A 57,671-nucleotide genomic window follows, 5' to 3' on the forward strand; every position below is an offset into this window, starting at 1 on the left:
GTGCCCACACAGATTGTCTGATAAATTGTTAAAGAGCATCGCCGGCGTTAAAACTCATCGGCGCGGGCTGCGTATACTACGCTTTTCGCCCTGAGAGTCAAGCGTTTATTTCGCTTTCGTCTCACTGACTGGGTGGTTCGTCTTGCGTTTAAGCAGTCGTTGTTCCCGGTCAGTGGAGGCGCATTATAGGGAGTTCTCAGAAGGCCGCAACCCCTAATTTCAAAAAACTTTTCAAGCGCGGCTTTTTTCGACAAAACGCTGCACAAGACAGCGTTTTCGTTACTTTTCGTACGGCAACTGGCGGAATTCCTGGGCAAAGCGGTCTACTTCCTGCCAATTTGTGTATTCCACTTCTTTACTGCTATCCGTTTCCCCGCCGGTCATGCGCATAATAAATTGAATCATGATGCGATCGAACCAGCGGTAGCGCGGATAACGCAATGCGCCGGCGAATACCGCACACTGCGTAGGTCGCCACGGCGAAGCAAGCAGGAACTTGCGCGTATAGCCGTTAGTCTGCGGCGAACGCTTTTCCGGTTTCCGCGCCGTCAGGTTCACCGAGAAAAAAGCGCTCGGCATCTGATTCAAACGCGCGGCATGAACTTTGACGAATTTATCCAACGCCGGATGGAAATGACCGTAACGAATAGATGCACCGATCATGACGCGTTGATACTGCTCAAGATCGACATTCTCTGCCTGCAGCAAATCAATCACCTCACAGCTCAGCGTATCCTGCAGCTGGCTTGCTATATAAGAAGCAATAGCGCGTGTTTGCCCATCACGGCTCGAATACAGAATCAATGCCTTCATGGCGTTACTCCTTATAGGATCATTCACGCCAGAACGTCGGCGTGAAAAGAACGAGCAGAGTGAATACTTCCAGTCGGCCGAATAACATGGTCAATACAAGTATCCATTTTGCCGGCGGTGGCATGGTGGTGAAGTTGTCCGCGACCACCCCCAGCCCCGGCCCCAGGTTGTTCAATGTTGCAGTCACTGCGGCGAACGCCGAGAAGTCATCGACACCGGTGGCGATGATCGCCAGCATACTGATGATAAACACCAGAGCATAAGCAGAGAAGAAGCCCCATACCGCCTCCAGGATACGCTCCGGCAGCGCGCGGTTACCGAGTTTGATGGTATAGACAGCATTGGGGTGCACCAATCTTTTCAGTTCACGCGACCCTTGCAGATACAGCAGCAAAATGCGGATCACTTTCAGGCCGCCGCCGGTCGAACCGGCACAGCCGCCGATGAAGGCTGAACACAGCAACAACATCGGCAAGAACAGCGGCCACTTGGCGATACTGTCGGTCGTAAAGCCGGCCGTAGTCGCCATTGATACCACCTGAAAGAAAGCCTGATTGATGGTTTCCAGACCAGACTGATAAACGCCATGCCACCAAAGTATCACCGTGCAGACCACCACCAGCGTAAGCTGCACGAAGATGAACATGCGAAACTCCGGATCGCGCCAGTAGACCTTCAGGTTTCGGCCGCTCAACAATGCAAAGTGCAAACCGTAGTTACACCCTGATATCAGCAGGAACACCGCAATGATGGTATTGATGGTAGGACTGGCGTAATAACCGATGCTGGCGTCGTGAGTGGAAAACCCGCCAATGGCGATGGTTGAAAAACTGTGGCCAATGGCGTCGAATACCGACATGCCGGCGCCCCACAATGCCAAGGCGCAAGCGATGGTCAACAGTACGTAAATCAGCCACAAGGTCTTCGCCGTTTCGGCAATACGTGGCCGCATCTTGTTGTCTTTCAACGGGCCAGGCATTTCGGCCCGGTAAAGCTGCATGCCACCGACGCCGAGAATCGGCAAAATGGCCACGGCCAGCACGATGATCCCCATGCCGCCCATCCACTGCAGCATCTGGCGATAGAATAAAATCGCCTTGGGCAATGAATCCAGGCCGACCAGAGTCGTCGCGCCGGTGGTAGTCAAGCCGGAGAACGACTCGAAGAAGGCATCGGTAAGGGAAAGGTTGGGCCGCTCGGAAAACAGGAAAGGCAATGCCCCTACGCTACCCAGCACCGTCCAGAACAGGACGACAATTAAAAAACCCTCGCGGGGTTTCAATTCGTTTTTCTGTTTCCGGTTCGGCCACCACAGCATCAGCCCGATGGTCACCGCCACAAAGAAGGTCTGTGTAAACGCCCGGCCGGCCCCGTCACGGTAAATCAACGCCACCAAGCCAGGGATAAACATCGTCCCGGAGAATAAGATGACCAACAAACCAACGATACGGGTTATGGCGCGAAAATGCATTTCAGCACGATCCTTAGCAATTCAGTTGGGGGGGATTATTGCGAAATAGGGGCTAATTGCAAATTACCGCGACTCAGATCACGTAATTTATTGCCGAATGCCTCGACCCCCGTTGCCGGCAGCGCCAGGTGCAACAACACCTTCGCACCATACTCCCCGTGCAAAATCTGCCCTTCCATTTGCTGCAACAAATTTTCGACCAGCGCCAACTGCGCATAGTCACACAGCAAAGTATATTCCAACTGCGGTACTTTGCTGATCAGCGTCAGTTGCTTCAACGCCTGCTGTACGCCATTGCCATAGGCTTTAACCAAACCACCGGTGCCAAGTTTGATACCACCGTAATAGCGCACCACTACCGCGGTGACTTCGCCAATGCCGCTACCCATCAATTGGGCCAGAATGGGTTTGCCCGCCGTACCAGACGGTTCTCCATCATCGGAAAAACCCAATTGCTGCGAATCGCTCGGCGCGCCAGCAACAAAGGCCCAGCAATGATGCCGGGCCGCCGGATGCTCTTCCTTGACTTGTAGAATAAATGCCTTGGCGGCATCTATTCCACAGGTCGGCGCCAAAAAAGTAATAAAACGGCTTTTTTTTATCTCTTCATTCACGCTGATGACGGCCGCAGGAATCGGGTAAGCGTGCATCAGGCCAGATTAAGATCGCGCGTCATGTTTTCTACGCGTTTTTCGTGAATGATGATGTTGTCTTCAATACGAATGCCACCGTAAGGCTTCAGCGCTTCGATGCGTTCCCAGGCAAAGTGCTTGCCGAACTCACCATCGCGCCATGGCGCCAGCAGCGATTCAATAAAGTACAACCCCGGTTCGATGGTCAACACCATGCCCGGTTGCAGTACACGCGTACAACGCAGGAAGGGATACTTGCTCGGCGCAGCCAGATGCGTGCCGTTTTCATCCTGCATAAAACCTGCGGCATCATGCACCTGCAAACCCAGCGGGTGACCCAGGCCATGTGGCAGGAACGGGCAGGTAATGCCATGCTCCACCATGGCTTCTTCACTGATGTCATTCACCAGTTGGTGTTTCTTCAACAGATTGGCAATACGCTGATGCATCTGCACATGATAATCCGTGTAACGCACGCCGGGTTTGATGGTTTCAATCAACGCCAGTTGCTCGTCGTTGAGATCTTTCACCAACTGGGCAAAATCACTGCCGCTCTGCGCCGCATAGGTACGTGTCAAATCGGCCGCATAACCGTTGTATTCGGCACCGGCGTCGATCAGGAAGCTGCGCACCTCGGCCGGTGGCTGGTGATCCAGCTTGGTATAGTGCAGTACGGAAGCATGTTCATTGAGCGCCACAATGTTGTCGTAAGGCACATCGGTATCGCGATGCCCCGTGGCGGTCAGATAGGCCAGATTGATGTCGAACTCGCTCATGCCGGAGAGGAAGGCTTCATGCGCCGCACGATGACCCATTACCGCGGTCTTCTGCGCTTCGCGCATGCATGCCTGTTCGTAACCGGTTTTGATCGAACGGTGAAAATCGAGGTAATTCAGCACCGCCTGCGGATTAATGTTCTCTGCGCTGATGCCCAAATCACGCGCGCGTTGCTGAGCATAACCAATGTACCCCACTCGCTCACGCTGCGGTGGCAACTGCTGGGCAATATCACTGGCATTGGCCAACGGCATCAGTTCGATCGCCTTGGTCCAGAAGCTGTCTGGCAGCACTTCGACGCTATGCCAGTAATCTACTGGAGAATAGAACCACAGCTTCGGTTTGTTAACGCCATCGACCCACAGCCAGCAGTTCGGCACCGTGGTTACCGGTACCCAGGCCTTGAAGTGCGCATTAACTTTAAATGGGTAATGGTGGTCATCCTGAAATACCCGTTGCAGTTCACCGGAATGAATCAGCAACGCATCCAGATTATTACGCGCTAACAGTTCCTGCGCACGTCGTTGCAGTTCAGCCAGGTGGTCATTATACAAAGAAGCCAGCGTTTCCATCACAGTACCCTTATGTCCTCGAGATCGGAATGCGCCATCTTAACACACTGATTCTGCGCTCCAACCCTCCCTCGCCAGGCAGGCGAAACGCCTCGCAAACGAGCCCAGCCGTGATGAAACCTGCGGGTAGCGTGGCCAAACATATAAAAATAATAATCATAAAAATCAAAATATTAAATTATCTCGCTGTGATCGGCGCTGCAAAAACGCAATGTTCCATTTGCATATTGTTAACATAAAAACCACACTCAGCCTCATCTGGTCATACCAGATCACATGCGCTGATTCAGGAGATAGACATGCTCTACCAAGGCGAAACCTTACAACTGCACTGGCTCGATAACGGCATCGCCGAGCTGGTGTTCGATGCCCCCGGTTCAGTCAACAAACTGGACACCCGCACCGTGGCGGCGCTGGGCGAAGCGCTCGCAGTGCTGGAAAAGCAAACTGCGCTGAAGGGTCTGCTGCTGCGCTCCAATAAAGCCGCATTTATTGTCGGTGCCGACATCACCGAATTTCTGTCACTGTTTGCCGCACCGGCAGAAAAGCTCGAACAATGGCTGAATTTTGCCAACGCCATCTTTAACCGTCTGGAAGATCTGCCGGTACCGACCATTTCGGCCATCAATGGCTATGCGCTGGGCGGCGGCTGCGAATGCGTGTTGGCAACGGATTTCCGCGTGGCGTCGCCGGATGCACGTATCGGCCTGCCGGAAACCCGGCTGGGCATCATGCCGGGCTTCGGCGGCTCCGTGCGTCTGCCACGACTGCTGGGTAATGACAGTGCGCTGGAAATTATTGCCGCCGGTAAAGACATCAGCGCCAAAGACGCGCTGAAAGTAGGCCTGGTGGATGCCGTCGTCGCGCCTGAAAAACTGGCGGACGCGGCGCTGAAAATGCTGCAACAGGCGATAGAAGGTCAGCTCGACTGGCGTGCCTACCGCCGACCTAAACTTGAGCCGTTGAAATTAAGCCCAATAGAAGCCGCGATGAGTTTCACCACGGCCAAGGGCATGGTGCTGCAAACTGCCGGCAAACATTATCCTGCGCCAATGACCGCGGTAAAAACCATTGAAGCAGCGGCCAGGATGGGGCGCAACGACGCGTTGAAACTGGAAACCGCCAGTTTTGTGCCATTGGCGCGCTCCAACGAGGCACGTGCACTGGTCGGCATCTTCCTGAACGATCAGTTCGTTAAAAGCCAGGCGAAAAAACTGGCCAATAAGCAGGAAGCGCCAAAGCAGGCAGCAGTACTGGGTGCCGGTATCATGGGCGGCGGCATTGCCTACCAGTCCGCGCTGAAAGGCGTGCCAGTGATCATGAAGGACATTAATGAGAAATCATTGGCGCTCGGCATGAGCGAAGCGGCCAAACTGCTGAACAAACAGTTGGAGCGCGGCAAGCTGGACGGCATGAAGATGGCCGGCGTACTGGCCACCATTCAGCCGACGCTGGACTACGCCGGGATCGAGCGGGCGCAGGTGATTGTCGAAGCCGTGGTAGAAAACCCGAAGGTCAAGGCTGCCGTACTGTCAGAAGTAGAAGCCCTGATTGGTGAACAGACCGTGCTGGCCTCCAATACCTCGACCATTCCGATTAACGAATTGGCCAAATCGCTCAAGCGACCGCAGAACTTCTGCGGCATGCACTTCTTTAATCCGGTGCATCGCATGCCATTGGTCGAAATCATTCGCGGCGAGCACACTAGCGACAGCACCATCGCTGCGGTGGTGTCTTACGCTTCACGCATGGGAAAAACGCCGATTGTCGTCAACGATTGTCCAGGGTTCTTTGTTAACCGTGTGCTGTTCCCCTACTTTGCCGGCTTCAGCCTGCTGCTGCGTGACGGCGCGGACTTCCGCACGGTTGATAAAGTAATGGAGAAACAGTTCGGTTGGCCAATGGGCCCGGCGTATCTGCTTGACGTGGTGGGCATTGATACCGCGCACCACGCCCAGGCGGTGATGGCCGCCGGGTTCCCGGAACGTATGGCAAAAAACTACCGCGACGCGGTGGACGTCATGTTCGACAACCAGCGTTTCGGCCAGAAAAACCAGTTGGGTTTCTACCGCTACAGTCAGGACAGCAAAGGCAAGCCACGCAAAGACAACGACGAGCAAACGGATGCACTGCTGGCCGACGTCAGCCAACCACGCCAGAACATCAGTGGCGAAGAAATCATTGCCCGCATGATGATCCCGATGATCAACGAAGTAGTGCGCTGCCTTGAGGAAGGCATTATCGCCAGCCCGGCCGAAGCGGATATGGCGCTGGTATACGGCATCGGCTTCCCGCCGTTCCACGGCGGCGTTTTCCGCTACCTGGATACCCTGGGCAGCGCCAATTACCTGGACATGGCACAGCGTTACGCGCATCTGGGCGCACTGTATGAAGTTCCGGCCGGCTTGCGCGCCAAAGCCGAACGTAATGAAAGCTACTACCCGGTGGCAGAACCACTCACCGATGTCGCCACTGGCCAACCGGCATGAGGTCGTAAAGATGGAAAATGTAGTGATTGTTGATGCCGTTCGCACGCCGATGGGCCGTTCCAAAGGGGGGGCTTTCCGGCAGGTTCGCGCCGAAGATCTGTCGGCCCACCTGATGCGCGCCGTACTGAGCCGCAACCCGGCGCTGGACGCCACGGCCATTGATGACATTTATTGGGGCTGCGTACAGCAAACCCTGGAACAGGGTTTTAACATCGCCCGTAACGCCGCATTACTGGCGGAGATCCCACATACCGTGCCGGCGGTGACGGTCAACCGCCTGTGCGGCTCCTCCATGCAGGCGCTGCATGACGCCGCACGCGCCATTATGGTGGGCGACGCGCATGTCAGTCTGATTGGCGGCGTGGAACACATGGGTCACGTGCCGATGAACCACGGCGTGGATTTTCACCCCGGACTGAGCCGATCGGTAGCGAAAGCCGCCGGCATGATGGGGCTGACCGCCGAAATGCTGGCCAAGATGCATAATATCAGCCGTCAAATGCAGGATGAGTTTGCTGCCCGCTCGCATCAGCGCGCCTATGCGGCAACCCAGTCTGGCCACTTTAAAGCGGAAATCATTGCCACCACCGGCCACGATGCCGACGGGGTGCTGACCCGCTACGACTATGACGAAGTAATCCGCCCAGAAACGACCGTCGAAAGTCTGGCCGCACTGCGTCCGGCCTTTGATCCGGTCAACGGAACGGTTACTGCCGGTACGTCGTCAGCCCTGTCCGATGGTGCATCCGCCATGCTGCTTATGAGTGAGTCACGTGCCAACGCGCTCGGCCTGAAAGCGCGGGCACGCATCCGCTCGATGGCGGTGGTCGGCTGCGATCCTTCCATCATGGGTTATGGCCCGGTACCCGCCAGCCAACTGGCGCTAAAGCGCGCCGGTCTGAGCATACAGGACATTGGCCTGTTCGAACTGAACGAAGCCTTTGCCGCTCAGTCATTGCCCTGCATCAAGGATCTGGGGTTGCTCGACAGCCTCGACGACAAGGTCAACCTGAACGGCGGCGCCATCGCCCTTGGGCACCCATTGGGCTGCTCCGGATCGCGTATTTCTACCACCTTGCTGAACCTGATGGAGCGCCGGGACGTGCAGTTTGGTCTGGCGACCATGTGCATCGGCCTGGGTCAGGGGATCGCCACGGTATTTGAACGCGTATAGCTGTGTCTATCTTCGGCGATTCCGGCAGCCAATGCCGGGTCGTCGCGCACGTTTTGTTGCCGTACTTCCCGCCTGTCAGGGGCGGGTTTTTTATGCCTGCCGTTTGGTACAGGCAAAAAAATAGGGCAGCGCCGGGCCACCCTACTGATACATCACATGTCGATCAAATAAACGAAAAGGCATCGCCGAACATGCGCGCTTCTTGTGCACCGCGTTCAGCACAGAAACGTTCACGTGCAATCTTCGCCATTTCAAACCGACCGGCAATATAAATATCATGCCCTGCCAGCGAACCGAAATCCTGCAATACTGCGCTCAACACGGTACCGCTACGGCCACGCCACTCGGCTTCAGGCTGTTCGACCACCGGGATCACGTTCAGGTTGGGGTGTTGCAGCGACAGCGCTTCCAGTTCGCTCAGATCGTACAGATGCTTCAGTTCGCGCCCGCCCCAATAGATGGAAACCTCGCGATTAGGCTGCTGTTCCAACGCGGTCAGCAAGATCGAACGCGCGTAGGAAAAACCGGTGCCGCCGGCAATCAACACCAGCGGACGACTGCCGTCTTCACGCAGCCAGGCATCGCCGTGCGGCATATCCACGTTAATCGCCTGCTCTTTCAAGATACGATCCATCACCGCCATGGCATACAGATTCAGTTCTGATGCGCCGATGTGCAGCTCGATATAATCCTGCTGCTTCGGGGTTGAGGCCAGCGAAAACGGACGCTTGTCGCGCTCGTCCATCACCACCATCAGATATTGTCCTGCCTTGAATGAAACCGGCGCTTCCGGCACCAGACGTACCCGATAAACGGTATCGGTAATGGCCTCTACCGAGGTCACTGTACAGCTCAATATTGTCATGCGTTCCCTCTGTCGGGTCATCTATGCAAAACTGAGAACAAAGCCTGACATACCCACCATAGTTGCAGCCGCATCTTCGTTGGCTTCCCCACACACCCCAGCCTCTTACGCGAGTAAGCGGTCAGGAATGCGTTGCGTTACCGCCGCAATGCCACTCCAATTACGTTGGCTACATTATAATGTCGGTTCTCTGTCACTGAAAATTGCGAGCTCATCCCAGATTTCATCGACGCGCGCGCGCACCTTTTCATCCATCTGGATCGGACGGCCCCACTCGCGCTGGGTTTCACCCGGCCATTTATTGGTGGCGTCCAGCCCCATCTTCGATCCCAGCCCGGAAACCGGCGAGGCGAAGTCCAGATAATCGATTGGCGTATTCTCCACCATCACGGTATCCCTTGCCGGATCCATTCGTGTGGTGATCGCCCAAATCACATCATTCCAGTCACGTGCGTTGACGTCGTCGTCGCAGATAATGACAAACTTGGTGTACATAAACTGACGCAGGAACGACCAGACCCCCATCATCACTCGCTTGGCGTGACCAGGATACTGTTTTTTGATGGTCACCACGGCCAGGCGGTACGAACAGCCCTCCGGCGGCAAATAGAAGTCGACGATTTCCGGGAACTGCTTTTGCAGGATCGGCACGAACACTTCGTTCAGCGCCACCCCCATTACTGCCGGCTCGTCCGGTGGACGGCCAGTGTAAGTCGAATGATAAATGGCATCGCGGCGCTGGGTGATATGGGTGACGGTGAATACTGGGAAATGGTCGATCTCGTTGTAATAACCGGTATGGTCACCGTACGGGCCTTCAGGTGCCATCTCGCCCGGCTCGATATAGCCTTCAAGGACGATTTCCGCACTGGCAGGGACTTCGAGATCGTTGGAGATGCACTTGACCACTTCGGTCTTGTTACCACGCAACAGCCCGGCGAAGGCGTATTCGGACAGGTTGTCCGGCACCGGCGTCACCGCACCAAGAATGGTCGCCGGATCGGCTCCCAACGCCACCGCCACCGGGAAACGCTCACCGGGATGCGCCTGACACCATTCCAGATAATCCAGCGCGCCGCCACGATGCGACAGCCAGCGCATGATGACCTTGTTCTTGCCCAGCACCTGCTGACGATAGATACCAAGATTTTGACGCTCCTTGTGCGGCCCGCGGGTAACGGTCAGGCCCCAGGTGATCAGCGGCGCGGCGTCTTCCGGCCAGCAGTGCATCACCGGAATGCGGCCGAGATCGACGTCATCCCCTTGCCACACCTGCTCCTGACAGGGTGCGGAACCCAATACCTTGGTCGGCATATTCAGTACTTGTTTAAACTTTGGCATCTTGTCGAACAGATCGCGGAAGCCTTTCGGCGGCTCTGGCTCTTTCAGGAAAGCCAGCAACTTGCCCACGTCACGCAGCGCGCTGACGTCTTCCTGGCCCATGCCCATCGCCACGCGATTGGCGGTGCCGAACAGATTGCACAGCACCGGCATGTCGTAACCTTTCGGGTTTTCGAACAGCAGCGCCGGGCCGCCCGCACGCAACGTGCGATCGGCAATTTCTGTCATTTCCAGATAGGGATCGATCGGCTGGCTGATGCGTTTTAGTTCCCCTCTCTTTTCCAGCAACGAGAGGAAATCGCGTAAGTCACGGTATTTCATGCTGATCATTATAACGGCCAGTGAGGAGGGCATTATAAGCCCTCTTCACGGTTGTTGCTGCAATTTTGTTAAACAAAGGGCGATGCTTCGACACTCTGTCAGTGACAATCAAACGACACCAGCGGGCGCAATGCCAGCGTATCGTGATATTCCTGCGGCTCCTGCCCATGGCGGAAAATCTTGAAACCCTGCTCGCGCGCGCTGAAATAATGCAGATCGTTGCCGCTGACTCGCAGCAGACTGCCCTCACGCAACGCCACCACCGATTCACTCGGATTCACCGCACAGAACTCCGCCAAACGTTCATCACGCGTTTCCCCCATATGCCCGCTGATATGCGCGTCAATATAGTGCGGGTTGATTTGCAGCGGAAACAGCCCCAGCGCCGGCAACACCACGCTGTTGCGCACCGGCATATCATTGGTGGTGCGAATACTTGGCGTCGCCACGTTACAACCGGCGCTCCAGCCGACATAAGGCACATTACGCTCGCGTACCGCACGCTGGATAGGCACGATCAGCCCCTGCTCATGCAGTTGCTGGTTCAGCATCCAGGTATTACCGCCGCTGATCAGAATACATTCAGCCTGCTCGATAGCCGCTGCCGGCGATGCCGCATGATGAATGCTGCTGACCGCGATACCCAGAGTTTGTGCCAATTCCTCGGCCCTTTGATCGTAATCACTGCGGATAAGCGCATAGGGAATCAACAGCGCTGAAGTGATGTTACGGCGCTCAATCATCGCCCGCAACTGAGGCTTGGCATACCCCAACAGTTCGGATTCACCTGAAAGTTTGCCGTTACTCAGCAGAAATAGCTCCATTTCTCTCCCTCGTTCGTAGAATGATGAATAGCGTCACATAGGCAACAGCGCCAGCTTGCCATACTGTCACGGTAACAAATTTTTAGCCCCCTGTTATACCCGAGCAGGTTGGCAAAGAGTGTGACAAGGCGCAAAAGCTGCCAATTCAAACAGATAGACGCACATAGCGCGCGAATTCGCTTCACTAGGTATCCGTAATAGCTTTTGTTATGCTTACCTGCTGACTGAAAGGCATGTGAAATTATGGAATCTTGGTATCTACTGTATTGCAAACGCGGCCAGCTGTTGCGGGCGCAGGAACATTTGGAACGGCAGGCGGTGAACTGCCTGAGTCCGATCATTACGCTGGAAAAAATCGTGCGTGGCAAACGTACCGCGGTCAGCGAACCCCTGTTCCCCAATTACCTGTTTGTGGAATTTGACCCTGAGCGCATCCATACCACCACCATCAGCGCCACGCGCGGCGTCAGCCACTTTGTGCGTTTCGGTTCACTACCGACGATGATTCCACTCAAGGTAATAGAAGAACTGCGGGCACATACCAGCGACAGCTATGTCGATCCGGAAACGCCACAGCCGGGCGATACCGTGCTGATTACCGACGGCGTGTTCGAAGGGCTGCACGCGATTTACACCGAACCCGACGGTGAAGCTCGCTCGATGCTGCTACTTAACCTGATCAATAAACAGATCACACAAAGCCTGGATAATCGCCAGTTCGAAAAAATGTAAACGTAGCGGGCGTGTTTTGTGCCCGATAGCGGCTTACTCAGGTCAATTGGAAGATGCGGCGCGCATTTTGATCGGTTATCTGCCCCAGCCACTGAGGATCTTCCTGCCGCCAGGCGGCGACCTGTCGGACAAGGTGGGGCAAAAAACCCGGTTCGTTGCGGCGAGATGCCGGTTTGGGCTGTAAATCCCGTGGCAGCAGATAGGGAGCATCGGTTTCCAACAGCAAACGGTCCGCCGGGATCTGCGGCAATAATGCGCGCAACGCCAATCCACGCCGCTCGTCGCATACCCAGCCGGTAATGCCGACGGACAACCCAAGGGACAAACAGTCCGTTAACTCTTCTGCCGTACCGGTAAAACAATGCACTACGGCAGCGGGCAATTTATCCAGCCATGGCGACAGCAGTGCAACAAATCGCGAGTGCGCTTCACGGCAATGCAGAAACACCGGCATCTGCAAATCGGCAGCTAACGCCAACTGCGCGCTGAATGCCGCTTCCTGTTGGTCGGGCGTAGAAAAGTTTCGATTGAAATCCAATCCACATTCACCGATTGCCACCACCTCTGGCCTACCGGCCAACGCCCGTAGCTGCTCGGCGGTCTGCGTATTCCATTCACTGGCATGATGAGGATGCACACCGGCAGTCGACCAGCAATAATCGCGATAATCTTGCGCCAGCGCGCTGGCGGCCAGACTTTCCTGTACGCAGGTGCCGGTTATCAGCATACCGGTTACGCCAGCCTGACGCGCGCGATCCACTACCTGTGCGCCATCTTTGGCAAATTGAGAACTGGTCAGATTAACGCCAATATCAAACATGGTTTTTCCAAAGCAAAAACCGCCCAATCAGGGCGGTTCAGAGAAACAGATCAAGGCACCGGGTGCTCATCACCCTCGTCTTCTTCTTCCGGCTGTGGCCGGCGCTTGCCAACGTAGAACCTGGCGCAGAACACCCCGACTTCAAACAACAAGTACATCGGGATCGCCAACAGAGTTTGCGAAAATACGTCCGGCGGCGTCAGCAGCATTCCTACCACAAAAGCCCCGACCAGAACGTAAGGCCGCTTCTTGCGCAGATCTTCAGGCGTGGTGACACCGCTCCAGCAAAGTAGAATGATTGCCACCGGCACTTCAAACGCCACGCCAAAGGCCATAAACAGCGCCATGACGAAATCAAGATAGTTATTGATATCGGTAGCAATCAGTACGCCAACCGGCGCGGTTTTGGCAAAAAAACCAAACGCCAGCGGGAACACGATGAAATAGGCAAATGCCATGCCCAGATAGAACAGCAGGCTGCTGGAAAACAGCAGCGGCATCATCAGGCGACGTTCGTGTTTATACAGCGCCGGAGCGATAAATGCCCAAACCTGATACAGAATGACCGGGGCAGAAACGAACACCGAAACAATCATCGTCAGTTTGATCGGCGTAAAGAAAGGCGAGGCCACGTCGGTGGCTATCATACTGGCCCCTGCGGGCAGCTGCTTGATTAACGGTGCAGAAACCAGCTGGTAAATATCATTGGCAAAAAACACCAATGCGATAAAAATCACCAGTACGCTGATAATCGAGTTCAACAGACGCTTACGCAGTTCAATCAGATGACTGATAAGCGGCTGGGTTTCTTCAACAGCCATGTTTTAACGATCGCCATTAGGTTGGTGAGACGCAGGGGTTTTACCCACAACAGGTTCGATGCTGGCCTTGGTCGCGTGTTCGGCAGCCGGCAGCGACTCAGGCGGCGCTACCGGCGGCGCATTTTCCACTGCTTTAGGCGTGGCGGCCGGAGCCGTCACGCTACTTGCCGCCTCAGCAGGGGTGACGCCGTCATGTAGCGCCTCCGGCTCGGTTACCAGCGGATTATGAATCGTCGGAGCAGGGTCATCGCCATGGTCGGTATACGAGCGTTTCAGCGATTCAGCCGCATCTTTCAGTTCATCCATCGATGCCTTCAGCTCTGGCGTCAGATTCTGCAACCCGGCCTGCTCGGCCTTTTTCAAACTGTCCTGCAGTTCTTGCAGCTTCAACTCTTGAGACAGTTCGTTTTGCACCGACGCGGCCAGCGAACGTAGCGCGCGGATCCAGCCCGCAACCGTTCTTACCGCGACTGGCAATCGTTCCGGCCCAAGCACCACCAAACCGATTACCAATACCAGCAGCAGTTCACTAAACCCAATGTCAAACACGGTTTATACCTGCTCTTTGTTCTTCGACTCTTCAGTTTTCGCTTCCGGCTGCTTATCGGTGATAGGCTTAGCCGTAAAGTCAGCATCGTGACTGTTTTTTTCAGTGGTGTTCGCTGGCGGTGTATTATCATCGCCAATCGCTTTTTTGAAGCCCTTGATTGATGCACCGAGATCTGACCCCAGAGTACGGAGTTTATTGGTACCGAACAGCAGCACCACGATCACTGCGATGATCAACAATTGCCAAATACTAATACCGCCCATTCCAATTACCTCTATCTTTACAGGGGTTATTTCAATTTGCCGCATTATACGGCAATTTTTAACCAGGTTACGAGCCCCTCAGCGCCATTCTCGTCATACAGCGGCACCGAGAACGTGGGCAAAGGGGAATATATTCAGCTCGCGCGTTTCCAACCCACTAGCCAGGCGACGACTCCGCCGGCCATCATCCAGGCCGGGAGCACCTCGGTGCCCCCCAACAGCAGCATCGTGCCACTGACTAACAGTGTAGCGCCAACGCCGAACAAATAACGTGATTGGCCTTGGCGAACGCGCTGCGCCTGCATTTGGTGAGTCAGCTTATCGACGCTTTGTTGCAACAGTTTGTGCTGTTGCAAACTGTCATAAAATAATTCAGGTAATTCAGGAAGTTTCTCCGCCCAGAACGGGGCTTTTTCCTTCAGCGCGCGCACCACTGCGGGGATGCCGACCTGATCGCGCAGCCAGCTTTCCAGGAACGGCTTCGCCGTGGTCCACAGATCCAGTTGCGGGTAGAGCTGCCGCCCCAGACCTTCAACATACAACAAGGTCTTCTGTAATAACACCAGTTGCGGCTGGACTTCCATATTGAAACGGCGCGCGGTATTAAACAAGTTCAGTAATACGTTGCCGAAAGATATTTCCGCCAGCGGCTTTTCGAAAATGGGCTCGCATACGGTGCGAATGGCAAACTCAAAGTCCTCGACGTTGGTATCACGCGGTACCCAGCCGGAATCAACGTGCAACTCCGCCACCTTGCGATAATCCCGGTTAAAGAAAGCAATAAAGTTTTCAGCGAGATAGCGCTTGTCGTCTTTGTTAAGGGAACCGACGATGCCGCAGTCGATGCCGATATAGCATGGATCTTCCGGATGTTCGTAGCTGACAAATATGTTGCCTGGGTGCATGTCGGCGTGGAAAAAGCTGTCACGGAACACCTGGGTAAAGAATACCTGGACACCACGTTCTGCCAGCAGCTTCATGTTGGTGCCCTGCTTTTCCAGCGTAGGGATATCGGAAACCGGTATGCCATAGATGCGTTCCATCACCAGCACACTTTCGCGACAGTAGTCCGAATAGACTTCCGGCACGTACAGCATCGGGCTGCCTTCAAAATTACGGCGCAGTTGGATGGCGTTCGCCGCTTCACGCAGCAGGTTCAACTCATCCAGCAGGGTCTTTTCATATTCGCGCACCACTTCACGCGGGCGCAGACGGCGGCCGTCCGGCAACAGCTTCGGCACCCAGCCGGCCAAACGGTACATCAAGCGTACATCGGCCTTGATAATCGGCCCAATATCGGGACGAATCACCTTCAGCACCACTTCCTGACCGTTGCTTTTCAAGCGCGCGGTATGCACCTGGGCAATGGAGGCGGAGGCCAGCGCCTGCTGGTCAAAATCGTCAAACCATTGTTCCAGTGGGCCCCCCATCGCCAGTTCAATATGCTGGCGCGCCAACGCGCCGTCAAACGGCGCTACCCGATCCTGCAACAGGGTCAGTTGATCGGCAATCTGCGGCGGGAACAAATCACGCCGCGTCGACATCATCTGGCCAAACTTGATCCATACCGGGCCCAGCTCTTGCAATGCCAGCCGTAAACGCTCGCCCAACGGTTTGTCCTTGTGACGATTTGGCATCCAGAACAGCAGACGGCGACCAATACGCAACGGCAGCGTCAGCCGTATCCTGGGAATCAGTTCATCCAGGCCATAACTGAGAAAAACACGCACGATCAAATACAGGCGGCGTAGTTCGCCAGGGGTCATCGCTTACCCTCCAACTTGTCCATGCGGACTAACAGGGATTCAACATCGCGGCTCACCGCATCCACTTCTTCATTGAACCACACGACTTCCAGGGGACCTGGCGCCACGCGCCATTCTTCGGTCAACGTTTCCGCCACGTAATGCAGTTGGCTTTGCACCCCCGCTCTAAGCAGGCCGGCGCCTTTGCCGAACACCTGGGTGATACCTTGCGCTGCGATATCGCCGACGTAAGGAGCCAGCCATTCCGCCGGATCCCATTCAGCCAGATCGAGTAATCCCACCAGTTGTTGGACAACCTGTATATCGCCTTCGACAATCAGCTCGCCGCTACGCATCAGCGGTGACAGCTGCTGACGATCGCGCAACTTCAGCAGCACCGGTATTCGGCTTTGCACCGTACAGTCGGCGCTGTCTTCCGATTGGCCGAGCACGTCTACCCGCTGCTCGCTGAAGATCAGTATCAGCGGCGAGGAAAACTCTTGCAGTTCGATACGCAGCACTTTGCCGGCCAAGCGCTGACGGGCCATCTTCATGCTACGATCGCGGAACAGCAGACTATTGAGCGTGGTTTCCAGCACGCCGGTCAGCAAGGGGGTTAACAGCATCGGCATGTCCATATCAGAACTTGAAGCCGCGATGTAAAGCGACAATGCCGCCGGTCAGGTTGAAATAGCTGACGTTTTCAAAACCGGCGGTCTGCATCATGCCTTTCAGCGTTTCCTGATCCGGATGCATGCGAATCGACTCGGCCAGGTAACGGTAACTGTCCGGATCTTTCACCACCAGTTCGCCAATCTTCGGCAATACGTGGAAGGAGTAAGCGTCGTAGGCTTTGCTCAACGGCTCCAGCAGCGGCTTGGAAAACTCCAGCACCAGCAGACGGCCGCCCGGCTTTAGGACGCGGAACATGGAACGCAGTGCCTTGTCTTTGTCGGTGACGTTGCGCAACCCGAAGGAAATGGTAATGCAATCGAAATAGTTGTCCGGGAACGGCAGCGCTTCGGCGTTGGCCTGCACATAGCTGATGTTGCCGACAATGCCACGGTCGCGCAGTTTTTCGCGGCCCATCTTCAGCATCGATTCGTTGATATCCGCCAGCACCACCTGCCCTTGTTCACCCACCATGCGGGAGAACTTGGCGGCCAGGTCGCCAGTACCGCCGGCCAGATCCAGCACGCGCTGGCCCCGGCGCACGCCGCTGCAATCGATGGTAAAACGCTTCCAGACACGATGGATGCCAAACGACATCAGATCGTTCATCACGTCATATTTTGCGGCTACCGAGTGAAAAACGTCAGCAACCATGGCCTGTTTTTCTTCACGGGCTACGGTGCGAAAACCGAAATCGGTGGTTTCCTGCGATTGATCTGCCATTGTCCTGCCTGCTATTCAGTCAATTTTGTGTTGTGGAGTGTACCAGAACCCGGCGAAATACCCCACCTTGCAGCGGCGTTCAGCCTTGCGATGCGTGGCGTGATTCCCGGCCGTCCTGGTCGTCATGGGCTTCTGACAGCGCGCTGATGTGTTCCTCGTCCGCCGCCGGCGAATCCCCCCGATCCTGAGCGCTGGCCTGCTGCGCCAACAGCGGGTTGATCGGGCGTTTTACTTCGACCCCCAGCGCGCGGAAACCTTCAGTCTGGCCGATAAGATTACCACGGCCTTCACTCAGTTTGTTCATCGCCTGGCGATAGCTCCCCTGCGCTTTGTCGAGGCTTTGCCCCAACGCCGACATATCATCGACAAACAGTCGCATTTTGTCATACAACCGCGCAGCACGATCGGCGATACGCTGGGCGTTCTGGCTCTGATGCTCATAGCGCCACAGGTTGGTGATGGTACGTAACGCCACCAGCAGCGTGGTCGGACTAACCAGCATGATATTGTGCTTCAGCGCTTCGCTGATCAATTCGGGCTCCCGATCTATCGCCAACAGGAAGGCCGGTTCGACCGGGATAAACATCAGCACGTAATCGAGCGAGCGCAAGCCCGGTAATTGCTGATAATCCTTGCGGCCCAGCAAACGAATATGCCCGCGCAGCGATGCGATATGTTCGCTCAACGCCGCTTCTCGCTCCGCGTCGTCTTCGCTGTTGAAATAGCGCTCGTAGGCCACCAGCGACATTTTGGCGTCGATCACCACGTCTTTCCCCTGCGGCAACCGCACTATTACGTCCGGCTGCATACGACTCTGGTGATCCAGCCGCACGTTGACCTGGGTTTCGTATTCATGACCTTCGCGCAGGCCGGACGCTTCGAGTACCCGGCTCAGCACCACCTCGCCCCAATTGCCCTGGGTTTTGTTATCCCCTTTCAACGCCTTGGTGAGGTTGATCGCCTCCCGAGCCATCTGGGCATTCAACTGTTGCAGATTACGGATTTCATGCGTCAGGGTATGGCGCTCCCGTGCCTCCTGACCAAAGCTGTCCTGCACCTGGCGGCGGAAACCGTCGAGCTGTTCACGCAGCGGCAGCAGCAGGCGATCCAGACTCTGCCTGTTCTGTTCATCCACTTTACGACCGCTGTGCTCAAATATTCGGTTGGCCAGGTTTTCGAACTGGGTAGTCAGACGCTGCTCGCTATTGATCAGCAGGCGCTGTTTTTCCTCTGCGGCCATGCGCGTTTCTTCCAGACGGATAGTGACTTCGCGCAGCTCGGCTTCCTGCACGCTGTTCACCTCACGCTGGGCGCGCAGTTCCTGATTCAGCAGTTCGCATTCGTTGCGCCAGTGCTCGAGCTGGCTCAGCTTTTCCTGCGTCGCCGCCAGTTGCCCGTGCACGTTGCGCAGCTCGAGATCGTTTTGCCGCAACTGCTGTTCCTGGCGCTGTAGCGTTTCCTGGCGCAGCGTGATGTCCTGCTGCGCCTGATGCAGCGACTGCTCCAGCAGGCGCAGTTCGGTTTCGTGCTGCGCCTGATTTTGCTGAACCCGCAAATTGGCGATCAACCACCCGAGCAATAAGCCGACCACGCTCCCGCCAATACCGTAAATCAGACTGGTATCCACCCTGCCTCCCGTTACCCTGTTCTATTCCAGCGCGTAACACGCCCGCTGCGGTCACGTTAAGGGGAGACTGTATGGATGTCCAGCCTGATTTGCATGTTGCAGGTAATAATGCGAAACGCTGAGCAAACAGCAAAAGCGCTAGCCAAACCACTGGCTTAGCCACTTGATACCAAATGCGCCCGGCGCAAGAATGCCGAACGCCCAAATCATCGCCGAGGTAATATTGGCCAATTGAAAATAGCGCTGCGGCATGGCACAGATGCCGCCGACCAGCGGCACTACGGCGCGCAGGGGGCCAAAGAAGCGCCCGAAGAAGATGCCGAGCACGCCCCAGCGTTCAAAAAACGCGTGGCCACGCACCAGCAGTTGCGGATTGCGTGACAGCGGCCACATATGCGCCACCCGCTGCTGATAATGGTAGCCGACCCAATAGGAAAGCCAATCGCCAAAAAAGGCGCCCGCCGCCGCGGCAGCCCAAATCGGCCAGAACGCAATGCCGCTTTCGCCAATCAGCGCCCCCAACGCCAGCAGGATCACCGTGGCTGGCAGCAACAGCGACAGAAACGCCAGCGATTCGCCAAAAGCCAGGAAGAAAATGATGGGAATGGCCCAGCCCTCGTGCTGCCGCACGACTTCGCTGACCCAGTGGATAATGTCGTTCAGATTCAAACCCGTCTCCTTGATACCGGATATCCTTTGCCCAAGGATACGCAATGCCCGCCGACGTTGGTTAAACCCCGGCTAAACATTGCGCTTGCTGTACGACTATTCCAGATAGTGCGCCCGCAGGGTTTCGCGCTGGCTGTCCCCCAGCCCGTACTCCGCTTCCAGCCAGCGATCGGTGCTGCCGTACTGTGTATCGATGCAGCCAAGCGCAGTCATCAGGAACTCTTCGCGAGCGCTCAATACGAAGGCAAACTGCGCCAGCGCCGCGTCGTTCAGGCGAATGGACAGCTGATCCAGCATATGTTCGCGGAAGCTGGCCAGCGTGGTTTCCGTCAGCAGATAGTCTTCCACAACCGTGGCCCGGTCTGCCCCCAGCGCGAACAACACCAGTGCCGAACCGATGCCGGTACGGTCCTTGCCCACCGCACAGTGCTGAACAATAGCGCCGGCGTCCGGCTGCGCCAGCAGGTTGGCCAACTGCCGATATGCCGCATTGCCAAACGGTAATCGACGATACAGTTCCAGCATGAAGGCCCGCGCGTCAAAGTTTGCCAGGGTTTCGCTGGTCAGGCTTTCCAGGTTGGCGTTAACCTCGTTGCTCAACGGGTTGGCCGGGAAATGGTGGTAATCGGCACCGCTCCACAGCACATCCGGTTTGGCTTGTACTTCGTCGGCATCGCGATAGTCGAGCACTGACCGTACCGGCACGCCGGCCAGAAAGGTACAGTCATTTTCGGTCAACCGTTCGAGCAAACCGGAACGAAACAGTAAACCGCGTTTGATACGGCGGCCATCGGCCACGCTGTTGCCGCCCAAGTCACGGAAGTTGATACCACCGTCAAGCGGCGCAAGTGAAGGATGAAGCAGAATCTGGGCAGTCATAGACATCCTCTTGATTATTGTCGAAGAAAGCACCAGCGGTGCCAAGACAACGCGGCAATCATGACGATCTGCCGACGCCGGAGAAGACCACCGTAACAGATTACGCCTGAATGGAGAAACGGGCCGCGTGAGGGCCCGTTGCATTGGAGGATTACAGCAGGCGGCGCGCCGCGTCCACCACGATTTGCACCGCATGGCTTTCGGTTTGCTTCATGGTTTCCGCATTCGGAATTTCCTGCTGGGTACGGTTAACGATCACGCCGGCCACCATACCGGCACGCAGGCCCTGACTGGCGCACATGGTCAACAGCGTCGCGGATTCCATTTCATAGTTCATTACGCCCATGGATTGCCACTCTTCCATCGAGCCTTTGAACCGGCTGACCACGCGACCGGAATAGGTATCATAACGTTCCTGGCCCGGGTAGAAAGTATCGGAGGACGCGGTCACGCCAATATGCGTGTTGGCACCGCTGGCTTTGGCTGCTTCAACCAACGCGGTGGTGCAGGCGAAGTCCGCTACCGCCGGGAATTCCATTGGCGCAAAATGCAGGCTGGCACCGTCAAGGCGTACCGCCGCCGTGGTCACCAGCACATCACCGACGTTGATATGCGGCTGAATCGCGCCAGTAGTACCAATGCGCAGGAAAGTGCGAATGCCCAGTTGCGCCAATTCCTCTACTGCGATAGAAGTGGAAGGGCCGCCGATGCCAGTCGAGCAAACGATAACCGCTTTGCCGTCCAATTCTGCACGCCATGAGGTGAATTCACGATGGGACGCCAGATGCACTGGGTTTTCCATCAATTTGGCGATTTTCTCTACACGCTGCGGATCGCCAGGAACAATCGCAAGCTGAGCCCCTTGTAAATCATTTTTGGTGAGGCCGAGATGGAAAACGTCAGACTGAGACATAAGAGACTCCTCATAGATCAGATTATTGGGAGGAACAAAAAAGTACTCTACTGAAAATCAACGCCCTTTTTCGTGACCAACATCACCACCAATAAAGAAACGAATTACGATCTACATAATTTTTGTGATTTATATCACAGAAATGGCCGTTCTCACCGCTGCGTTTTGTCCAAGTCTAGCCACTACAGGCACACGCACCACGATGACAACCGGGCGCAATCTTACCTATAGTTACTTGCAGAACTGCTTTTCTCTTGCATGGAGACCGCAATGAAAACCGAATACGTGATGACATTAAAACAGGCCAAAGAGGGTTTTAATCCGGCCACCACGCCGTTGGCTGCAACCACTGTTTATACCGACGACGCAGGCATTCATGCGGGTGAAACCACCATTCCGTCACAGGGTGACGACCTGCCGGCCTTTATCGCCAAACCGGCCGCTCATAACGGCCCCTTCCCGGTGGTACTGGTGGTACAGGAAATCTTCGGCGTTCATCAGCATATTCAGGATCTGTGCCGCCGGCTGGCTAAAGAGGGCTATCTGGCGATCGCGCCTGAGCTGTATTTCCGCCAGGGTGAAGCACGAGATTACAGCGATATCAGCGAACTGCTGCAAAAACTGGTCAGCAAAGTGCCAGATAAGCAAGTGCTGATCGATTTGGATCATACCGCCAATTGGGCCATACGCCATGGTGGCGATGCCAGCAAGTTGGCGATCACCGGTTTTTGCTGGGGTGGGCGCATTACCTGGTTGTATGCGGCGCATAACCCGCAACTGAAAGCCGCCGTCGCCTGGTACGGCAAATTGGTGGGAGAGAAAACCCTCAACTCACCGAAACACCCGGTGGATATCGCCACGCAGCTGACGGCGCCGGTATTGGGGTTATACGGCGGGCAGGACGGCAGTATCCCGCAGGAAACGGTGGAAAGTATGCGCCAGGCGATCCGCGCCGCCAACGCGGATGCCGACATCGTGGTCTATCCGCAAGCGGGCCACGCGTTTAACGCCGATTACCGCCCCAGTTACCATGCCGAATCAGCGCAGGACGGCTGGCAACGCATGCTGGACTGGTTTATCCAGCATGGCGTGGTGGGGGTGAAATAAGCACCGCACGGGCTCGGCCACGCCGGGCCCTGAGAGTTACTCCAGTTGCAGCGTGCCAAATGCCGCCTGCCAATCCTGCTCAAACTTGACCACCGCCGCCTGTACCGCAGGCGCATTAATAAACTGCTGCGCAATTTCCGGTGGCAAGGTTATCGCCCCGCACCCCGCCAGCAGGCAATCCAATGCCTGACGCGGGGTTTTGAAACTGGCAGCCAATACCTTCGCTTGCGCAGCGTGACGTTCCAGTAACTGCTGCAGCTCTGCGACGGTGGCAATGCCGTTGCCTCCCTGCGCATCGATACGATTAACATACGGCGCCACATAGTCCGCCCCGGCCAATACCGACAGCAGCCCTTGTGCCGCACCATAAACCGCGGTGCCCAAGGTAGGTATCGCCAGGCTTTTTAACGTCTTGATCGCCGCCAGCCCTTCCGCGGTCACCGGCACCTTCACCACCAGCCCCGGCACCCGTTCATTCAGGCGTAGCGCCTCTTCGACTATCTGCGGCGCATTGTTTGCCATGGTCTGGGCAAATAGTCTGCCCTCTCCCCCTAACGCTTCATGCAGCGCCGGTAACACCTCCCACAGACTGGTGCGTGAGCTGGCAATAATGCTCGGATTGGTGGTTACGCCCTGCAAAGGCAGAATACGTGCCAGCCGTTTTACTGCGCCGACGTCGGCAGTATCGAGATAGAGTTCCATCGATGTTCTCCAAAAAATAGGGTGCCAACGCGCCCTGCGGTGAATTACAGTTCAAGCTCTTGTTGCAACAATGCTTCTACCTGTGGTGCCGACGCCGCATTGACCAACGCCGTGCGAAACTCGTCATGCATGATGCGCCGGGCCAATTTAGAAAAAATACGCATATGCCGGTCGCCTGCCGCATGTTTATTCAACGTCAACATAATGACGAATCGCACCTCTTCCTCGCCCCATATCACCGGTTGTGACAGCCTGGCGACGCTGATGGTCGACTGCTCAATATGTTCGGATTTGCTATGCGGTATAGCGAAGCCAAAACCCAGTCCGGTGGAAAACACCGCTTCGCGCGCCCACAGATCGGCTGCCAGCTTGCGCGGGTAACGGCAGCGCCCCGCCAGCAGCAGATTATCCGTCATGCCCTTGATCACCTCCTCTTTACTGCGCCAGTCAGCGCCGAGCGCAATGCAGGATGGCGAAATCAATGGGACATCGCGTTGCTCCATGCGGAACTGCGCCAGCAGGTGTTCAACTTCCAACGAGGTGCGGCACGCCATCGCCCGGTTGAGCAACAGGCGGCATTCGCGGCTATCCAGCTTGACCAGCCGCGTCTTGGTCGCCGGGATCGAGGGGGAGCTCATGCTGATTTCATCCAGTCCCAGCCCCACCAGCAACGGCAATACCGAACCTTTTGCCGCCAATTCGCCGCACAGCCCGATCCATTTGCCATGGCGATGCACCGCAGCTACCGCATGGTCCAGCGCGCGCAGGAAGGCCGGGTTCAGACTGTTGTAATGCTTGATGACTTTGGCGTTATCGCGATCCACCGCCAGCAGATATTGGGTCAAGTCATTGCTGCCAATGCTGAAGAAATCGATCTCCTCGCAACACTGATCGATGATGAACATCACCGACGGCACTTCCAGCATGATGCCCAGTGGGATTTTTTCATCGAACGGGATTTGCTCGGCACGTAACGCCTGCTTAACCTCGGCCAGCTGTTCCTTGACCCACAGGATCTCCTCCATTGACGAGATCATCGGGATCATGATTTTCAGCGCTCCGTGCGCCGAGGCGCGCAGGATCGCCCGCAGTTGGGTATGAAACAGCGGCAAAAACTCCTGGTAGATGCGTACCGCGCGATAACCGAGAAACGGATTGTTTTCTGAAGGAATATTCAGGTAATCCACCGGCTTGTCACCGCCGATGTCCATGGTACGAACGATAATCGTCTTGCCGTCGGCGGCCTCTACCGCCTGGCAGTAAATATTGTAGAGTTCGCTCTCCGTAGGCGCGCTTACCCGGTCCATATACAGCATTTCGGTGCGAAACAGCCCAATCGCCTCAGCGCCGTTGCCAAATGCCGCACTGGCCTCCACGGCGTGCGCAATATTGGCTGCCACCTCCATCTTCACGCCGTCACCGGTGCGGCCAGGATGATGCAGATAGGCACTTTGCTGTTGTCGCAACTGGTCATTCAGCCACTGCTCCTGCTGATAGTAACGCTGCACCGGCGGGTTTAATTCGCAGACCACCAGGCCAAGGTCGCCATCGATTTGCACCTGCTGGCCAAGATAGTTTTGCAACAGTTCAGCATTCACCCCTACCAGCATGGGGATATTGAACGATCTGGCCAGAATGACGGTATGCGACGTGCTGCCGCCGCTGGCTAGCAGCAACCCCTTCAGATGACGTTTATCCAGTTCGAGGAACTGGCTCGGCGTCAGTTCCTCCGCCATGCAAATGCTGGCTTCGCTCAACGCCCGTTGAGAGGGAAAACGCTGGCTGCCATAGATTTGCTGCAGCAGTTGGAAACCGACGTCACGTATATCCAGCTGGCGTTCGCGCAGATAAGCGCTATTTGAGCGCGCCAGACGCTGGCTGAAATAGGCCGCGGCAGCAACGATCGACCGGGCACAGCTTTCTCCGGCTTGTACTGCGTCCAGCAACCGCTGGCGGAAAGCGTCATCGCGTACCAGCGAGCGGTGTGCGACCAACACCGCACTGGTTGCGCCATTCCCTTCCATCAGTTGAAGTTCCAATGCCTTATCCAATTGTTCCAACCCGTCCAACAGGCGGCTTTGCTCCTGCTCCAGGCCGTCGGCTGGCGGTAAATCCGCCAAGGCATTGAGATCGATAGCCGCCAGATGCAGCAGTTTACCGCTGGCGGTGCCCTGACATACCGGGCGGCCACGCACCAGCGTCGGCTGCAGATTGGCCAGCGACAGCGGGACAGGTTCCTGTTCGGCGCAGGGTTCAATCGTCGGCAAGGCATCATCGCAATGCCTGAATTCGTGTGCGATAAACTGGCTCAATCTGTCGAATGCCGCTTGTTCATCAACCCCTTCAATGGTGACCTGGCAGCTATCTCCCAGCAAAATATCCGCGCCAATCAATGACAATACGCTCTTGCCATCGCCGGTCAGCTCATTACGGGTGTTATGCCACTGAAAGCATGATTGAAAACCGTTGCACAGGGTTTCGATGTGGCTGGCGGGACGAGCATGAACGCCGTTAGGCAGCTCGCAGGTAAACGTGACGATTTTGGCCATTGGAATGTCCTCCTACCCTGACAATGATGAACCACAGCGGTTTACCCTCAGAATAAAAGCCGTTCCGCGCTACGCCTATGCGACAAAAATGCCAAATACTGGACAAATGTAATCTAAACACTTAAATGCGATACCGCTCACAAAGCAATACTGAACTCACCGGAAAGTCATTTCGTCGCAATTTGCGTTTGATCTCATTTTTCCACTGACATTACAAAAATCCAGTAAATGGCAATTTTTTCCACTGTTGGCGGCGTGGCCGGATGCCTATGTTGATAGACAACAACCTTTCTCCGTCAGGGGTTATTTCTTACTGATGGTTTGTGTTCTCAAAACCCTCGTGTTCTGACCAGGGAGTGAATGATGAAAGACCTGCTCAACATACTCAAAAACACCCGCCAGCATTTGATGTCCGGCGTTTCCCATATGATCCCGTTCGTGGTGGCCGGCGGCATTCTGCTGGCGGTTTCCGTCATGCTGTATGGCAAAGGCGCGGTGCCTGACGCCGCAACCGATCCCAACCTGAAAAAGCTGTTTGATATCGGCGTTGCCGGCTTGACGCTGATGGTGCCGTTCCTGGCGGCCTACATCGGTTATTCGATCGCCGATCGTTCGGCACTGGCGCCGGCAGCGATTGGCGCCTGGGTAGGTGCCTCATTCGGCGCCGGTTTCTTTGGTGCCATCATTGCCGGCCTGCTGGGCGGCATCATCGTGTTTTACCTGAAGAAAATCCCCGTCCCGAAGATCCTGCGTTCGGTGATGTCAATCTTCGTGATCCCGATTGTCGGCACGCTACTGACCGCCGGCATCATGATGTGGGGTCTGGGGGAACCGGTCGGCGCGCTGACTACCGGCCTGACCCGCTGGCTGCAGAGTATGCAGCAGGGCAGCATCGTGGTGCTGGCCATCATCATGGGCCTGATGCTGGCTTTCGACATGGGCGGGCCGGTGAACAAGGTGGCCTATGCCTTCATGCTGATCTGCGTGGCGCAGGGCGTCTATTCGGTGGTGGCGATTGCCGCCGTTGCCATCGCCACTCCGCCACTGGGGCTGGGTTTCGCCACGCTGATTGGCCGCAAATATTATTCGCTCGAAGAACGTGAAGCGGGCAAGGCCGCACTGCTGATGGGCTGCGTTGGCGTAACCGAAGGGGCGATACCCTTTGCCGCGGCCGATCCGCTGCGGGTGATCCCTTCCATCATGATCGGTTCAGCCTGCGCGGCGGTCGTCGCCGCGCTGTTCGGCGCTCAATGCTATGCCGGCTGGGGCGGGCTGATCGTGCTACCGGTGGTTGCAGGCAAGCTCGGTTTTATCGCCGCCTTGCTGACCGGCATGGTGATCACCGCCCTGCTGGTTAACCTGCTGAAAAGCCGGGCAGCCAAACAGCAAACCGCTGCTACCCGCGAACAAAACGATCTGGATTTGGATTTTGAAATCAACTGACTACATTGAGGAAATGACCATGGCCAACATTATTGCCGTCACCGCATGCCCCTCCGGCGTCGCACATACCTACATGGCCGCCGAGGCCATTGAACACGCCGCTACCGCCAGAGGCTGGCCATGCAAAGTGGAAACCCAGGGTTCCATCGGGCAGGAAAACCCGCTGACGCCAGAAGACATCGCCGCCGCCGACATCGTGATCCTGACCAAAGACATCGGCATCAAGTTTGAAGAGCGTTTTAAAGGCAAAACCGTGGTACGGGTCGCCATCAGCGACGCGGTCAAACGCGCCGACGCCATCATGAACAACATTGCCGCTCATCTGGCGCCCACCGCCTGACGCCCTGTCCCGACGCCGTTGGTCGGGATTACCCCCGGTTTGTCGCAGAAGGATAAAAAGATGACCTCTCGTATCGAACGCCTGAAAGCCGCTTTATTTTCCGCCCCACGTGAAATTTCACTGGAGCGTGCGCTGTTGTACACCGCCAGCCATCGACAAACCGCTGGGGAACCGACCATTATCCGGCGGGCGAAGGCCAGCGCGCATATTTTGGATCGCGTCGCCATCAGCATTCGCGACGATGAACTGATCGCCGGCAACCGTACCGTCAAACCTCGGGCCGGCATCATGTCACCGGAAATGGATCCCTACTGGCTGCTTAAAGAGCTGGATAGCTTTGCCACGCGTCCGCAGGACCGCTTTACTATCAGCGAAGAAGACCAGCGGATTTACCGCGAGCAACTTTATCCCTATTGGGAAAAACGCTCGATGAAGGACTTTATCAACGGCCAGATGCCAGAGGAGGTGCAAGCCGCCACCCAGACGCAAATCTTCAGCATCAACCAAACCGACAAGGGCCAGGGGCATATCATTATTGATTACCCACGGTTACTCAACCTCGGCATGGACGCACTGCTGGCGGAGTTGCAACAGTACCAGCAGCAACGGCCGGAAAACGCCTTCTACCAAGCCGCCCTGCTGCTGCTGCAAGCCGCTCAGCGTCATATGCTGCGTTATGCGCAACTGGCGCGCGACATGGCTGCGCAGGCGGCCCTGCCACGGCGCCAGGCCGAACTGCTGCGCATCGCCAACGTCACCGAATGGGTGGTGCATCACCAGCCGCAGGATTTCTACCAGGCCTGCCAGCTGTTTTGGTACATAAACATCATTCTGCAATATGAATCCAACGCCAGCTCGCTGTCGCTTGGCCGTTTCGATCAATACATGTTGCCGTTCTATCAGGCATCGTTGAGTCAGGGGGAAGATCCCGCCTGGTTGCGTGAGCTGCTGGAAAGCCTGTGGGTGAAGTGCAACGACATTGTGCTGCTACGCTCAACCGCCAGCGCCCGTTACTTTGCCGGTTTCCCCACCGGTTATACCATCCTGCTGGGCGGGTTGACCGAAGCTGGCCATAGCGCGGTCAACGCCCTGTCGTTTCTCTGTCTCGACGCCTACCAGAGCATTCAACTGCCGCAACCCAACCTGGGCGTGCGAGTGAATGAATTTATCGATCGGCCATTCCTGCTGAAAACCGCCGAAACCATCCGGCTCGGCACCGGCATACCGCAAATATTCAACGATGAAGTGGTGGTGCCGGCGTTTCTCAACCGCGGCGTATCGCTGGAAGATGCGCGTGATTATGCGGTGGTCGGCTGCGTCGAACTGTCGATACCCGGCAAGACCTACGGCCTGCATGACATCGCCATGTTCAACCTGCTGAAAGTCATGGAACTGGCGCTGCTGGACAACGAAGGCAATACCACGCTGGGCTATCCGCAACTGCTGGAGCATATCCGCAACAAAATTTGCCATTACGTCAGGCTGATGGCCGAAGGCAGCAACGTTTGCGATATCGGCCACCGAGACTGGGCGCCGGTACCGCTGCTGTCATCGTTCATCGCCGACTGCCTGCAAAACGGCAAGGACATTACCGAAGGCGGCGCGCGTTATAATTTCTCTGGCGTTCAGGGCATCGGCATCGCCAACCTGAGCGATTCGCTGTATGCGCTTAAAGGGCTGGTGTTCGATCAACAACGCCTGAGCTTTGACCAACTGTTAGCCACGCTGAAAGCCAACTTCGCTACCCCTGAAGGCGAGAAAATCCGTGCACGTTTGCTCAATCGTTTTGCCAAATATGGCAACGACGTTGATGACGTTGACCTTATCAGCGCCGATCTGCTGCGCTTTTACTGTAAACAGGTAGAACAATACCGTAACCCGCGCGGTGGGCAATTCACCCCCGGATCCTATACCGTATCGGCCCACGTACCGCTGGGGGCAGTGGTCGGCGCCACGCCGGACGGGCGTTTCGCCGGCGAGCAATTGGCAGACGGCGGCCTTTCGCCGATGTTGGGGCAAGATGCGCAGGGCCCGACCGCAGTGCTCAAGTCGGTCAGCAAACTGGACAACTACCTGCTTTCCAACGGCACGCTACTCAACGTCAAGTTCACGCCAGCCACGTTGCAGGGCCAGCAGGGGCTGAACAAACTGGCGGATTTCCTTGGCGCGTTCAGCAGACTCAAGCTTCAGCACGTGCAATTCAACGTCGTCAACGCAGAAACGTTGCGTGAAGCGCAGCAGCGACCACAGGACTTTGCCGGCCTGGTGGTGCGCGTCGCCGGGTATAGCGCATTCTTCGTAGAACTATCGAAGGAGATCCAGGATGACATCATCCGTCGTACAGCGCATCAACTGTAGCCTGATCGCTCCCGGCGTCACCCGAACCGACGGACTGCCGCCGCAGGGTCGCATCTTCAATATTCAACGCTATTCGTTGAATGACGGTCAGGGCATCCGCAGCGTAGTGTTTTTTAAAGGCTGCCCGCATACCTGCCCATGGTGCGCCAACCCGGAATCGATGTCCGCCGGCATCCATACCGTGCGCCGCGAAGCCAAATGTCTGCGCTGCCAGCCGTGCCTGAATGACGTTGATGAGTGCCCGAGCGGCGCGCTGGAGCGTATCGGGCAAAACGTGACGCTGGAGACGCTGTTACAGCAATTGCTGCAGGACGAGGTGTTTTATCGCGCTTCCGGCGGCGGCGTCACGCTCTCGGGCGGTGAAGTGCTGATGCAGGCCGGATTCGCCACCGCGCTGCTGGCGCGTTTGCAGGCGCTGGGGATCAACACCGCGATTGAAACCGCCGGCGACGCGCCACTGCGCAGCCTGCTGCCATTGGCAGCGCACTGCGATCAGGTGCTGTTTGATCTGAAAATCATGGATACGGCGCAGGCCAAACGGCTGCTGAATATCAATCAACCACGGGTGTTGGCCAACTTTGCCGCGCTGTCGGCAGCGGGCGTCGCGCTGATCCCCCGCCTGCCGCTGATCCCGCATTACACCCTGCATAAGGAAAATGTGGCGCAGATCCTGGCTTTTCTCGCGCCTTTCGCGTTAAAAGAGATCCATCTGCTGCCTTTCCATCAATACGGTGAGGCCAAATACGCGCTACTTGGACGCGACTATGCGATGCGCGGCGTTGCGCCGGCCAGCGAACAGCAGATAGCGCCGCTACGTGCGATGGCGGAAGCGGCAGGTTATCACGTCATCATCGGCGGTTAACTCAACGCAAAGGGGGTGAGTATGTCGATCAAACTGGTAGCGGTAAGCGCCTGTGTCAGCGGCGTCGCGCACACCTATATGGCGGCAGAAAGGCTGGAAAAACTGTGTGCACAGCAGAAGTGGCCGGTCAAAATTGAAACCCAGGGCGCGCTGGGTATCGTTAACACCCTGACTCACGAGGATTTGGCACAAGCCGACGTGGTGCTGTTGATTACCGATATTCTGCTGGCTGACAGTGAGCGCTTTATCCACCATCGCTGTGTGAAAATCGGCATCAATACGTTTTTACGTTATCCGGAAAAGGTCTTGAGCGCGGTGCGTAAGGCGGCCTCTTCGCCGCAGGAGACCCATATCCAGATGGGGTGATTATTCGCGTTGTTTCAGCTCGCTACGGTACTGTCCGCGATATTCAGACGGCGAGCGTTCGGTGTTCTTACGGAAAATCCGGCAAAAATAGTTGCTGTCGACAAAACCACAGGCGTGCGCCACTTCCTTCACCTTCATGTCGTAACGCTTCAGTAAATGCTTTGCCTGTTCCAACCGTACGTGGTTCAAATATTCATTAAAACCGACGCCGCCAGCCTTTTGAAACAGATGCGACAGATAATTGGGCGAGATATAAAACGCCTGCGCCACGGATTCACGCGTCAGTGGTTCCCGATAATGCTCCTCCAGGTAATCACGTACCGCACCGAACAGTGCCTGGCTGCGTGACGCAGTCTGCACACACGAGCCAAACAGGTCGAGCGCATGGCTCAGCAAACCTTTAACCAGAAAACGCGCGGTGCCCTGATCGCTCTGGTGCCACGCCAGTTCATGCAATGCCTGTAACATGAACGAACCGATGCGAGGCCCGCGCCGGGCGACGTTATCCTTGCCCAGCAGCACGGTGTTTTCACCGTCCCATTTCAGCAGGCTATAACCAAGCTGCTGTTTGCCAAACAGCAGGCTCAGCGTGGTCACCGGCCGCTGCCAATGGGGAATATTCCATCCCTGCGCCGGAACGAACAGCACATCTCCTGGCTGCAACGCTTGCTGGACCACATCCAGGTTGCCCTCCCATTCAACCCGCAGTTCGCCGTCGATCACCAGCTCCAGCCGGGGAAAATTGACCTGGTACGCCAGCTCCGGCGCCGGTTTTTGATTACCGGCAAAATAAACCTGACCGATGCCTTTAACATCGTCCAGCATGGGTGACAACACGCTCACCAGTGGATGCTTCATTGCCTCGATCCTGCATCAAAATAGCGATATCACTGGATAATAACGGATTGCCGCAGTGAAAAAGTACCCACAGGACAATAAAAACATCTGACATCAACGCTTGAACAGCATCATCAAGACAAACAGCCCGCCCAGCCCACCGGTGATCACGCCGATTGGCAACTCCTGCGGCGCCATCAGGGTGCGACTGAGCAGGTCGCCAGCGGCCAACAGCACGGCTCCGAGGATCGCCACCAGCGGCAGCAGCGCCCGGTGACGCACACCGCATAACGGGCGAGCCAGGTGCGGCACCATCAGGCCGACAAAACCAATCACTCCGGTAAGGGCCACCAGCGTGGCGGTTGCCAGCGCGCAGCACAGGAAGACTTCACTACGCAGGCGCGTCAGATGTACGCCAAGCGAAACGGCGGTCTGTTCACCGCTCAGCAAGGCGTCCAGCGCTCGCCAACGCCAGCAGATGAATGCCGCCAACAGCAGATTGGCAGCAGCAGCCAGCCACAGATTATCCCAGGCTGCCAGACCCAGCCCCCCCAGTGACCAAAACAGAATAGCGCTCGCCGCACGCTGATCGCCGGTGAAAACCAGGTAATTGGTCAGGGCGCCAAATAAAAATGAAATTGCCAGACCGCTGATAACGATGCGCTCGCTGCCTCTCTCCTGTTGCAAACGTAGCAGTATCATCACCGCCAGGGCAGACGCCAGACCGCCGGCGAAGGCCGATACCGGCAAGGTCCAGTGGCCCAGCCGATCGCCTAACCGGGTTATCACCGCCACCGCCCCTGCCGACGCCCCGGAGGACAGACCAAACAGAAAAGGATCCGCCAGCTCATTACGCGTGGCGGTTTGCAACAGTGCGCCCACCATGGCCAGCCCGGCACCGGTCAAGGCCGCCAACAGCACCCGCGGAATGCGTAGCTCAATCACGATGCGCGCGGTCATCGGCGACACCGGCTGATGGGTGAGCCCCAGCATCGACAGCAGTTGCGTCAACGGTACCCGGGTGGTGCCAATGGCAATACCGGTCAACATCAATGCCGCCAATATGACCAACAAGATCCCCACGACGATGACATAACGCAGCCGCCGGTCGGTCAATGCAGCACTCCCGGGTACAGCACCTGCGCCAGTTTCTCTATCGCCGCGACGTTAGCCGGCCCGGGAGTCAGCTCGGCGTATTGCAGGCGTAAATAGCGCTGATGGCGCACCGCCGGGGTATGTTTCATCAGCGGATGCGTGGCGAGAAACTGCTGTAACCGGTCTGCGCTGCCGGCCTGTTGATAGTCCAGCAGCACAATCACGTCCGGTTGCCGAGTGGCCACCTCTTCCCATGAGGTGGTCGCCCAACTGGCCGCCAGCGTATCCATCACGTTTTTGCCGCCGGCCGCCTCAATCAAGGCAGTTGGCATGGCATATTTGCCGCTGGTAAAGGGTTTATCCTCGCCTGAATCATAAACAAAGACCTTTTGCACCGGCCGTTGGCCAATACGCTGCCGCAGCGTGGCCAGCCGCTGCTGCCATTGGCTGACCAATTGCTCGGCGCGCCGTTGCTGGCCGAATATCTTGCCCAGCTTGAGCATGTCGTCGTACAGCAACGCCATACTGGCACGTGGCCGCGCGTGCTGGGTCCAGATGCAGCTTTCGCTCAATACCAGGGTTTTGACGCCGTATTTCGCCAACGAGCGCGGCGTGACGTCACCGCCAATTTTCATGCCGTAATTCCAACCGGCAAAGAAAAAGTCCGAGTTAACCGCCAGCAACGTCTCCAACGAAGGGTACTTGGCCGCCAACTCGGGAATCTCCCCCTGCTGTCGCTTGAATTCAGCGCTAGATTTATACCAGCCGGAAATGCCGGTCACCCCGACAATCTGCGGTTGCAGCCCTAGCGCAAACGCCATTTCAGCCATATTCAAATCGTTGATCACCGCCCGTTGCGGTGCTGCAGTGAAGGTCAGCGGCTCGCCGCAGCTGTCCACCGTGACGGGAAAGGCCAAAGCCGAGATCGGCGATGCCAGCAGGCCCAGCAAGTACCATAATGTCCTTTTCATCGTATTGTTATCCTGCGCGCTGTGGCGCTTCAAAGATATGTAGCGGTTGGCCGGTGTGTGGGTGGGCAATCACAAAACTGTCGAGGCCAAACACCGGGTTGATACAGTCGGCGGCCAGAGCGCGAGACGGGATATCACAGCGGACCAGCCGGCCTCGTTCGATGACCGCCACCCGATCGGCAAACGGCGCCACCAGCGCCAGATCGTGCAATACGGCGATCGCTGCGATGCCCTTGCGTTTCACCCAGTTCAGCAGGCTGGCGCGGGCCAGTGGATCGAGATGGTTGGTCGGCTCATCCAGCAACAGCAGCTGCGGCGTTTGGGCAAAGGCGCGAGCCAGTGCCGCCCGCTGTCGCTCCCCTCCCGACAGTCGCCCAAGACGTTGATGTCGTAATCCCCGCATGCCGGTTTCGGTCAACGCGTGTTCAACCAGTTGCCGATGACGCTGCGCGCTGTCTCGCCCCTGGTACGGCAATCGGCCCAGTTCGACGTATTCGCTGACGCTAAGCTGTGGATGCGCACTGTCACTTTGCGCCAACAGCGCAATGGTTCTGGCTCGCTGCAAGCGGCTCAACTGCGAGAGAGGACGACCGTCAAAGTACAGGTCACCAGAGGTCGGCGTAAGCTCGCCGGTCAACGTACGCAGCAGCGTCGATTTGCCACTGCCGTTCGGCCCGATGATCGCCAGGCATTCCGCCGGTCGCAGATCCAGGTTGATATCAGACAGCAACGGCTTGCCGCACCCCGTGGTGTAGCCGAGCCGCTGCAGTTGCAATAACGCACCGCCGTGAGAGTCAATGGACAACAGAATACACCCCCAAACAAAAGATATGTTATAACATAACATACATAGCTCATGTGCTTCCTGCAATCCCCTCATTGCGCCACGGCGCGATGTGGCAAAAAAAAAGGGAGCCGAAGCTCCCCATCATGATCAACAACCGCAACGCCCCGCGGGTCGGCCGCCAGAGGTCATTATGCGGTTGCGCGCAGACGCTGGGCAGCCAGCACCATATTCGCCAGCGATTGGCGCGTTTCCGGCCAGCCACGGGTTTTCAGGCCACAGTCCGGGTTCACCCACAGGCGTTCCGCTGGAATGTTTTGCGCTGCCTTGCGCAACAGCTCTTCAATCCATTCCACGCTTGGTACGTTTGGCGAGTGAATGTCATATACGCCCGGGCCGATTTCATTTGGATATTCAAACTCTTTAAACGCCTCCAGCAGATCCATATCAGAACGTGAGGTTTCAATGGTGATCACGTCCGCATCCAGCGCCGCAATGGAGTCCATGATGTCATTGAACTCGCAGTAACACATGTGGGTGTGGATCTGCGTATCATCACTGGCAACCGCAGCGTTGAGTTTGAATGCATCCACTGCCCAATCCAGATAGGCCGCCCAGTCGGACTGGCGCAGCGGTAAACCTTCACGCAGCGCAGGCTCGTCAATCTGGATAATGCCGATGCCGGCCTGTTGCAAATCGTCGACTTCGTCGCGCAGCGCCAGGGCGATTTGCCTGGCTATCACATCGCGAGTCACGTCTTCACGCGGGAACGACCAGCACAGAATGGTCACCGGACCGGTCAGCATGCCTTTTACCGGCTTGTCGGTCAGCGACTGGGCAAACGTCGCCCATTCGACGGTGATTGCTGCAGGGCGGCTGACATCACCGATAATCACCGGCGGTTTCACGCAGCGCGAGCCGTAACTCTGTACCCAGCCGTTCTGAGTGAAGGTAAAGCCGTCCAGGTTTTCACCGAAGTATTCCACCATGTCGTTACGCTCGGCTTCGCCATGCACCAGCACGTCCAGGCCGAGACGTTCCTGTTCAACGATCGCCTGTTTGATATGCTCGCCGATGCTGGTGCGATAGTTGCCGCCGTCCAGCCGCCCCTGCTTGAAATCAAGACGCAGACCGCGGATTTCAGTGGTTTGCGGGAACGAACCGATGGTGGTGGTTGGCCACGCTGGCAGATTGAAACGTTCGCGCTGCGCCTGGGCGCGCTGTGGGTACCGGCTACGGCGTTCACTGTCCTGCGCGCTGACGGCGGCCAGGCGTTTTTCTACCCGTGGGTTATGTACCCGACTGGATTGTTGGCGAGCGCGGATTGGCGCGCTGTAGGCGTCCAGCTTCGCCTGTTTTTCCGCATCAGGCGCATTTAACGCGGCGCCCAACAGCGCCAGTTCGGCACATTTCTGTAATGCGAAGGCAAACCAGCTCTTCACTTCTTCATCAAGACGCGTTTCCACGCTCAGATCGATTGGGCTGTGCAGCAGCGAGCAGGAGGTGCCGATCCACAGCGGACGGCTGCCCACCAACGGTTGCAGACGCTCGGCCCAGCGGCTCAGATCCGCCCGCCACACGTTGCGGCCGTTAACCACCCCCAGCGACAGCAGCCAATCTTTTGGCAGCGCGTTATTAACCGCGTCGATATCGTCATCACCGGCAACCAGATCCACATGCAAACCTTGCACCGGCAGGGTCGCGATGGTGGCCAGATTGTGGCCGATGCTGTCGAAATAGCTGGTTAGCAGCAACTTGACCTGGCCTTGCAGCGCGGCGTAAGCCGGCTGGTAAGCGTCCAGCCACGCCTGCGGCAGCTCCAGCACCAGTGCAGGTTCGTCGATCTGTACCCATTCGATGCCGCGCTTTGCCAACTCCGCCAGCAGTTGCTGGTATACCGGCAGAATGGCGTTCAGCAGCGACAGGCGGTCAAACTGCTCGCCCTTGACCTTACCCAGCCACAGATAGGTGACCGGTCCCAGCAGCACCGGCTTGACCTTGTGGCCCAGCGCCAACGCTTCATCAACTTCGTCCAGCAGTTGGGTCCAGCCCAGTTTAAACTGCTGGCCCTGGTGGAATTCCGGCACCATGTAGTGATAGTTGGTATTAAACCATTTGGTCATTTCCGCCGCCGCCGCCGGTTCACCGGTCGGCGCACGGCCACGGCCAATGCGGAATAGCGTATCCAGATCGATGGAACCATCCTGATTCTGATGGCGTGCCGGTACGTTGCCCAGCAGCAGGCTGGTAGTCAGAACATGATCGTACCAGGCAAAGTCGCCGACCGGCACCAGATCCACTCCGGCCTGCTGTTGCTGTTGCCAGTGACGGGCGCGCAGTTCGCGGCCAACCGCCAGCAGTTCTTCCTGCGTGGAGTTACCAGCCCAGTAGCTTTCTTGCGCTTTTTTCAGCTCGCGACGCAGGCCAACGCGTGGAAAACCCAGAGTGTGATTCAAAATTGCCATCGTCATATTCCCCATTTAGCCGTCCAGATGTTTACACATCCATAATCAGCAGGTAGTGTATTAACCACAAGCGCAATTTATTCACTGTCACTGTGAAGGACTCTCATGATCGAACTGAAACACTTACGGACGCTGCAGGCACTGCGCAATACCGGCTCTCTGGCCGCAGCGGCTGCTCAACTCCATCAGACGCAATCGGCTCTTTCGCATCAGTTCAGCGATCTGGAGCTGCGTCTGGGCTTTAAGCTGTTCGTTCGCAAAAGCCAGCCGCTGCGCTTTACCGCGCAGGGAGAGATTCTGTTGCAGTTGGCAGAGCAGGTATTGCCGCAGATTCAACAGGCGTTACAGGCCTGCCACGAGCCGCATCAGGCTACGCTGCGCATCGCCATCGAATGCCACAGTTGCATCCAATGGCTGACGCCGGCGCTGGATAATTTCCGCCAGCGCTTCCCGCAGGTGGTGATGGACTTCAAATCCGGGGTGACGTTTGATCCGCAGCCGGCGTTGCAGCAGGGCGAGCTGGATCTGGTGCTGACGTCCGATATTTTACCGCGTAGCGGGCTGCATTATTCGCCGATGTTCGACTTTGAAGTGCGGCTGGTGCTGGCACCGGATCATCCGCTGGCCAACAAACCGCATATCGAACCGCAAGACCTGATTGATGAAACCCTGATGATTTACCCGGTACAACGCCAACGTCTGGATATCTGGCGCCATTTCCTGCAGCCGGCCGGCATTAGCCCGGCATTGAAGAGCGTCGACAATACCCTGCTGCTGATCCAGATGGTCTCGGCACGCATGGGCATTGCCGCGCTGCCACACTGGGTGGTGGAAAGCTTCGAGCGCCAGGGGCTGGTGATCACCAAAACGCTGGGGGACGGTCTGTGGAGCCGGCTGTACGCCGCGGTACGTGACGGCGAGCAGCGACAGGCGGTGACCGAAGCGTTCATCCGCTCAGCGCGCCAGCACGCCTGCGATCATCTGCCGTTCGTGCGCGACGCCGCCCGCCCCAACGCCAGCGTAGCTACGGTGAAACCTTTGGCGCCACCCAACGGCGATGCACCCATAGCGAAGCTATAATCACCGCCCCGCCGATGATAAAGCTCGGCCAGTGCGGTTGCTGTTGCCAAATCGCCAGATTGACCAGCAATCCGGCGGGTACATGCATATTGTTCATGATGCCGAGCGTACCGGCATCCACCTGGGTCGCGCCGTAGTTCCACATGAAATAGCCCAGCCCGGACGCCACCACGCCCAACCACACCAGAATGCCCCATTGCAGGCCGGTGGTAGGCAGTTGGTGCGGATTGCCCCACAGCAGCCAGGCCACCACCGCTACCGCCAGCGCACCAAGGTAAAACCAGGAAAATGCGGTATGCTGTGGCAACGGGTGCACTTCCATCAGCCGCTTATAACCCACCATGCCGATGGCGAAGCTGATGTTCGCCGCCTGTACCAGCAGCAGCCCCCACCAGAAATGCTCGCTGACCTGATGGTAGCGGATAATTGCCGCCCCCAGTACCGCCAACAGCGCGCTGAATACATAGCCCCAGCGCAAGCGACGACGACTGATAAGATCATAGATTAACGTGATATACAGCGGCGTCAGCACGGTAAACAGCAGGAATTCCGGCACCGACAGATACATATAGGCGCGGAAACTCAGCAGATACATAATGCCGAGCTGACAGGCGCCCACCAGCATATACAGCAGGATCACCCGCCCCTTGATGTTGCGCCAGCGCAGGAACGGCAAGAAAACCAGCGCCGCCAGCCCAATGCGCATCAATACTGAAAACCAGCTGTCCACCTGGCCCGCCAGATATTCGCCAATCAGGCTAAAAGAAAATGCCCATAAAATGGTAGTAATAACCAGGAGTAACACGTCAATTGGGTCCTAACAGGGGTAAAAAGGCGATTGTAACGGATAGCCAGCGGCAGCGCGGCGCAAAGTGGGTTTACATGTGACTGATAATTGACCTGTCGCGCATTTTTGCCACGATAGGTTAGGATTAAACCAGGAGGAACAGATGATGATACGTCAATACGGCCTTATTGCCCTGTTGCTGATGCCCTGGCTGGCATCAGCGGAAAACGGCGTCACTACGCTGAGCGGGCAACAGCAATTTCTTAACCAGCGCAGTCAGCAGCAGCAACAACAGCGCACGCTGAATAATCAGCAACTTGACCAGCGGCGTTTGCAGCAACAGCGCCAGTTTGATAATAACCAGCAGCAATTGTTGCAAACGGCACCGAAAAACCGCCAGATGCTGCCAAACGGCAATCAGCCGAACAATCCGTTCAAGCGCACCACGCCGGCGGTGCCTGGCGTACCGTTACCGGCCGGTTCGCGCTGATTTAAAAATCTGCGCCGATCAGATCGATACGGTCGGTGCAGATGCAATCCACGCCCCAGTCGAGCAGCAGGCGCGCACGCTGCGGGCTGTTGACGGTATACACCAGAATGTGCAGCCCGGCCTGCTTCAGCTGCTGCACGCGCGCTTCGGTCAAGGCCTGATGATCGATATGCAGCGACACGCAGCCGAGCTGCTCGGTCAGTTCACGCCAGTTTTCCTGCCATGCCTCCAGCAGCAGACCGCGCGGCAGTTCCGGCACCGCGACCTGAGCCGCAGCCAGTGCCGCCACGGAAAATGACGACAGCAGCGGATCGGTTTGCCCCTGCCAGAGCAGGTGCGCCGCCAGCGCGATTACCCGGCCGGTTTCCTCCTCACTGCCGGTGGTCGGCTTAATCTCGATGTTGGCCATCAGGCCATGCTGTTTGCAACGCTCCGCCACTTCGACCAGCAACGGCAGACGTTCCCCTTTAAAGGCCGCGCTGTACCAGTTGCCGGCGTCCAGCTGCGCCAGTTGTTCCCACGACAGATCGCCCGCCACGCCCCAACCGTTACTGGTACGGTCCAGCGTGTCGTCATGCAGCAGAAAAATCTGCCCGTCCTGCGCCAGTTTGGCGTCGAATTCGATCATTTTATGGCCGTGACGGGCGCCGACGTCGATGGCCGCCAGAGTATTTTCCGGTGCCAGTGCGCCGCCGCCACGGTGAGCGACGATATGAGGGTAAGGCCAGGCTGGGGTCATCATTCGATCCGTAATCCGCTTTGAGTATCAAAAAAGTGCAACGCGTGTGCGGGCAGCTGTAAATATAACGTGCTGCCCGGCGACGGCAAGTTTTCATGCGACAACCGCACGATCACCCCGACGCCGCCCCACTGACCGTGGGCCAGGTTATCGGCCCCCAGCAGCTCCAGCGTTTGTAGCGCTAACGCAATGCCCTGCTGTGGATCATTGACCAACTGAATGTGTTCCGGACGGATGCCCAACGTCACGCGACGACCGCTCCATTCGCTACGTGCCTGTGGCAGCGGCAGCGCGCTGCCGTCGCCCAACAGCAGTTGGCGACCGTCGGCGCTGAGGATCCCCGGCAGCAGGTTCATCGCCGGCGAACCGATAAAGCTGGCGACAAACAGCGAAGCCGGACGCTGATACACCTCGCTCGGCGTGCCAATCTGCTCCGCCACGCCCTTGTTCATCACGATCACCCGCTGCGCCAGCGTCATTGCCTCCACCTGATCGTGGGTGACGTACAGGCTGGTGGTTTTCAGCCGGCGGTGCAGCTGCTGCAGCTCCAGCCGCATTTGTACCCGCAGTTTGGCATCCAGGTTGGACAGCGGCTCATCGAACAGAAATACCGCCGGCTCACGCACGATGGCACGCCCCATCGCCACGCGCTGGCGCTGACCGCCGGACAGTTCGCGCGGCTTGCGCAGCAGCAGCGGCCCCAGCTCCAGAATGCGCGCCGCTTCCTCAACCCGTTGGCGGATATGCTGTTTGCCAAAACCACGGATTTTCAGGCCGTATGCCATATTGTCGTACACGCTCATATGCGGATACAGCGCGTAGTTCTGAAACACCATCGCAATCCCGCGATCCTTGGGCTCCAGTTCGCTGACGCGGCGGCCGTCGATATAGATATCACCGCTGGAAATACGCTCCAGGCCGGCCACCATACGCAACAGCGTCGACTTGCCGCAGCCCGACGGCCCGACCATCACGATAAATTCACCGTCCGCCACATCCAGATCAAACGGTTGAATCACGGTGTTCTTGCCGTCGTAGGATTTGGTGACTGCCTGTAATTTTAAGCCTGCCATTTATTTCTCACTGTCTACCAGACCGCGCACAAACCAGCGCTGCATCAGAAGAACCACCGCAACCGGTGGAATTAACGTTAATAACATTGCCGCCATCACCTGATTCCACTGGGTCGGCGCACCGGAAGTAGAAATCATGCTTTTAATGCCCGCCACCGCGGTTCCCATCGCCGGATCGCTGGTAATCAGAATCGGCCACAGGTACTGGTTCCAGCCGTAGATAAAGGTGATAACGAACAGCGCCGCCAGATTGGTTTTCGACAGCGGCAGTACGATGTCCCAGAAAAAGCTCATCGGCCCGGCTCCATCGATGCGCGCCGCTTCCAGCAACTCATCCGGCAAGGTCATAAAGAACTGCCGAAACAGGAAGGTCGCGGTCGCCGACGCCATCAGCGGCAGGGTCAGGCCGGTGTAGCTGTCGAGCATGTCGAGATTGGCGATCACTTCCACCGTCGGGAAAATACGCACCTCTACCGGCAGCATCAGGGTGAGGAAGATCAGCCAGAAACACAGGCTGCGCAGCGGGAAGCGGAAATAGACGATCGCATAGGCCGACAGCATCGACACCGCAATCTTGCCAACGGTAATCGCCAGCGCCATCATCAGGCTGTTGAGCAGCAACAGCGAAAACGGCGCCTTGACGTTGCCCACCCCGCCCTGCCAGATCTGGCTGACGTTTTCCCACAGGTGACCGCCGGGGATCAGGCTCATCGGCACCTGAAATACCTGCCGATCGTCCAGCGTGGCGGCAACCAACGCCACGTACAGCGGGAACAGGATCAGCAGCACGCCGAGCAGCAGCATGACATGGCAGAAAATATCCAGCCCGCGTCGATTTTCTATCATTGGTAGCGCACCTTACGTTCGACAAAGCGGAACTGGATCACCGTCAGGCCAATCACCAGCAGCATCAACACCACCGACTGCGCCGCCGAGCTGGCAAGATCCAGGCCGGCGAATCCTTCGCGATAAATCTTGTAGATCAGCGTGGTGGTGGACTGTACCGGGCCGCCGCCGGTGGCGGCATCGATCACCGGGAAGGTGTCGAAGAAGGCGTAAACCAGATTGACCACCAGCAAAAAGAAGCTCACTGGCGAAATCAGCGGCAGCGCCAGGTTGAAGAAGCGCCGCACCGGACCGGCACCGTCAATTGCTGCCGCTTCCACCAGCGAGCGGGGAATCGACTGCAACGCCGCCAGGAAAAACAGAAAGTTGTAACTGATTTGCTTCCACACCGAAGCCAGCACCACCAGGAACATCGCCTGGCCGCTATGCTGGGCGTGGTTCCAGTCATACCCCAGCGCCGCCAGCGCGTGGGTAATCAGCCCCAACCCCGGGTTGAACAGGAATATCCACAGCACCGCCGCCACCGCCGGCGCAACCGCATACGGCAACAGCAGCAGGGTTTGATACAGTCGGCTGCCGTGCAGTACGTGATCCACCAGCGCGGCCAGAAACAGCGACACCAGCAGACCGATGCCGGCCACCAGAAAGCTGAACACCAGCGTGGTGTAGAACGAATCGAGATAATACGGATCGTGGAGCAACTGGGTGAAGTTATCCATCCCGACGAACTGGCTGGAAAGGCCGAACGGATCGAGGCTTTGCACCGAATACCACAGCGCTTCGCCAGCAGGCCACAGGAAGAATATCGCGGTTATCAGCAACTGCGGCAGCACCAGCGCATAGGGCAGCCAGCTGCAAGCGAAACCGGTACGTTGTGAACTCATAATCAGGAACTCATGCAGACTAAAGACGGGCGACCTGGCGTGAAACGCCATGCGCACAGCCAGTCCGGGTACCGGCAGCGCATGGCTCTCGGCGTGGACACCGCGTCCAGCCAGAGAGCGAGCGCCGCCCAATCCCGGAATGGCAAAGCACGGTAACCGTTATTACCGGGTCTGAGATTCGAAACGGCGCAGTAACACGTCGCCACGCTGTACGGCGGCATCCAGCGCCTGTTGCGGGCTCTTTTTGCCAGTCCAGACGCTTTCCAGCTCTTCATCCACCACGGTACGAATCTGTGGCATATTGCCCAGACGCAGGCCTTTGGTGAACGGCAACGGCGGCTTGTTCAGCATCTGGCGCGTCGCCACGTCGGCCCCCGGGTTCTTGTCGTAGAAGCCCTGCTGTTTGGTCAGATCATAAGCGGCGCTGGTAATCGGCAGATAGCCGGTCTTCTGATGCCATTCGGCAGCGATTTCCGGCTGTGTCAGATATTGCAGGAATTCGGCGACGCCTTTGTAGGTGGCAGCGTCTTTGCCATTCATCACCCACAGGCTGGCCCCGCCAATAATGGCGTTTTGCGGCGCGTTCGTGACGTTGGCATCATACGGCATCATGCCTACGCCGAAATTGAATTTGGCGTACTGCTTGATGTCGGCCAACGAGCCGGAAGAGGCGGTGGTGATGGCGCAGTCGCCGTTGTAAAACTTCTCGGTGGATTCGTCTTTACGGCCAAAGTAGCTGAAGTCGCCCTTCTGGTTCATGTCTGCCAACAGCTGAATGTGCTGCACCTGCAACGGCTGGTTGAACTCCAGTTTGGCGCTGGTGCCACCAAAACCGTTGTTCTCGCTGGCGAACGGCACACCGTGCCAGGCGCTGAAGTTTTCCAGCTGGATCCAGCCCTGCCAGCCGCTGGCGTAGCCACACTTCATGCCGGCTGCACGCAATTTGGCGCTGTAGGCCGCCAGATCCTGCCAGGTTTTCGGCGGCTGCTCCGGGTTCAGCCCGGCCTTTTTGAAAGCGTCCTTGTTGTAATACAACACCGGCGTGGAGCTGTTGAACGGCTGTGACAGCAGTTGGCCGCTTTTGTTGTCGGTGTAATACCCGGCGACCGTCGGTACAAACACCGACTGGTCGAATTTGATGCCGGCGTCGGCAAACACCTGATGTACCGGTTTGATCGCCTTGCTTGCCATCATGGTGGCCGTGCCTACTTCGTAAACCTGCAAGATGGCCGGCGCCTTGCCGGAACGATAAGCGGCAATGCCCGCCGCCAGACTTTGCTCGTAGTTGCCTTTGTAAACCGGCACGATCTTGACGTCGCTGTGTGTCTGGTTAAAGCGATCCGCCAGCGAATCCACTTCTTTGCCCAGTTCACCTTCCATTGAGTGCCAGAACGGGATCTCGGTCGCCGCCAGTGCCTGAGTGCTGACCGCCAGGGTCAACGCGACGCACAGCGTGGTTTTTCGAATTGTGAGCATGCCTAACTCCTGAAAAAAGCTGGTGTATCCCCCTGGCCTTGATGTCGCGACGGCATTGGCTAACCGCTGCTATCTCAACCAGTTGGCTGACAATGCTGACGGTCAGCGACCTGCTGCGACAGACAATCCCTGGGGGCAATAAGCGCGTGAGCGAAAAGAATCAGTTTTTGTTCGGAAGCCAACATGCCATGCACGGATGACAGATTAATAACGATTGCATGACAGCGATGTGACGGCAGGGTGAAATGCAGATTGCGGTTTGATGTCGGCGGCGCGGGAATAACGCGCCGCCGTGGCGTTTACAGCGAGCGACGCAAGCGAGCGACGGCTTCCTGCATTTGCTGTTCGGTGGCGGTCGCGAACGACAGGCGGAAGGTGGAGCGATCAGGATTATCGGCGAAGAAATATTCCCCCGGCACGAACACCACGCCGTTTTCCAGCGTGGTGTTCAGCCATTCGGTGGCATTGAACGGCTGACGGAAACGCGCCCACAGGAACATCCCGCCTTTTGGCATATCGAAGCTGATGGTATCGCCCAGCTCACGGGATACCAGTTCAGCGAGGATCTCGCCCTTGTGCTGGTACGCCGCGCGGATCTTGTCGATCTGCGCCGGCAGGCGATCGAGGCCAAGATAGCATTCTACGATACTCTGCGACAGGGCACTGGCATGCAGATCGGCCGCCTGTTTGATGATCGCCACCTTGTGCAGCAGCACCGGCGGCAGAATCGCCCAGCCCAGGCGTAACCCTGGCGCCAGGATCTTGGAAAACGTCGAAGTGTAGATAACGTTGTCGGTATGGCCCAGCAACTGCTGCGAGACCTGATGCAGCGTGGCGTTGCGCTGGTCGGTAAAGCGCAACTCACCGTACGGATCGTCCTCGATAATCAGGAAGTTATGCTCCACCGCCAGCTTCACCAGCAGTTCACGACGCGACGCGCTCAGCGTCAGGCCGCTCGGGTTGCCAAAGTTCGGCACCACGTAAACCCCTTTGATGCGCTGGGTTTTCAGCAGTTCGGCCAGTTCTTCAACCACCATGCCGTCGCTGTCGGAAGACACCGACATCACTCTGGCTTCGGCCAGCTCCAGCGTTTGCAAAGCCGCCAGATAGGTTGGCCGCTCCACCACAAACACATCGCCAGGGTTGACGATGGCGCGCATCACCAAATCCAGCGCCTGTTGCGAGCCGGCGGTGACCATCACCTCTTCTGGCCGCGCGCCAATACCGCGCTCGGCACACAGCGTGCAGATGCGTTGACGCAGCACCGGACTGCCTTCGGTCAAACCATATTGGAAGGCGCTTTTTGGCTGTTCGGTGATCGCCTGATGGGTCGCAATGCTCAGCCCTTCAAAGTCAAACAGCGCGTCCGAGGGAATACCGCCGGCCAGCGAAATCACATTTGGCATTTTGCTGTGCTTGAGCAATTCACGGATGGCGGAGCTTTTGACGTTAACGATGCGCTGGGCGAGCAGTCCTTCTGTCTTCATTTCTTATTCTCGTAATCGTTTATAGGATCCAGCCGGATATCCTCTGGCAGATATTCCACAGAATACCCTATGGATTTCGAGTTACAGCCAGGCAGCCAGCTCACTCCTCACCAGAAGCTTACTCGAGTAAGTAACGGGAGGGAGTAAGAGCAGTTAACAACGCTGTAGCTTGCAAGACGACGGGTAGTTAACCGCCGAGATACGCCGACCTCACTGCTTCATTGGCGAGCAATGCGGCACCGGTATCTTCCAACACCACGCGGCCATTTTCCAGCACATAACCGCGATCCGCCAGTTTCAGCGCCTGATTGGCGTTTTGTTCCACCAGGAAGATGGTCATCCCTTCTTCACGCAGTTGCTGAATGATGTCGAAAATCTGCTGAATGATGATTGGCGCCAGCCCGAGCGAGGGTTCGTCCAGCAGCAGCAGCTTTGGCTGACTCATCAGCGCACGACCGATGGCCAGCATCTGCTGTTCGCCGCCGGACATGGTACCGGAACGCTGACTGCGGCGTTCCAGCAGGCGTGGAAACAGGTTGAACACCCGCTCAATGCGCTGTTGGTATTGCTGACGATTGGCAAAAAATCCGCCCATCGCCAGGTTTTCTTCTACCGTCATGCGCGAAAAAACCCGCCGCCCTTCAGGCACAATCGCCACCGCTTCCCGCATGATACGTGAGGTCTGCCATTGGGTAATGTCCCGATCGAGCAGCGTGACGCTGCCTTCGCTGGCACGCGGCTCGCCGCACAGAGTACCCAGCAGCGTAGTCTTGCCGGCGCCGTTCGCGCCAATCAGGGTGACAATCTCCCCCTGCTGTATGTTCAGACTGACCTGATGCAGTGCCTGAATCTTCCCGTAATGGGCGGAAACCTGATTAAACGACAACATTATGCTTCCCCCAGATACGCCCGGATCACGTCCGGGTTGTTACGAATTTCTTCTGGCGTGCCCTGCGCCAACGGCGTTCCCTGATTCACCACATAGATACGATCGGAAATGCCCATCACCAGTTTCATGTCGTGCTCAATCAACAGCACTGACACGTTGTGCCGATCGCGCAGCTCGACGATCAGATGATCCAGCTCGTCGGTTTCCTTCGGGTTCAGGCCTGCCGCCGGTTCGTCCAGCATCAGCAGCTCCGGCCGCGTCACCATGCAGCGGGCGATTTCCAGCCGCCGCTGCTGGCCGTAAGCCAGATTTCCCGCCGAGCGGTTGGCCATATCCAGCAGGCCGACGCGTTCCAGCCACACCGCCGCCCGCTCCAGCGCATCGGCTTCGGCCCGGCGAAATCCCGGGGTTTTCAACAGTCCGGCGAACACGCCGCTTTTCAGATGCTGGTGCTGGGCAACCAGCAGGTTTTCTACCACCGTCATTTCACGAAACAGCCGCACATGCTGGAAGGTTCGCACCACCCCCATGCGGGCGATGGCCTGGCCGTTCAGCCCTTCAAGATGCCGATCGCGCAGCCGGATACTGCCGCTGGTCGGGCGATAAAAGCCGGTCAGGCAGTTGAATACCGTGGTTTTCCCGGCGCCGTTAGGGCCGATCAACGAAACGATTTCACCCTGGTGCAAATCCAGCGCGACGTTATTCACCGCCAGCAGACCACCGAAACGCATCGACAGTCCTTCAACCGCCAATAAAGGCTGCGCATTCATGGCCGCTCTCCTTTTACCGCGTGAATATCTGCCGCTTTCAGCTTCAGCTGAGGACGTTTCATTGGCAACAGTCCCTGCGGTCGCCAGATCATCATCAATACCATTAGCGCACCCAACAGCAACATGCTGTATTCATTCAAATCACGCATCATTTCACGCGACACTACCAGCAGAATCGCCGCCAGAATGACCGCAAACTGCGAGCCCATGCCGCCAAGTACCACAATCGCCAGTACGAACGCCGACTCGACGAAGGTGAAGGACTCCGGGCTGACAAACCCCTGGCGTGCCGCAAACAGCGTACCGGCAAAGCCGGCGAAGGCGGCGCTGATGGTGAACGCCGTCAGCTTGATTTTGGTTGGACTGAGGCCAAGCGAACGGCAGGCGATTTCATCCTCGCGCAGCGCTTCCCAGGCACGCCCCAGCGGCATGCGCAGCAGACGGTTGATAACGAACAGCGTCAGTACCACCAGCAGCAACGCCACCAGATACAGGAAGATGATGCGATCGCTCGGATCGTATTGCAGCCCAAAGAAATTGTGGAAGGTGTCCCAGCCGCCATCGCGCGCGCTGCGGCTGAATTCCAGCCCGAACAGCGTGGGTTTGGGGATCTGGCTGATGCCGTTTGGCCCACCGGTAATGTCGGTATTGTTGAGCAGCAAAATACGTACGATCTCGCCGAACCCCAGCGTCACAATCGCCAGATAATCGCCGCGCAGGCGCAATACCGGGAAACCCAGCAGGAAACCGAACGCCGCAGTAACGATACCCGCCAGCGGCAGACTTTCCCAGAATCCAAGGCCGTAATAGTGATTCAGCAGCGCATAGGTGTAAGCGCCAATGGCATAAAAACCGCCGTACCCCAGCACCAGCAGCCCGGACAGCCCCACCACCACGTTCAGACCCAGGCCCAGCATGACGTAGATCAACGTCAGGGTGGCAATATCCACCGTGCCGCGCGACACGAAAAACGGCCAGGCAACGGCGGCAATGATCAACAGCGCCGCCAACAGCTTCTGCCGTAGCGTGGTACCGTCAAAACTCGGCAGCACCCACGACGGGCCGGACATCTTGCCGAGTCCCTGCTGCATCAATGGCCGCAGCAGTTGGAAGAAAAACACCACCGCGCAGCCAATGCCAATCCACATCCAGCGGACTTCCGCCGCGCCATGCACTACCAGCCGGGTGCCTTCCAGGCTCAGCTGCATGCCCATCAGAAACGACGCCATCACCAGCAGCACCAGCGTGGCGATAACCGCATTAAGCAGGTTGAGCTTCATACTTTCTCAACCTCCGGACGGCCCAGGATGCCGGTCGGCATCACCAACAGCACCACGATCAGCAAGGCGAACGATACGACGTCCTTATATTCGGCGCTCAGGTACGCCGAGGTCAGCGCTTCGGCCACCCCGAGCACCAATCCACCGATCATTGCCCCCGGAATGCTGCCAATCCCCCCCAGCACCGCAGCGGTGAAGGCCTTCATGCCCGCCATAAAACCGATATAAGGGTTGATCACGCCATAGAACTGTCCCAGCAATACGCCGGCAACCGCCGCCATCACCGCACCAATCACGAAGGTCAGCGAAATCACGCGGTCGGTATTGATGCCCAGCAGGCTGGCCATTTTCAGATCTTCGGCACAGGCGCGGCAGGCACGTCCCATGCGCGAATAGCGGATAAACAGCGTCAGCGCCAGCATCGCCAGGAAGGTCACCAGCCAGATGATGATTTGCATGGTGCTGACGGTGGCGGCGAAGCCGTTGCTTTCACTCAATACCCAGCGCCCGGTAACCAGGCTCGGCAGCGCGACGTCACGGGAACCCTGCGTCAGACTGACGTAGTTTTGCAGAAATATTGACATGCCGATGGCGGAGATCAGGGCGATCAGGCGCTTGGAATGGCGCACCGGCTTGTAGGCCACGCGTTCGATGCTCCAGCCGTAGGCGCTGGCAATCACGATCGACGCCAGGAAACCGGCACCGATCAGCAACCAGCTGGCATCGATGCCCATCATCATCAGCGCGGCAATGGCGATAAACGAGACATAACTGCCAATCATGTAGACCTCGCCGTGGGCGAAGTTGATCATGCCGATAATGCCGTAAACCATGGTGTAACCAATGGCGATCAGCGCATAGGTACTGCCCAGCGTGACGCCATTGAACATTTGCTGCAGAAAATAGAGAAACTGCTCTGACATACTCGAACCCTTGGCTGCGCTTTGATAGCAGCCTGGAATAAAATCGCTAAAGACGTTTATGCCCAATGGATTCCACGTTACTGCCAACCACGCCGCAAGGTGAAAAACGCCGGGTATACCCTAAATAATTGGCGCTGCATCAAGGCGGCAAGGCCGTAAATCCCCAGTCGCTTAATCAACCAAACGGCTGGGGCATGGAGGCGGTCAGCCCAGAGGCAGCTGCAAGTATGACGGGTATTTATTTGATTGGCGTTGAGCTACCGTCGGCATGCCATTCGAACACGCCAAACTCAAAGCCTTTCAGATCGCCCTTGTCATCCCAGCTCAGCGGCCCCATCACCGTGTCTACCGGTTTGCCGCTCTTCAGATCCTTGACGATGTCTTCCGGCTCTTGACTGCCGCTGCGCTCCATCCCGGTGGTCAGCGATTGCAGCGCGGCATAGGTGGTCCAGACGAACGGCCCGGTCGGATCCAGCTTTTTGGCTTTCAGAGCATCCACGACGGCTTTGTTGGCCGGTACCTGATCGTAGCGTTTTGGCAGCGTGACCAGCATGCCTTCAGACGCGGCGCCAGCGATGTTGGACAGCGATGAGTTGCCCACACCCTCTGGCCCCATAAAGCGGGTAGTCAGACCGGCCTGCTTGGCCTGGCGCAGGATCTGCCCCATTTCCGGGTAATAGCCGCCGAAGTAGACGAAATCCACGTTCTCTTTTTTCAGGCGTGCGACCAGCGTGGAGAAGTCTTTGTCGCCGGCGGTGATGCCTTCAAACATCACCGGCTTGACGCCGGCCTTTTGCAGGCTGTCACGCACCGAACGCGCCAGGCCTTCACCGTATTGCTGCTTGTCATGCACCACGGCAATGCGCTGCGGTTTGATGGTTTCCATGATGTATTTGGCGGCGGTCGGCCCCTGATCGGAATCCAGACCGGTGGTGCGCATGATCATTTTGTAACCGCGGGTGGTCAGATCGGCATTGGTGGCAGCCGGGGTAATCATGATCACGCCTTCATCTTCATAAATGTCCGACGCAGGTTGGGTCGACGAGGAACACAGATGGCCGATAACGTAGCGGATGCCGTCATTGATCACTTTGTTGGCCACCGCCACCGCCTGTTTGGGGTCGCAGGCGTCGTCATATTCCACCGCCACCAGCTTATCGCCCTTGATGCCACCTTTGGCGTTGATATCGGCAATCGCCTGACGCGCGCCGGTAAACTCCATATCGCCATATTGCGCTACCGGGCCGGACATCGCACCAACGATCGCTACCTTGATATCTTTCGCCATGGCGGCATGGCCGATCGCCATCGCGATACAGCCGGCCAGCAGCGCTTTACCTGTTGTTAATTTCATCCGCGTTATCCCCTTTGTCGTTGTGAACGTGCCGTTGTGTTTGCCCAACCCAATCGCTAATTATCACTAATATCCATAAGTAATAATGATTTAGGTGTTTATCTGGCAATATTTTCTAATAAGACTTTATTTTTCATGCCATTAAACAGGAATTTTATTCTGCAAATCAACTGGCACAACCAGAAACAAGCGGTGTAAACAGCATAAAACTCGGATGAGATCTGCGCCATTTTGCGCCGAAGATAGTGTGTTGTGCTGGTTAACGATCTGTTTACTAATTTTTTACTCGGAAAACGTGTCTGGCAAAAAACATTCTGCGTAGTCTTCGTACAGAAAAAGTTACACAACCAGCCAGGCAAGATCCATTACACTGACAGCATCGATAATTCGTTCGGAAATCTGCATGAAACTGACCATCGAGCGGTTAACCGCACTGTCCGCCCAGGATCTGATCGACCTGGGTAAAATCTGGCCTCAGCAACAGCCGGCACAGTGGCAGGAATGGCTGGAGGGCGACAAGGCGCTGTTCGGCGCACGTTTCAATCAACGGCTGCTGGGCGCCATGAAAGTCACGCTGGAGGGCGAGCGCGCGCATCTGCACGATCTGCTGGTACGCGACGTTACCCGCCGCCGCGGCGTAGGGTTGTATCTGGTACAGGATGCACAGCGTCAATTGCCACAGGTGGCGCATTGGCAGCTGTCCACCACCGGTCTTGCTCCACGTGAGCGTGGTGAAGTCGACAATTTCATGCGCGCCTGCGGTTTTCGCGCGCAGGGTGATAGCTGGTATAAATGAGACGCAGGCTAGCCGCGTTAGCATTGATCGCGCTGGCGCTGGCGGCGTGGTTTGCCGGCCGCCAGCAAGGATTGCAGCCACCGCCCCTGGATCAGCAGGTCTACCTGTGGCAACGGGTCTGGACAGCGCAACATGCGCAGGCGCTGGCGGACAGCAAGCCGCTGTTTTCCACATTGCGCGTGCTCGGCCTGCAGGTACATGCACACGACAGAGTGCGGCCGATCCCGGTCAATAGCGCATTGCTGCGCCAGGATGGACGCCCGCTGTGGCTGGTAGCACGTATCGACGGCCAACTGCCGCAGCCTGACGCGGCGTCGATTCGCCTGGCGGTGCTGCAACAGCTGCAACGCTGGCAAGCCGCCGGGCTGAACGTCACCGGCATTGAGATCGATCATGACGCGGCCACCGCGCGTCTGCCGCAGTATCGCGATTTTATCCAACGTTTGCGCCAGCAGTTGCCGCCGTCGATACAGCTCAGCATTACCGCGCTACCTGCCTGGCTGAATTCACCGACGCTGGCCGCATTGCTGCGCGAGGTCGACAGTTCGGTGCTGCAGGTACACGCCGTGCTGTCTCCCCGGCAGGGGCTGTTCAACGGCGCGCTGGCGCTGCAATGGGCACAGCGCTACGCGCGGGTGTCTACCCAGCCGTTCCGCCTGGCGTTACCGGCCTATGGCATGGGGCTGGTGGGCTTTGATGCACAAGGCCCGCAGGTAGAAAGCGAAGCGTCGTTGCGGGTGGCTGGCGCCATACAGGAACTGACGGTGGCACCGCAACAGGTGGCCGATGTCCTGCAGCGCCTGGCGGCTCAGCCGGTCGCTCATCTGCGCGGCATCGTCTGGTTTCGCTTGCCGCTGCCCAACGACCGGCGCGCCTGGTCGCTGACAACGCTGCGTGCGGTGATAGAACAGCAACCTCTGGTCGCCCACTGGCAGGTAAAAATCCGCCCGCAAGCACGGCAAAACGGCTTATATGATCTGATAATACACAATAGCGGTCCGGTGGATGCGCCGCTGCCGGCAGCGGTCGATATCGCCGCCAGCGACTGTCTGGCCGCCGACGCGGTGGGCAATTACCGGTTGGAATCCACCCCGCAACAGCAGCGCTTTATCCGCACCGGCAACGATCTGGTTCGTGCCGGACAATCGCGCCCGTTAGGTTGGCTGCGCTGCCAACAATTGACGCCAGGAGGCACCCTTGTCACACCGTGATGTACGTTCAGGCCGGCCACTACCGCTAGCCTTGTTGATCGGCGCCGCATTGACCGCGCCGCTCGGCCACGCCTGCGGGCCAGACTTCCCGAATCGGCTGCTGATCGATCGCAATGGCACACTGCTCACCATGCCGGAAGGCAATTTCGATTTTGAAACCAGCCGTTTGGTTCCGTTCGACCCACAATTGCCACGCTGGCATGCGCCGCCGCCAGCGCTACCGCCCAGGCCAATGCCGCTGTCACCGGAAACGGTGATTATCAACAAAATGCGCGCCGCCAAAACGGTGGAAGAGGCAGATACGGTCAATAGCCAGGGGATCTCTGGCGCGGCGCGGCAATACACGCTGGGCGCGGTGGCGTTCGCGGCCAATGACCCGCGTGCGGCGGAATATTTCAAGCAGGTACTGGCATTGCCGGCCGACCAGCAGGGCGACTGGGGATTGCGGGCACAGTATTCCCTTGGCCGTGTGTTGATGAACGATCGCGGAACGCCGGAAAACCCGGACAACGATACCCCGTCGCAGCCGACGCGTCATCCCGGCGCCGCCGAGCTCAAACAGGCGCTGGCGGCGTTCCAGCAGGTGATCGAGCGCGTACAGAACGGTAGCGACGATCCTGACCAACTGGCACTCAGCAGCCTGGGGCAACAGGCACGCATTCAACTGTGGCTGGGCGACATTCGCGCCGCGGCGCATCTTTATGCCCAGCAGGCGGCGCAAGGGGATGCCAGTGGCGGGCAGTCGCTGCAATACGTTTCGAGTATGCTGGTCAGTCCGGCGCATTTTGCCCAACTCAAACAGATCGTCGACGATCCGCTGATCCAGCAACTGGTCACTGTCGAACTGTTTGCCCGCAGCGCGAATTTGCAAATGCAAGATACCGACGCCGTCGGCAGCCGTTCCAAACAGATTACCCGGCAAATCCTGACGCTTTTAAATGCGTCGGTCAAAACCGGCTTTAACGGCAGCGATCGGCTGGCGGCGCTGGCCTACCGTTCTGGCAATTATCCCCTCAGCGCCAGTCTGTTGAAACACGCTGGTGATTCGGGCCTGGCCTGGTGGCTGCGTGCCAAAATGGCCTTGCGCGACGGCGACGTGAAAACCGCCACCGATGCTTATGCCAAGGCTGCAGCCGCCTTCCCGTCTGACGAAAACTGGGGCGAACAACGCGGCGCAAACTTTGCCGCAGAAACCATCATCCCGGATTGCCGTATTGCCGGTGAACAGGCGATATTGGCGTTAAACCGCGGTGATTATCTGCAGGCGCTGGCCCTGCTGTATCAAGGCAGGGAGCAATATTGGGCCGACGTGGCCGATGTGGCAGAACGGGTGCTGACGGTCGACGAACTGAAGGATTTTGTCGATAAACAGGTACCGGCGCCAAGCACGCCGCTAAAACCGCAACTGGCCAATGAATATCCCGGTCAGCAGCTAACCCCGGCGGTGCAGTTGCGTGAACTGTTGGCGCGGCGGCTGATGCGTGCCGGTCGCTATCAGGAAGCGCTGGACTACTTTGCCGTGCCCAACTACCGCCAGACGGCGCAGCAGGTTGGCGAGGCGCTCAGCGCCGCGACCAATGGCGACAATGGCAAGCTGACGCGTGCGCAGGGGTATTATCAGGCGGCTACCCTGCTGGGCAGCCAGGGGCTGAACCTGACCGGTTATGAAATGACGCCGGATTACGGCATTTACCAGGCCAACTATTCCTCTCTGGGTGACGCCTTCGATACGCGCGAACTGAAGCACAAAAGCTGGATCAGCGTTGCCGAAGCCACCCGCGCCGCCAAAGCGCTGCCACAGCAGGATAACCGCTTTCTGCATTACCGCTGGCAGGCGGTGGGGCTGGCGCAAAAAGCCGCCGATCTGCTACCGCCAAAAAGTCAGGCTTACGCCGCGGTGTTGTGCAACGCCGCCAGTTGGGTTATCAAGCGTGACGCCAAAACCGGTCACGCGCTCTATCAGCGCTACCTCAAGAACGGCACGCCGTACGCTTGGGCGAGCAAATTCGGCTACGACTGCCCTGCTCCAGATTTTGCAGCGCTGAATAACGCCTCTTGAACGGTGTTGTATTTCAGGCATAAAAAAACCCGGCCAAGCCGGGTTTTTCATATGTGTAGCGGATTACGCTTCAATCGCCATTTTCAGTTTCTTCATGGCGTTCTTTTCAAGCTGGCGCACACGCTCTGCGGAAACGCCGTACTGATCGGCCAGTTCCTGCAAGGTGGATTTGTTGTCATCGTCCAACCAGCGGGCGCGAATGATATGCTGGCTGCGTTCGTCCAGACCTTCCAGCGCATAGGCCAGCTTGTCTGCGGCGTTGCTTTCCCAGTTGTCTTCTTCGATGCCTTCGGCAAAGTCGGAGGTTTTGTCCTGCAAATACAGTACCGGCGCCATTGACTGGCCGTCGCGCGCTTCGTCATCCGGCGTAGGATCAAAGGTCATGTCCTGCGCGGCCATGCGCGATTCCATTTCCCGCACGTCTTTGCTGGTCACCCCCAGCTCGCGTGCCACCAGCTCCACTTCGTCCTGGTTGAACCACCCCAGACGCTGTTTGGTTTTACGCAGGTTAAAGAACAGCTTACGCTGTGCCTTGGTGGTTGCTACCTTGACGATACGCCAGTTGCGCAGCACGTATTCATGAATTTCTGCCTTAATCCAATGCACCGCAAAGGAAACCAGACGCACGCCAACCTCGGGGTTGAAGCGACGAACAGCTTTCATCAGGCCGATATTACCTTCCTGGATCAGATCTGCCTGTGGCAGGCCATAGCCGGAATAATTGCGGGCAATATGAGCGACAAAGCGCAGGTGAGACAGGATTAGCTGCTTAGCGGCTTCCAGATCGCCCTGATAATGCAGCCGTTCAGCCAGCTCCCGCTCTTCCTCTGCCGTCAGCATCGGATAGGCGTTGGCTGCCCGAATATAGGCTTCCAAGCTACCTTGGGGTACTAAGGCTAAAGTTTGCATTTCTTTGGTCATTCAAACCCTCTCTTTAAAACGGATCATGCAGGTGAGTCATTACGGCGGGGAGTTGTTGATTTTACGGCAGTTGCTGTTGCAAAAGCGGTTCCGCACGCCGGACACCTTAACATTTGCTGCAAGTTTTGACCGTGTTCCACCCTAAGAGTTCACTGTTTTTCGATCACAATGTTGCTGACAATACGTGACCAAGGCTCAGGATGATAGGGAATTTGTGCGCTTGGGAAAAGGCGCGATCCAAAGGATCCGCTGGGCGCTTCTCCTGCCACACGACAAAACGCAGCAGGAGAAGAGTATACCAAAAAAATTTTATTGTGGTGTAAATCGGCGTAAATGTTGCACCGTCGCCAGCCAGGCGGCGATCCAGCCGATCATCGCTGCGACGATCAGCAGCAACAGCGCTTCGTCCCAGCCGAGGCCATGCAGCGTGAAGGTAGTACCGAACACCTTCGCCACCCCGGTCACCACCGACTCCAGTTTCCACACCAGCGCGCCGGACAACAGCAGCGAGAACAGCGCACCGAAGAAGCCAAGCATCGCGCCGCCGTTGAGGAATGGCCGCAGGATGAAGCCATCGGTGGCGCCGATCAGCTTCATCACGTTGATGGTATCGCGGCGGCTGAAGATGCTCAGACGCACGCTGTTGCCGATCACCAGGAACACCGCCACTACCATCAGAATGCCGATAATCGCCGCGACCTGCCCAACCAGCCCGGTTAACGCCGCCAGACGGGCGAACCAGCTGTCGTCCATCCGCACTTCGTCGACGCCCTGCACCGCCGCCACCCGGTCACGCAGCGTATTCAGCGTGTCGGAACTCTGGAAGCTCATCTTCGGCGTGATAATCGCCACCGCCGGCAACGGGTTTTCCTCCAGCATATCGAGCGCACCGCCAAAGCCGGACCAGTTGCGGAATTCACCGCGCGCTTCTTCGCGCGACAGGTAATTGACCTTTTCGACGCCCGCCTCGGCCTTGATGACGTCCAGCACCTTGACCGCCGCGTCATCGTCGAGCGACTTGTCGAGATACACCG

Annotated in this window: 53 protein-coding genes (1 of these 53 running past the window's edge); 14 read left to right on the top strand and 39 right to left on the bottom strand. The window is 57.3% G+C overall.

Annotated features, from left to right (window positions below; translation table 11 throughout):
* Window positions 1-279 precede the first annotated feature (279 nt).
* From hemG to pepQ, 4 genes are read right to left on the bottom strand one after another with little or no spacing between them, the layout of a single operon-like run.
* Entirely contained in the window at window positions 280-813 is a 534-nt protein-coding gene (gene hemG, locus AC2AXP_RS12415) for a menaquinone-dependent protoporphyrinogen IX dehydrogenase (RefSeq protein WP_484381711.1), read from the bottom strand.
* 19 nt (window positions 814-832) lie between these two features.
* Complete coding sequence (gene trkH / locus AC2AXP_RS12420) at window positions 833-2,284, bottom strand: Trk system potassium transporter TrkH (protein ID WP_004957707.1); 1,452 nt, start codon at window positions 2,282-2,284, stop codon at window positions 833-835.
* Between the two features lie 35 nt (window positions 2,285-2,319).
* Window positions 2,320-2,934: an IMPACT family protein gene (locus tag AC2AXP_RS12425; protein WP_198774049.1), complete on the bottom strand. Its 615-nt coding sequence runs from the start codon at window positions 2,932-2,934 to the stop codon at window positions 2,320-2,322.
* Window positions 2,934-4,265, bottom strand: coding sequence for a Xaa-Pro dipeptidase (gene pepQ, locus AC2AXP_RS12430; RefSeq protein ID WP_484381712.1), 1,332 nt, complete (start codon window positions 4,263-4,265; stop codon window positions 2,934-2,936). Before pepQ ends, AC2AXP_RS12425 begins: the two co-directional genes overlap by 1 nt.
* A 299-nt stretch (window positions 4,266-4,564) precedes the next feature.
* On the opposite strand from pepQ, the gene fadB reads away from it, so the two are divergent.
* Window positions 4,565-6,754 carry a fatty acid oxidation complex subunit alpha FadB gene (gene fadB, locus AC2AXP_RS12435; protein ID WP_004957696.1) on the top strand — a complete coding sequence of 730 codons (2,190 nt, stop codon included), beginning with the start codon at window positions 4,565-4,567 and terminating at the stop codon, window positions 6,752-6,754.
* 10 nt (window positions 6,755-6,764) lie between these two features.
* Window positions 6,765-7,928, top strand: coding sequence for an acetyl-CoA C-acyltransferase FadA (fadA, locus tag AC2AXP_RS12440; protein ID WP_039992518.1), 1,164 nt, complete (start codon window positions 6,765-6,767; stop codon window positions 7,926-7,928).
* A 163-nt stretch (window positions 7,929-8,091) separates the two neighbouring features.
* Here fadA and fre read toward each other — a convergent pair whose 3' ends face one another.
* From fre to pepE, 3 genes are all read right to left on the bottom strand, one after another.
* Window positions 8,092-8,793: an NAD(P)H-flavin reductase gene (fre, locus tag AC2AXP_RS12445; RefSeq protein ID WP_198774051.1), complete on the bottom strand. Its 702-nt coding sequence runs from the start codon at window positions 8,791-8,793 to the stop codon at window positions 8,092-8,094.
* A gap of 174 nt (window positions 8,794-8,967) precedes the next feature.
* A complete protein-coding gene (gene ubiD / locus AC2AXP_RS12450) occupies window positions 8,968-10,464 on the bottom strand; it encodes a 4-hydroxy-3-polyprenylbenzoate decarboxylase (protein WP_088499811.1) in 1,497 nt (498 codons plus the stop codon).
* 89 nt (window positions 10,465-10,553) lie between these two features.
* The gene (gene pepE / locus AC2AXP_RS12455) at window positions 10,554-11,279 is read right to left on the bottom strand and encodes a dipeptidase PepE (protein WP_004957683.1); all 726 of its coding nucleotides are present in this window, start codon (window positions 11,277-11,279) and stop codon (window positions 10,554-10,556) included.
* 243 nt (window positions 11,280-11,522) lie between these two features.
* Here pepE and rfaH point away from each other — a divergent pair, with 243 nt between their 5' ends.
* A complete protein-coding gene (gene rfaH, locus AC2AXP_RS12460) occupies window positions 11,523-12,011 on the top strand; it encodes a transcription/translation regulatory transformer protein RfaH (RefSeq protein WP_484381713.1) in 489 nt (162 codons plus the stop codon).
* A gap of 37 nt (window positions 12,012-12,048) precedes the next feature.
* Here the strand turns inward: rfaH and tatD are convergent, their stop codons facing one another.
* The 11 genes from tatD to udp form a co-directional block, all read right to left on the bottom strand.
* Window positions 12,049-12,831 carry a 3'-5' ssDNA/RNA exonuclease TatD gene (tatD, locus tag AC2AXP_RS12465; protein WP_004957677.1) on the bottom strand — a complete coding sequence of 261 codons (783 nt, stop codon included), beginning with the start codon at window positions 12,829-12,831 and terminating at the stop codon, window positions 12,049-12,051.
* A 50-nt stretch (window positions 12,832-12,881) separates the two neighbouring features.
* Window positions 12,882-13,652 (bottom strand): Sec-independent protein translocase subunit TatC, encoded by a 771-nt coding sequence (tatC, locus tag AC2AXP_RS12470; RefSeq protein ID WP_004957672.1) that lies wholly within the window; start codon window positions 13,650-13,652, stop codon window positions 12,882-12,884.
* Window positions 13,653-13,655: 3 nt separating this feature from the next.
* Complete coding sequence (tatB, locus tag AC2AXP_RS12475; RefSeq protein ID WP_004957669.1) at window positions 13,656-14,201, bottom strand: Sec-independent protein translocase protein TatB; 546 nt, start codon at window positions 14,199-14,201, stop codon at window positions 13,656-13,658.
* A 3-nt stretch (window positions 14,202-14,204) separates the two neighbouring features.
* Window positions 14,205-14,465 carry a Sec-independent protein translocase subunit TatA gene (gene tatA / locus AC2AXP_RS12480; RefSeq protein WP_088499812.1) on the bottom strand — a complete coding sequence of 87 codons (261 nt, stop codon included), beginning with the start codon at window positions 14,463-14,465 and terminating at the stop codon, window positions 14,205-14,207.
* Between the two features lie 134 nt (window positions 14,466-14,599).
* A complete protein-coding gene (gene ubiB / locus AC2AXP_RS12485) occupies window positions 14,600-16,231 on the bottom strand; it encodes a ubiquinone biosynthesis regulatory protein kinase UbiB (RefSeq protein ID WP_004957665.1) in 1,632 nt (543 codons plus the stop codon).
* On the bottom strand, window positions 16,228-16,836 hold the full coding sequence (gene ubiJ / locus AC2AXP_RS12490) for a ubiquinone biosynthesis protein UbiJ (protein ID WP_039992517.1): 609 nt from the start codon (window positions 16,834-16,836) through the stop codon (window positions 16,228-16,230). The genes ubiB and ubiJ overlap by 4 nt, the downstream gene beginning before the upstream one ends.
* Window positions 16,837-16,849: 13 nt before the next feature.
* A complete protein-coding gene (gene ubiE, locus AC2AXP_RS12495; protein WP_004957660.1) occupies window positions 16,850-17,605 on the bottom strand; it encodes a bifunctional demethylmenaquinone methyltransferase/2-methoxy-6-polyprenyl-1,4-benzoquinol methylase UbiE in 756 nt (251 codons plus the stop codon).
* A 79-nt stretch (window positions 17,606-17,684) separates the two neighbouring features.
* Window positions 17,685-19,232 (bottom strand): DNA recombination protein RmuC, encoded by a 1,548-nt coding sequence (gene rmuC, locus AC2AXP_RS12500; protein WP_273868732.1) that lies wholly within the window; start codon window positions 19,230-19,232, stop codon window positions 17,685-17,687.
* Window positions 19,233-19,370: 138 nt separating this feature from the next.
* Window positions 19,371-19,901, bottom strand: a complete 531-nt coding sequence (locus tag AC2AXP_RS12505; RefSeq protein WP_039991574.1) for a DedA family protein — start codon at window positions 19,899-19,901, stop codon at window positions 19,371-19,373.
* A 96-nt stretch (window positions 19,902-19,997) separates the two neighbouring features.
* On the bottom strand, window positions 19,998-20,780 hold the full coding sequence (locus tag AC2AXP_RS12510) for a tyrosine-protein phosphatase (RefSeq protein WP_484381714.1): 783 nt from the start codon (window positions 20,778-20,780) through the stop codon (window positions 19,998-20,000).
* A gap of 151 nt (window positions 20,781-20,931) precedes the next feature.
* A complete protein-coding gene (gene udp, locus AC2AXP_RS12515; protein WP_004957645.1) occupies window positions 20,932-21,693 on the bottom strand; it encodes a uridine phosphorylase in 762 nt (253 codons plus the stop codon).
* 270 nt (window positions 21,694-21,963) lie between these two features.
* On the opposite strand from udp, the gene AC2AXP_RS12520 reads away from it, so the two are divergent.
* Window positions 21,964-22,800 (top strand): dienelactone hydrolase family protein, encoded by an 837-nt coding sequence (locus tag AC2AXP_RS12520; protein ID WP_039991570.1) that lies wholly within the window; start codon window positions 21,964-21,966, stop codon window positions 22,798-22,800.
* A gap of 36 nt (window positions 22,801-22,836) precedes the next feature.
* Here AC2AXP_RS12520 and fsa read toward each other — a convergent pair whose 3' ends face one another.
* Window positions 22,837-23,502 (bottom strand): fructose-6-phosphate aldolase, encoded by a 666-nt coding sequence (gene fsa, locus AC2AXP_RS12525; RefSeq protein WP_004957638.1) that lies wholly within the window; start codon window positions 23,500-23,502, stop codon window positions 22,837-22,839.
* 44 nt (window positions 23,503-23,546) lie between these two features.
* The gene (ptsP, locus tag AC2AXP_RS12530; RefSeq protein WP_004957635.1) at window positions 23,547-26,051 is read right to left on the bottom strand and encodes a phosphoenolpyruvate--protein phosphotransferase; all 2,505 of its coding nucleotides are present in this window, start codon (window positions 26,049-26,051) and stop codon (window positions 23,547-23,549) included.
* 363 nt (window positions 26,052-26,414) lie between these two features.
* Between ptsP and AC2AXP_RS12535 the strand changes: the two genes are divergently transcribed.
* The 5 genes from AC2AXP_RS12535 to AC2AXP_RS12555 are packed head-to-tail and all read left to right on the top strand — an operon-like array spanning window position 26,415 to window position 31,420.
* Window positions 26,415-27,494 carry a PTS fructose transporter subunit EIIC gene (locus tag AC2AXP_RS12535; protein WP_484381761.1) on the top strand — a complete coding sequence of 360 codons (1,080 nt, stop codon included), beginning with the start codon at window positions 26,415-26,417 and terminating at the stop codon, window positions 27,492-27,494.
* 19 nt (window positions 27,495-27,513) lie between these two features.
* Window positions 27,514-27,834, top strand: a complete 321-nt coding sequence (locus AC2AXP_RS12540; protein ID WP_039991565.1) for a PTS fructose-like transporter subunit IIB — start codon at window positions 27,514-27,516, stop codon at window positions 27,832-27,834.
* A 60-nt stretch (window positions 27,835-27,894) separates the two neighbouring features.
* On the top strand, window positions 27,895-30,192 hold the full coding sequence (locus AC2AXP_RS12545; RefSeq protein ID WP_484381715.1) for a formate C-acetyltransferase: 2,298 nt from the start codon (window positions 27,895-27,897) through the stop codon (window positions 30,190-30,192).
* Window positions 30,158-31,054, top strand: a complete 897-nt coding sequence (locus tag AC2AXP_RS12550; RefSeq protein ID WP_198774055.1) for a [formate-C-acetyltransferase]-activating enzyme — start codon at window positions 30,158-30,160, stop codon at window positions 31,052-31,054. Before AC2AXP_RS12545 ends, AC2AXP_RS12550 begins: the two co-directional genes overlap by 35 nt.
* A 21-nt stretch (window positions 31,055-31,075) precedes the next feature.
* Window positions 31,076-31,420: a PTS fructose-like transporter subunit IIB gene (locus AC2AXP_RS12555; protein ID WP_004957615.1), complete on the top strand. Its 345-nt coding sequence runs from the start codon at window positions 31,076-31,078 to the stop codon at window positions 31,418-31,420.
* Here the strand turns inward: AC2AXP_RS12555 and AC2AXP_RS12560 are convergent, their stop codons facing one another.
* The 5 genes from AC2AXP_RS12560 to metE form a co-directional block, all read right to left on the bottom strand.
* On the bottom strand, window positions 31,421-32,278 hold the full coding sequence (locus tag AC2AXP_RS12560; RefSeq protein WP_484381716.1) for an AraC family transcriptional regulator: 858 nt from the start codon (window positions 32,276-32,278) through the stop codon (window positions 31,421-31,423).
* 93 nt (window positions 32,279-32,371) lie between these two features.
* Window positions 32,372-33,373: a FecCD family ABC transporter permease gene (locus AC2AXP_RS12565; protein WP_484381717.1), complete on the bottom strand. Its 1,002-nt coding sequence runs from the start codon at window positions 33,371-33,373 to the stop codon at window positions 32,372-32,374.
* On the bottom strand, window positions 33,370-34,323 hold the full coding sequence (locus AC2AXP_RS12570) for an ABC transporter substrate-binding protein (RefSeq protein ID WP_484381718.1): 954 nt from the start codon (window positions 34,321-34,323) through the stop codon (window positions 33,370-33,372). Before AC2AXP_RS12570 ends, AC2AXP_RS12565 begins: the two co-directional genes overlap by 4 nt.
* A gap of 7 nt (window positions 34,324-34,330) precedes the next feature.
* Window positions 34,331-35,203: an ABC transporter ATP-binding protein gene (locus AC2AXP_RS12575; RefSeq protein ID WP_004957604.1), complete on the bottom strand. Its 873-nt coding sequence runs from the start codon at window positions 35,201-35,203 to the stop codon at window positions 34,331-34,333.
* A 95-nt stretch (window positions 35,204-35,298) separates the two neighbouring features.
* Window positions 35,299-37,587, bottom strand: a complete 2,289-nt coding sequence (gene metE / locus AC2AXP_RS12580) for a 5-methyltetrahydropteroyltriglutamate--homocysteine S-methyltransferase (protein WP_484381719.1) — start codon at window positions 37,585-37,587, stop codon at window positions 35,299-35,301.
* Window positions 37,588-37,677: 90 nt separating this feature from the next.
* Here metE and metR point away from each other — a divergent pair, with 90 nt between their 5' ends.
* On the top strand, window positions 37,678-38,652 hold the full coding sequence (gene metR / locus AC2AXP_RS12585) for an HTH-type transcriptional regulator MetR (RefSeq protein WP_004957598.1): 975 nt from the start codon (window positions 37,678-37,680) through the stop codon (window positions 38,650-38,652).
* Here the strand turns inward: metR and AC2AXP_RS12590 are convergent.
* Entirely contained in the window at window positions 38,597-39,457 is an 861-nt protein-coding gene (locus AC2AXP_RS12590; protein ID WP_273868693.1) for a carboxylate/amino acid/amine transporter, read from the bottom strand. The genes metR and AC2AXP_RS12590 overlap by 56 nt on opposite strands.
* A gap of 145 nt (window positions 39,458-39,602) precedes the next feature.
* Between AC2AXP_RS12590 and AC2AXP_RS12595 the strand changes: the two genes are divergently transcribed.
* Entirely contained in the window at window positions 39,603-39,929 is a 327-nt protein-coding gene (locus AC2AXP_RS12595; RefSeq protein ID WP_004957593.1) for a hypothetical protein, read from the top strand.
* A 1-nt stretch (window position 39,930) separates the two neighbouring features.
* Here AC2AXP_RS12595 and ugpQ read toward each other — a convergent pair whose 3' ends face one another.
* The 11 genes from ugpQ to AC2AXP_RS12650 form a co-directional block, all read right to left on the bottom strand.
* Complete coding sequence (gene ugpQ, locus AC2AXP_RS12600; RefSeq protein WP_039991560.1) at window positions 39,931-40,668, bottom strand: glycerophosphodiester phosphodiesterase; 738 nt, start codon at window positions 40,666-40,668, stop codon at window positions 39,931-39,933.
* The gene (locus AC2AXP_RS12605) at window positions 40,668-41,741 is read right to left on the bottom strand and encodes a sn-glycerol-3-phosphate import ATP-binding protein UgpC (protein ID WP_484381720.1); all 1,074 of its coding nucleotides are present in this window, start codon (window positions 41,739-41,741) and stop codon (window positions 40,668-40,670) included. The genes ugpQ and AC2AXP_RS12605 overlap by 1 nt, the downstream gene beginning before the upstream one ends.
* Window positions 41,742-42,587: a sn-glycerol-3-phosphate ABC transporter permease UgpE gene (gene ugpE, locus AC2AXP_RS12610; protein WP_484381721.1), complete on the bottom strand. Its 846-nt coding sequence runs from the start codon at window positions 42,585-42,587 to the stop codon at window positions 41,742-41,744.
* Entirely contained in the window at window positions 42,584-43,471 is an 888-nt protein-coding gene (gene ugpA / locus AC2AXP_RS12615) for a sn-glycerol-3-phosphate ABC transporter permease UgpA (protein WP_039991558.1), read from the bottom strand. The genes ugpE and ugpA overlap by 4 nt, the downstream gene beginning before the upstream one ends.
* A gap of 162 nt (window positions 43,472-43,633) precedes the next feature.
* On the bottom strand, window positions 43,634-44,947 hold the full coding sequence (gene ugpB / locus AC2AXP_RS12620; protein WP_484381722.1) for a sn-glycerol-3-phosphate ABC transporter substrate-binding protein UgpB: 1,314 nt from the start codon (window positions 44,945-44,947) through the stop codon (window positions 43,634-43,636).
* 299 nt (window positions 44,948-45,246) lie between these two features.
* Complete coding sequence (locus AC2AXP_RS12625) at window positions 45,247-46,434, bottom strand: aminotransferase-like domain-containing protein (RefSeq protein ID WP_004957570.1); 1,188 nt, start codon at window positions 46,432-46,434, stop codon at window positions 45,247-45,249.
* A gap of 187 nt (window positions 46,435-46,621) precedes the next feature.
* On the bottom strand, window positions 46,622-47,323 hold the full coding sequence (livF, locus tag AC2AXP_RS12630; protein ID WP_004957566.1) for a high-affinity branched-chain amino acid ABC transporter ATP-binding protein LivF: 702 nt from the start codon (window positions 47,321-47,323) through the stop codon (window positions 46,622-46,624).
* Entirely contained in the window at window positions 47,323-48,093 is a 771-nt protein-coding gene (gene livG / locus AC2AXP_RS12635; protein WP_198774062.1) for a high-affinity branched-chain amino acid ABC transporter ATP-binding protein LivG, read from the bottom strand. Before livG ends, livF begins: the two co-directional genes overlap by 1 nt.
* Entirely contained in the window at window positions 48,090-49,373 is a 1,284-nt protein-coding gene (locus AC2AXP_RS12640; protein ID WP_004957560.1) for a high-affinity branched-chain amino acid ABC transporter permease LivM, read from the bottom strand. Before AC2AXP_RS12640 ends, livG begins: the two co-directional genes overlap by 4 nt.
* The gene (gene livH / locus AC2AXP_RS12645) at window positions 49,370-50,296 is read right to left on the bottom strand and encodes a high-affinity branched-chain amino acid ABC transporter permease LivH (protein ID WP_484381723.1); all 927 of its coding nucleotides are present in this window, start codon (window positions 50,294-50,296) and stop codon (window positions 49,370-49,372) included. The genes AC2AXP_RS12640 and livH overlap by 4 nt, the downstream gene beginning before the upstream one ends.
* A gap of 238 nt (window positions 50,297-50,534) precedes the next feature.
* The gene (locus AC2AXP_RS12650; protein WP_004957555.1) at window positions 50,535-51,650 is read right to left on the bottom strand and encodes a branched-chain amino acid ABC transporter substrate-binding protein; all 1,116 of its coding nucleotides are present in this window, start codon (window positions 51,648-51,650) and stop codon (window positions 50,535-50,537) included.
* 403 nt (window positions 51,651-52,053) lie between these two features.
* Between AC2AXP_RS12650 and panM the strand changes: the two genes are divergently transcribed.
* The 3 genes from panM (at window position 52,054) to AC2AXP_RS12665 (ending at window position 55,716) form a co-directional block, all read left to right on the top strand.
* The gene (panM, locus tag AC2AXP_RS12655) at window positions 52,054-52,446 is read left to right on the top strand and encodes an aspartate 1-decarboxylase autocleavage activator PanM (RefSeq protein WP_004957549.1); all 393 of its coding nucleotides are present in this window, start codon (window positions 52,054-52,056) and stop codon (window positions 52,444-52,446) included.
* Complete coding sequence (locus AC2AXP_RS12660; protein WP_449145518.1) at window positions 52,443-53,657, top strand: DUF3142 domain-containing protein; 1,215 nt, start codon at window positions 52,443-52,445, stop codon at window positions 53,655-53,657. The genes panM and AC2AXP_RS12660 overlap by 4 nt, the downstream gene beginning before the upstream one ends.
* 232 nt (window positions 53,658-53,889) lie before the next feature.
* Window positions 53,890-55,716, top strand: a complete 1,827-nt coding sequence (locus AC2AXP_RS12665; protein WP_449145522.1) for a hypothetical protein — start codon at window positions 53,890-53,892, stop codon at window positions 55,714-55,716.
* A gap of 63 nt (window positions 55,717-55,779) precedes the next feature.
* Here the strand turns inward: AC2AXP_RS12665 and rpoH are convergent, their stop codons facing one another.
* Both rpoH and ftsX read right to left on the bottom strand, forming a co-directional pair.
* Entirely contained in the window at window positions 55,780-56,637 is an 858-nt protein-coding gene (gene rpoH, locus AC2AXP_RS12670) for an RNA polymerase sigma factor RpoH (protein ID WP_004957540.1), read from the bottom strand.
* A gap of 309 nt (window positions 56,638-56,946) precedes the next feature.
* On the bottom strand, window positions 56,947-57,671 hold the 3' portion of the coding sequence (gene ftsX, locus AC2AXP_RS12675) for a permease-like cell division protein FtsX (protein ID WP_004957534.1). Its footprint extends 229 nt past the window's final position; only the last 725 of its 954 coding nucleotides appear in the window; the start codon falls outside the window, past its right edge — the gene reads right to left on this strand; its stop codon occupies window positions 56,947-56,949.

The organism is Serratia sp. Sp408, assembly GCF_057180665.1.

Bases quoted from the DNA above. Each gene is read 5' to 3' on its own strand.
- hemG (WP_484381711.1), bottom strand. From the start codon at position 813: ATGAAGGCATTGATTCTGTATTCGAGCCGTGATGGGCAAACACGCGCT.
- trkH (WP_004957707.1), bottom strand. From the start codon at position 2,284: ATGCATTTTCGCGCCATAACCCGTATCGTTGGTTTGTTGGTCATCTTA.
- AC2AXP_RS12425 (WP_198774049.1), bottom strand. From the start codon at position 2,934: ATGCACGCTTACCCGATTCCTGCGGCCGTCATCAGCGTGAATGAAGAG.
- pepQ (WP_484381712.1), bottom strand. From the start codon at position 4,265: ATGGAAACGCTGGCTTCTTTGTATAATGACCACCTGGCTGAACTGCAA.
- fadB (WP_004957696.1), top strand. From the start codon at position 4,565: ATGCTCTACCAAGGCGAAACCTTACAACTGCACTGGCTCGATAACGGC.
- fadA (WP_039992518.1), top strand. From the start codon at position 6,765: ATGGAAAATGTAGTGATTGTTGATGCCGTTCGCACGCCGATGGGCCGT.
- fre (WP_198774051.1), bottom strand. From the start codon at position 8,793: ATGACAATATTGAGCTGTACAGTGACCTCGGTAGAGGCCATTACCGAT.
- ubiD (WP_088499811.1), bottom strand. From the start codon at position 10,464: ATGATCAGCATGAAATACCGTGACTTACGCGATTTCCTCTCGTTGCTG.
- pepE (WP_004957683.1), bottom strand. From the start codon at position 11,279: ATGGAGCTATTTCTGCTGAGTAACGGCAAACTTTCAGGTGAATCCGAA.
- rfaH (WP_484381713.1), top strand. From the start codon at position 11,523: ATGGAATCTTGGTATCTACTGTATTGCAAACGCGGCCAGCTGTTGCGG.
- tatD (WP_004957677.1), bottom strand. From the start codon at position 12,831: ATGTTTGATATTGGCGTTAATCTGACCAGTTCTCAATTTGCCAAAGAT.
- tatC (WP_004957672.1), bottom strand. From the start codon at position 13,652: ATGGCTGTTGAAGAAACCCAGCCGCTTATCAGTCATCTGATTGAACTG.
- tatA (WP_088499812.1), bottom strand. From the start codon at position 14,465: ATGGGCGGTATTAGTATTTGGCAATTGTTGATCATCGCAGTGATCGTG.
- ubiB (WP_004957665.1), bottom strand. From the start codon at position 16,231: ATGACCCCTGGCGAACTACGCCGCCTGTATTTGATCGTGCGTGTTTTT.
- ubiJ (WP_039992517.1), bottom strand. From the start codon at position 16,836: ATGCTGTTAACCCCCTTGCTGACCGGCGTGCTGGAAACCACGCTCAAT.
- ubiE (WP_004957660.1), bottom strand. From the start codon at position 17,605: ATGGCAGATCAATCGCAGGAAACCACCGATTTCGGTTTTCGCACCGTA.
- AC2AXP_RS12510 (WP_484381714.1), bottom strand. From the start codon at position 20,780: ATGACTGCCCAGATTCTGCTTCATCCTTCACTTGCGCCGCTTGACGGT.
- udp (WP_004957645.1), bottom strand. From the start codon at position 21,693: ATGTCTCAGTCTGACGTTTTCCATCTCGGCCTCACCAAAAATGATTTA.
- AC2AXP_RS12520 (WP_039991570.1), top strand. From the start codon at position 21,964: ATGAAAACCGAATACGTGATGACATTAAAACAGGCCAAAGAGGGTTTT.
- fsa (WP_004957638.1), bottom strand. From the start codon at position 23,502: ATGGAACTCTATCTCGATACTGCCGACGTCGGCGCAGTAAAACGGCTG.
- ptsP (WP_004957635.1), bottom strand. From the start codon at position 26,051: ATGGCCAAAATCGTCACGTTTACCTGCGAGCTGCCTAACGGCGTTCAT.
- AC2AXP_RS12535 (WP_484381761.1), top strand. From the start codon at position 26,415: ATGAAAGACCTGCTCAACATACTCAAAAACACCCGCCAGCATTTGATG.
- AC2AXP_RS12540 (WP_039991565.1), top strand. From the start codon at position 27,514: ATGGCCAACATTATTGCCGTCACCGCATGCCCCTCCGGCGTCGCACAT.
- AC2AXP_RS12545 (WP_484381715.1), top strand. From the start codon at position 27,895: ATGACCTCTCGTATCGAACGCCTGAAAGCCGCTTTATTTTCCGCCCCA.
- AC2AXP_RS12550 (WP_198774055.1), top strand. From the start codon at position 30,158: ATGACATCATCCGTCGTACAGCGCATCAACTGTAGCCTGATCGCTCCC.
- AC2AXP_RS12555 (WP_004957615.1), top strand. From the start codon at position 31,076: ATGTCGATCAAACTGGTAGCGGTAAGCGCCTGTGTCAGCGGCGTCGCG.
- AC2AXP_RS12560 (WP_484381716.1), bottom strand. From the start codon at position 32,278: ATGAAGCATCCACTGGTGAGCGTGTTGTCACCCATGCTGGACGATGTT.
- AC2AXP_RS12570 (WP_484381718.1), bottom strand. From the start codon at position 34,323: ATGAAAAGGACATTATGGTACTTGCTGGGCCTGCTGGCATCGCCGATC.
- AC2AXP_RS12575 (WP_004957604.1), bottom strand. From the start codon at position 35,203: ATGAGGGGATTGCAGGAAGCACATGAGCTATGTATGTTATGTTATAAC.
- metE (WP_484381719.1), bottom strand. From the start codon at position 37,587: ATGGGGAATATGACGATGGCAATTTTGAATCACACTCTGGGTTTTCCA.
- metR (WP_004957598.1), top strand. From the start codon at position 37,678: ATGATCGAACTGAAACACTTACGGACGCTGCAGGCACTGCGCAATACC.
- AC2AXP_RS12595 (WP_004957593.1), top strand. From the start codon at position 39,603: ATGATGATACGTCAATACGGCCTTATTGCCCTGTTGCTGATGCCCTGG.
- ugpQ (WP_039991560.1), bottom strand. From the start codon at position 40,668: ATGACCCCAGCCTGGCCTTACCCTCATATCGTCGCTCACCGTGGCGGC.
- AC2AXP_RS12605 (WP_484381720.1), bottom strand. From the start codon at position 41,741: ATGGCAGGCTTAAAATTACAGGCAGTCACCAAATCCTACGACGGCAAG.
- ugpE (WP_484381721.1), bottom strand. From the start codon at position 42,587: ATGATAGAAAATCGACGCGGGCTGGATATTTTCTGCCATGTCATGCTG.
- ugpA (WP_039991558.1), bottom strand. From the start codon at position 43,471: ATGAGTTCACAACGTACCGGTTTCGCTTGCAGCTGGCTGCCCTATGCG.
- ugpB (WP_484381722.1), bottom strand. From the start codon at position 44,947: ATGCTCACAATTCGAAAAACCACGCTGTGCGTCGCGTTGACCCTGGCG.
- AC2AXP_RS12625 (WP_004957570.1), bottom strand. From the start codon at position 46,434: ATGAAGACAGAAGGACTGCTCGCCCAGCGCATCGTTAACGTCAAAAGC.
- livF (WP_004957566.1), bottom strand. From the start codon at position 47,323: ATGTTGTCGTTTAATCAGGTTTCCGCCCATTACGGGAAGATTCAGGCA.
- livG (WP_198774062.1), bottom strand. From the start codon at position 48,093: ATGAATGCGCAGCCTTTATTGGCGGTTGAAGGACTGTCGATGCGTTTC.
- AC2AXP_RS12640 (WP_004957560.1), bottom strand. From the start codon at position 49,373: ATGAAGCTCAACCTGCTTAATGCGGTTATCGCCACGCTGGTGCTGCTG.
- livH (WP_484381723.1), bottom strand. From the start codon at position 50,296: ATGTCAGAGCAGTTTCTCTATTTTCTGCAGCAAATGTTCAATGGCGTC.
- AC2AXP_RS12650 (WP_004957555.1), bottom strand. From the start codon at position 51,650: ATGAAATTAACAACAGGTAAAGCGCTGCTGGCCGGCTGTATCGCGATG.
- panM (WP_004957549.1), top strand. From the start codon at position 52,054: ATGAAACTGACCATCGAGCGGTTAACCGCACTGTCCGCCCAGGATCTG.
- AC2AXP_RS12660 (WP_449145518.1), top strand. From the start codon at position 52,443: ATGAGACGCAGGCTAGCCGCGTTAGCATTGATCGCGCTGGCGCTGGCG.
- AC2AXP_RS12665 (WP_449145522.1), top strand. From the start codon at position 53,890: ATGCCGCTGTCACCGGAAACGGTGATTATCAACAAAATGCGCGCCGCC.
- rpoH (WP_004957540.1), bottom strand. From the start codon at position 56,637: ATGACCAAAGAAATGCAAACTTTAGCCTTAGTACCCCAAGGTAGCTTG.